A 56886-nucleotide genomic window follows, 5' to 3' on the forward strand; every position below is an offset into this window, starting at 1 on the left:
ACCACTTCGCCGCCTTCGCCAGCATCGCCGCAGCCCTCATCTGCACCCGGCGGCTCTCCAAATGAGATGTCTTCTTATTCCTTCGCGCGTAAGCGGGGCCAGCCTCCGCGGCCTTCTCCGCAACGCCCCGGCCGCGTGCGGTGAGCCCGACACGAGGTCGAGTCCACACCGACCATGCTCCAGGTCCACGCGCCCCCGACCGTCCGAAGTCGCCCGCCCCTGGCGAGCCAGCGGCGCCAGCTCGACAGGGACGGGCGCGTGGGCCACCGCGCAGCTCACCGTCCAGCACAGCAGCCACCTCTCAGTCCCGGCACGGCTCGCAAGCCCGGCCCGGTGCCGGACGTGCCGTCGGCCGTCCCCCCGTGCGAGGTCGACGGTGTACGTCCGCGTCCCGTCCTGGCGTCGCGGCCGATTCCGACCTGGGCACGCTTCAGTCGACGGGCGGGGTGAGGCGCAGCAGGCCCTCGATCTGTCCTTCGGCGATGTCGGCGGCTCGGCTGAGGTAGTTGCCGACGACGGCGAGCTGGGCGTCGTCGTAGGAGGCGATGAGTTCGGCCTGCGCCTGCTCGGCCTGCTCCCAGGCGGCGGCGACGTCGGGCCGCCGTTCGAGGGTCAGCCGGACGTGGACGAGGCGGCGGTCCGCGGTGTCGCGGCGGCGGGCGACCAGCCGTGCCTGTTCGAGGCGGTCGACGAGCCGGGTCGCCGAGCCCGTGGTGAGGCCGGTGAGGTCGGCGATCTGCCGGGTGGTGAGTTCGCCGCGTTGCTGGGCCAGCGAGCGCAGGCACTGGACGTCGGTCAGGCCGAGGCCGAGGCCGGTGGCGAGCGCCTGCTGGTAGCGCACCCAGACGGCGTGCCGCCGGTTGCCGAGCGAGGCGACCCACGCCACCAGTTCCTCCCGGGTGCGCCCCGGGCCGGGGGCGTCCGGAGCCGGGTCGCCCGTTCGGTCCGGGCCGCCGTCGCTCGTGGGACGTGCAGTCATTGATCGCCTCTCCACTCTTCCCGTTCACGCAGTCACTGCGCGACGCAGCGACTGTGTAATGTGATTCCCGCAAGCGTACGTCGCGCCTGCCTTCCGCCGCCGGGCCGCGCCCGGTCGGCCGCCTTGCCATGCGCGGCCCCACTTCCCGGAGGATCCCTGGTGTTGTTCCCCGCCCTTCGTCGACCAGCGGCCCGCACCGGGCCCGCGCCGACCGCCCGCCACCGCGGCCGGGCGACCGCCCTCGGCCTGGCCGCCGCCCTCGGCGCCGCCCTGCTGGTGCCGGTCGGCGCCCCGCCCGCGGCCGCCCAGCCCGGCCCGCCGAACAAGCTGGGCCCGGTCCAGCTGCAGAACGTCACCACCGGCCTGTCCGTGGACGCCGCCGGACGGGACATGGTGGACGGGCAGCCGATCCTGCAGTACGTCTTCAAGGCCCAGACCAACCAGGAATGGTGGTTCGAGCCCGTCGGCTCCGCCTACTACCTCAAGAGCAACGTCAACGGGGCGTACTGCCTGTCCCGCACCGCGCCGGACGCCCAGGGGCAGGTCCTCGCCGAGCTGCGCACCTGCGGGGGCCCCGAGACCCAGTGGCAGTTCGAGCAGGTCAGCCCGGACGTCTTCCACATCAAGGCACCGGGCCAGGAGGTCTACCTCAACCCCGCCACCGACTTCGGCGGGGACTCCGCGAACGGCAGGCGGCTGACGGCGGGCGCGAAGCAGCCCGGCACCCAGAGCCAGTGGTACCTGACGAACACCTCGCTCCAGGAAGGCGAGGCGCCCGCGGACCCGCGACTCGACCAGGCCACGTTCCTGACCACGCACAACGCCTTCCACAACGCCGCCGAAGCGGGCCCGATCGCCCCCAACCAGAACCGCTCCCTGCTGACCCAGCTCCGCGAGGGCGTGAGCGGCCTGATGCTGGACGCGCACATGCGCGGCAACGACGTCGTGCTCTGCCACGCGCCCTGCCTCGACGGGGTCCGCCCGCCCCCTGTCGGACGCCATGGCCGAGATCGTCACCTTCATGAAGACGGAACAGGTGGACGGCCAGAAGCCGATCGTCACCGTCTTCTTCGAGGACTACGCCGACCGCACCCGCATGCGGCAGACCCTCGAAGCCGTCCCCGGCCTCAAGGATCTCGTCTTCGACCCGGAGACGAGCGGCGTCAGCACCAACGGATGGCCCACCCTGTCCGCGATGCGCGCCGCCGACAAGCGGCTGCTGCTCTTCACCGACGACCACGGCACCGCCATCCCCGAGGTCGGACTGCGCCCCGGCAGCGACTGGACGGTCGAGAACTACTGGAGCATCGGCGACACCGGCAGCAACTGGGACTGCTACAGCCGCTGGGGCGGCGTCCCGCTCACCCAGCGCAACGCCAAGTTCTCCCCGCTGTTCGTCATGAACCAGTTCCGCAACGCCCCGACCATCATCAGCGCGGCCATCGACAACGGCGACAAGCTGGTCGAGCGCGCCCGCAACTACTGCGGCCCGGCGGCCCGCAAGATGCCCAACTACGTGGCCGTGGACTTCTACGAGATCCCGCTGGGCGGTGCCACCCACCGGGCGATCCAGACGATCAACCGCCTCCACTACGTCGAGGGCCCGGCCGCGCCCGTCGCGCCGCCCACCGTTCCCGCCGGCTTCGCCCGCCCCGCCGACACCTCGGTGGCCAAGGGGTACTCCTTCCTGCGCAGTGCCATGAACGAGTTCCCCTACCCCGTCTCGCAGGGCCTGCCGCGCAGCTACCGGGGCGGCTACTTCGCCCCCGGCGACCAGTTCGGCCCGACCGGCTTCCAGTCGTCCTTCGTCTACGACGACGCCCTGATGATCGACGCGTTCCTCGGCAGCGGCAACGCCGACGACAGGGCCCGGGCGGTCACCCTCGGCGACGCCCTCCTCTACGCCCAGGACCACGACCCCCAGCCGGACGGCCGGCTGCGCTCCTCCTACCTGCCCGAGCCGTTCGTGACGAAGACGGGCACGCCCTACATCGGCGGCTGGTCCACCTACACGGGCAACATGGCGTGGGTGGGCATGGCCTGGTCCCACCTCTACCGGGCGACCGGCCAGCAGCGCTACCTGGACGGTGCGCGCAAGGCGGCCGAGTGGATCCAGAGCCACGCCGCCGACAGCCGGGGCGCCGGCGGCTACACCGGCGGCGTCCGGGCGCTCGACGAGGTCGGCGCCGAGTACCAGGCCATCACCTGGAAGGCCACCGAGCACAACATCGACGTAGGCGCCTTCTTCGCGATGCTCGCCACCCTGACCGGCGACCAGACCTGGAAGAGCCGCTCGGACGCCGCGTTCGGGTTCGTACGTTCCATGCGGGCCGCCGACGGCCACCTGTGGACCGGCACCGGACTCGACGGGGTCAGCGTGAACACCGACGTCGTCCCCGCCGACGTCCAGGTCTGGAGCTACCTCGCCACGCTCAGCCCCGACGACGCCCCGGCGGTGGACTGGCTCGTGCGCAACCAGCTCACCCAGGACGGCCCCTACCAGGGCGTCCCCTTCGGCAGCGCCGACCGCAGCAAGGTGTGGTTCGAGGGCACCGCCCAGCTGCTGAGCGCGCTCTACGCCCGCGGCCGCGCCGAGGACACCGCCACCGCCGCCGCCCTGGTCTCCTCCCTCGCCACCGCCCAGGACCAGGCACCCAACCACGACGGCTTCGGCATCGTCGCAGCGTCCCGGGACGGCCTGGACACCGGAATGGGCGACCAGTACTACGCCTCCCTCCACACCGGCGCCACCGCCTGGTACCTCCTCGCGGCCCGCAACGCCAACCCGTTCCGCCTCTGACCACCACCCTCTCGCTCGAAGGGCCGGCCTCCCGCCGGCCCTTCGACGCCTTCCGAGCTCGCCGGGGCGGGCCGACAGCCGGACCCCGGCTCGGACGCTCCGGCCGCCCCACCCGCAAGCGCCGGTGCCGAAGGCGACGAGACGGAACTGACGGAGCGTCAACACCTGTGCCACCGCGCACAACTCACCCTGCTGTCCTCCCAGTTCTGGCTCGCCTCCACCACCGTGGTCGAGCGCGATGTGCCTGCGGTAGGCGGGGGTGGCGGCGAGCGCGGCGGTGATCAGCAGGGTGCCGTTGGGGGCCAGCAGTTGGCCGATCCGGTGCAGGGTGGCCGTCCGGCTGGTCAGGAAGGCCACGGACAGGCGCATCGTGATCAAGAGGTACGGATCGTCGGCGGGGAGTTGCTACAGCTCGGCGTCCTCGATATCCACCTCCAGCCACCGCACCGCGGCGTCGGGGTGGGCCGCACGGGCGCGCTCCAGCGCGGCCGCGGACAGGTCGACGACGTCCACCGCGTAGCCGGCCAGCGCGAGGTGCGCGGCGAGGTCGCCCAGGCCACAGCCCATGTCCAAGGCGCGGCCTCCCCCGGCCGGGCGGGCGCGCACTCGGTGAGCGCGGCCTCTTCCTGCGGGCGCAGGGCACTGAAGGCTATGCCGTCCTCGTAGCTCTCGGCCCAGTGGGCGGTGGTGAACCGGGGGCGGTCATGGAACTCCGTGACGATGCGTCGGGCAGAAGCAGGGCGGGCGGTGCGGTTGTCGTGCCGCGGGAGTGGAGCAGGGGAGGTCACGGCGCAGGCCGCCCCGACCTCCTGGCGGACCACCGGAAGCCCCGGGAGAAGCAGGCCGCGCGGTGGCGGAACGGCCCGGCCCGCACTCCGGGGCGCTCCCCTACGGAGCGCCCCGATCGCGTTGGGTGACTCGGCCGGGCGGGTGATCCCCCGAGGTCAGGGCGGTGGGAGCGATAGGAGATCATGTCGCGACCGGTTGCATGGTCGCCCACCAGGGTTTCGCACGGTAGAGCACAGAGACGAGGCAAGGACATGAAGGTCGCGTTCGGGTGGAAGCTGCACGGGGACGGCCGCGCCCCGCAGCCCGGGGCGGTGGTCAAGCCGGACGAGCGGCTGTCGTGGGGGCGCACGATCGGGCTGGGGGCGCAGCACGTCGTGGCGATGTTCGGCGCCACGTTCGTCGCTCCGGTGCTGATGGGCCTGGACCCGAACCTCGCGGTGATGGTCTCCGGTGTCGCGACGATCTTCTTCCTGCTGGTGACCAGCGGCCGGATCCCGTCGTACCTGGGTTCCAGCCTGTCGTTCGTCGGTGTGGCGGCCGTGATCAAGGCGCAGGGCGGGGACGCGGCGACGCTGACCGGTTCGCTGCTGGTGGTCGGCGCGGTGCTGGCGGCGTGCGGTGCGGTGGTGCAGGGCTTCGGCGCGAAGGTGATCCACTCGGTGCTGCCGCCGATCGTCACCGGCGCGGTGGTCATGCTGATCGGTTTCAACCTGGCGCCGGTCGCGGCCGGCGTGTACTGGCCGCAGGACCAGTGGGTGGCGCTGCTGACGATGTTCTTCACGGGGCTGGCGCTGGTGGTGCTGCGCGGGTTCTGGTCGCGGATCGCGATCTTCCTGGGCCTGGTCTTCGGCTACCTGGTGTCCTTCCTGTTCGACCGGATCTTCGGGAAGATCAACTCCCCGGTGGGCGGCGGCGCGGCCGTCGACCACTGGCGCCTGGACCTGTCGGGCGTCGGCAAGGCCGACTGGATCGGCCTGCCCTCGCTGCACGCCCCGAGCTTCTCGCTGTCCGCGATCCTGGTGGCGCTGCCCGTGGTGGTCGCGCTGATCGCCGAGAACGCCGGCCACGTGAAGGCGGTCTCCGAGATGACCGGTGACCCGCTGGACGACAAGATGGGCGCCGCGATCATGGCGGACGGCGCGGCGACCATGGTGTCCACGGCGGTCGGCGGTCCGGCGACCACCACGTACGCGGAGAACATCGGCGTGATGGCGGCGACCCGGGTGTACTCGACGGCGGCGTACTGGTGCGCGGCGGGCTTCGCGATCCTGTTCGGCCTGTGCCCGAAGTTCGGCGCGGTGATCGCGGCCATCCCCGGCGGTGTGCTCGGCGGCATCACGGTCGTGCTGTACGGCATGATCGGCCTGCTCGGCGCGCAGATCTGGATCCACAACAAGGTGGACCTGACCAACCCGCTGAACCTGGTCCCGATCGCGGCGGGCGTGATCGTCGGCATCGGCAACGTCAACCTGAAGATCACCGACAACTTCGAGCTCGGCGGCATCGCCCTGGGCACCCTGATCGTCCTGACCGGCTACCACACCCTGCGCGCCATGGCCCCGGCGCACCTCAAGCACCCGGGCCCGGCCAACGGCCCGCTGCTGGACGAGGGCACCAGCACGTACGACGACAACAGCCGTCCCGAGAGCTGACCGGGATGGCCCGCCGCCCGTTGAACTCCGCCGAACGCGCGCTGCTTGAGCACCTGCTCTCGGCGGAGGCGGAGTTCGACGGCGCGGCCGAGCTGCGCGCCCAGCTGGACCGCACCGAGGTGGTGGGCCCCTGGGCGCCGGGCTCGGTCAGCGTGGACCTGCGGGTGGACGAGCCGGGCCGGCACACGGGGCCGTCCCGGCTCGCGCCGGTCGGCGCGGCGGTCCTCGACGGGGACGGCGAGTACATCGGCGAGCTGCTGCTGTGGACGGACGACGACGGCCGGACGCTGTCGGCGCTCGAATACGCCTGGGTGACGGACGACATGCCGACCGTCCTGCCGCCGATCGAGCACGTCCGCCTGGTGTGACGGCCCGTCAGCCGACCAGCCCCGCGTCCCGGGCCAGCAGCGCCGCCTGGACGCGGTTGCTGACGCCGAGCGCGGTGAGGATCCGGCTGACGTGCGCCTTGACGGTGCTCTCCCGCATCGCGAGCCGCTCGCCGATGTCGGCGTTGGCGCGGCCCTCGGCCAGCAGCGCCAGCACCTCGCGCTCGCGCGGGGTGAGCCGGTCGAGCCGGGACCGGGCGGCGCTCGCGGCGGTGCGGCCGGTGGCGTGGTACCGGTCGATGACGCGGCGCGCGGCGGCCGGGTGGAGCATCGCGGAGCCGGCCGCGACCAGGTGGACGGCGCGCAGGATCTCCGCCGGGTCGGTGTCCTTGAGCAGGAACCCGTCGGCCCCGGCGGCCAGCGCGTCGTAGACGTACCGGTCGAGGTCGAAGGTGGTCAGCGTGATCACCCGCGGCGGCTGCGGCAGGGCGCGCAGCCGGGCGGTGGCGGTGATGCCGTCCATCCGGGGCATCCGGACGTCGACCAGCGCGACGTCGATGCGGAAAGCGCTTGCCCGTTCGATCGCCTGAAGGCCGTCGGCGGCCTGTGCGACCACCTCGATGCCGGGGTCGCCGTCGAGCAGGTCGGTCAGGCCGAGACGGACGAGTGCGTCGTCGTCGACCACCAGGGTGCGAATCATCGGGTGCCGCCCTTCGGTGAGCCGTTCGGTGAGCCGTGCGGAAAGCGCTTGCCCGCCACCGGCTCGTCCGGCGCGCGTCATGCCGGACCGTCCTTCGGGGCGGGGTGCGGGAGGCGGGCGGACAGCCGCCAGGAGCCGGTGCCGGCCGGGCCCGCGTCCAGGTGGCCGCCGAGCGCGGTGACGCGTTCGCGCAGGCCGACCAGACCGTAGCCGGAGTCCACGGCGGCGGACCCGGCGGCGCCCGCGCCGTTGGTGACTTCGACCCGGGTGGCGGGCGGCCGGTAGTCGACCCGGACCTCCGCCGCCGCCCCGTCCGCGTGCTTGCGGGCGTTGGTCAGCGCCTCCTGGACGATCCGGTACGCGGCCAGCCGGTGCGTGGTCGGCGCGTCCGCCGCCCGGCCGGTGACGGTCAGCGCGACCTGCTGCCCGGCCGCGCGGGCGTCCGCCACCAGCGCGGCGACCTCGCGGACGGCGGGTGCGTCGGCCGGCCCGGCGTGCGGGTCGTGGAGCGCGCCGAGCACCTCGCGCAGGTCGGTGAGCGCCTCGACGGAGGTGGCGCGGAGCATCGCCAGCCGGTCGGCGACCGGGCCGGGCAGCGCGGCGCCGCGGGTGGCGAGGACGCCGGTGTGCAGGGCGATCAGGCTGAGCCGGTGGGCGAGGACGTCGTGCATCTCGGCGGCGATCCGGGACCGTTCGGCGGCGCGCGCCGCGTCCTCCCGCAGCCGGGCCTCCACCCGCAGCTGCTCGACCTGCCCGGCCAGGGTGTGCACCAGGCGGCGCCGGTTGCCCTGCCACAGGCCGAGCACCAGCCCGAACAGCAGCACCGTCAGCGTGGACAGCCAGCGCTGCCCGACCCACACCGAGGCGGCCCGCACCCCCGCCAGGTTTCCGGCCAGTGCGAGCGCCGCGCACAGCAGCGCGAGCCGGGTCCGCCGGGCCACCGCCAGGTCGAACATCACCACGGCGAGCAGCAGATCGGTCAGCCAGCCCCACCACGCGGTGACCGCGACGGCCGCCAACGGGCCGACGGTGAGCCGTAGTCGGGGGACCGCCAGGATCACCGCGCACACCGTCGCCGCCGCGGTCACCGTCAAGTGCCGGTGCCCGTCGCCGAGTTTGGCGCCGTTGTTGTCGATCGCCATCACCAGGAACGCCAGCGCCGCCGCCCGCCCCAAGGTCGCCCACAGCGGGCTCCGCCACCACCTCACGACATCCATGCTAGGCAGCCCGCCCGGCTCGCGGAATCGACCAACGGCCGTTCCCACCACCGACTTTCGTCGGTCCGGACGGCCGCCGCCCGGCGGATCTGCCGGGCCCTCGCGATTCCTAGCGTCGAAGCCATGACCGAGCAGACCTCTCCCCCGTCGCGGCCCCGGGCCGACGGCTGGGCGTTCCTCCGCGAAGCCGTCCGCGACCTGCGCACCACCGGTGCGGTCGCCCCCAGCAGCCGGGCCCTGGCTCACGCCCTGGCCGCCCCCGTCCGGGCCCGCGCCCCGCACCCGATCGACGTCCTGGAGGCCGGCGCGGGCACCGGCGCCGTCACCCGTGTCCTGCTGCCCCAACTGCCGCGCGGCGCCCGCCTGGACGTGGTGGAGGCCAATCCGCGCTTCGCCGACCGGCTGCGCGACCTGGTGGCCGCGCAGAGCGCGACCCGGGTGACGGTGCACCAGGCGTACGTGGAGGAGCTGGCCACCGACCGGCGCTACGACGTGATCGTCTCCGGCCTGCCGCTGACCAACTTCACGCCCGCCCAGGTCGACCGCATCATGGCCCGCTACCTCGAACTGCTGCACCCGGGCGGCACGTTGACCTGGTTCGCCTATCTCGGCACCCGGCGCGCCCGGGCGATGTTCGCCACCCGCGCCGAGCTGCACCGGCACGCGGCGGTCGATCGCGCGATGGCCGCGCACCTGCGCGGCGGCCGGACCGAGTGCCGCACCGTGCTGGCGAACCTTCCCCCGGCCCGGGTCTGGCAGCTGCACTCCAATAACTGACTGAGCGTCAGTTATCTTGATCCATAAGGGTCCTGACCCGGGGCACCACCTCCTCGCCGACCCGGTACGCCTCCTCCAGGTGCGGGTAGCCGGACAGCACGAACTCCTCGATGCCCAGGGCGTGGTACTCGGCGAGCCGGGCGGCGACCTCGTCGTGCGAGCCGACCAGGGCGGTGCCCGCGCCCTCCCGGACCAGGCCGATGCCGGCCCACAGGTTCGGGGCGACCACCAACTCCCGTCCGGCTCCGGTGCCGTGGCCGTGCAGAGCGGCCATCCGGGCCTGACCGGCGGAGTCCATGGCCGCGAACCGGGCCTGGCTGGCCCGCACCGCCGCCGGGTCGATCCCGGCGAGGATCCGATCGGCCTCCGCCCAGGCCTGCTCGGCGGTGTCCCGGCTGATCACGTGCAGCCGCAGCCCGTACCGCAGCGTCCGCCCCTGCCCGGCGGCCAGTGCGCGCAGCCGCCCGATCCGCTCGCCGATCGCCGACGGCGGTTCGCCCCACAGCAGTTGGACGTCGGCGCGGCGGGCGGCGACCTGCTCGGCGGCGGGCGAGGCGCCGCCGAAGTACAGCGGGACGGGGTGCTCGACCGCCGGATCGACCAGCTGCGCACCCTCCAGGTGCAGGTGGGCGCCCCGGTGGTCGACCCGCTCCCCGGCCAGCAACTCCCGCAGTACGGCCATCAGTTCGTCGGTGCGGGCGTAGCGCTCGTCGTGCGCGAGCCGGTCGCCGTACGCGCGCTGCTCGGCAGGGTCGCCACCGGTGACCACGTTCAGCCGGAGCCGTCCGCCGGCGAACCGCCGGAAGGCGTCGGCCTGTTGGGCGATCAGGGTGGGGCTGGCCAGGCCGGCCCGGAAGGCGATCAGGAAGCCGATCCGGCTGGTGTGCCGGGTGAGGGCCGCGCCCAGGATCCACGGGTCGACGCAGCCGAGTCCGACCGGGGCGAGCAGCGAGACGAACCCGGCCTGCTCGGCGGCCTGCGCGACCTGCGCGAGGTATCCGACGTCGGCGGGCCGCCGGGTGGCGGCGCCGGTCCGGCCCTGCACGGCGGTGACGCCGCCGGGGTCGCGGCCGTCCCCTCCGGTGGGCAGGAACCAGTGGAACACGGGGGCACGGTCGGACAACGGATCGATCCTCTTCTGCGAAACGGTGCGCGGCACCGCCGGGGGCGGTCGGGACGCGGGGGCGGACGGTCGCACGGCGGCCGGGACGCGGGGATGCCGCCTCGGAGAGTCGCGCGGCGGGCGAGGGAGGACGGGGCGGTCGCTCAGGAGCGGCGACAGGCAGCGGAACACACCCGGAGGAGGTCGATGTGACCCCGGGTGGTCAGGAAGAGTCGCTGCGGCACGCCCGGAAGTTACCACGTTCGCGCAGCGCACGGCGTCCTCGTCCGGCGCACCCCCTTGACCCCGCCCGGTACGGCGCTATCGTCTCCCTCGGCATCCGGTCTAGACCTATGGCCGTCTCCCGGCCCGCCCCATCGGCGTCGGGAGGGATCGCCCTGACCCCACATCAGGAAGGCACGGAAATGAAGGCAAACAGAAAGGTGACCGCCGCGATCGGCGCGCTGGTCGCCCCGCTGCTCGGGCTGACCCTGTCGGCCGGCACCGCCAGCGCCCACGGCTGGGTCACCGACCCGGCCAGCCGCCAGGCGCAGTGCGCCAACGGCGTCGTCGTCTGCGGGCAGATCAAGTACGAACCGCAGAGCGTCGAGGGCCCGAAGGGCCTGTTCAGCTGCAGCGGCGGCCACTCCGAGTACGCGGAGCTGGACGACGGCTCCAAGGGCTGGAAGGTCGCCAACGTGTCCTCCACCCAGACCTTCAGCTGGCACCTGTCGGCCCGTCACGCTACCGCGAGCTGGCAGTACTTCATCGGCAGCCAGCTGATCGCCCAGTTCTCCGGCAACAACGCCCAGCCCCCGGCGGACGTCAGCCACCAGGTGAACTTCGGCAGCTACACCGGCCGGCAGAAGGTCCTCGCGGTGTGGAACGTCTCCGACACCGCCAACGCCTTCTACTCCTGCATCGACGTCAACATCGGCGGCACCGGCGGCGGCACCCCGGGTGGCGGCGGCAACGGCAGTTGCACGGCCGCCGCGTGGGACCCGGCCAGGGTCTACAACAGCGGCGACGGCGCCTCCTACGGCAACCACAACTGGCGTGCCAAGTGGTGGACCCAGGGCGAGCAGCCCGGCTCCACCGGCCAGTGGGGCGTCTGGGAGGACCTCGGGGCCTGCAAGTAGCCCCGGGCGAGCAGTCCCGGTTCCGCATGACACCACGACCGCCCGGCGGCTCCCTGTGGGGGAGGGCCGCCGGGCGGTCCGGTGGTCAGGCGAGCCCGCCCAGCGCGTCCCGCAGTTGGGCGCGTGCCCGGATGCCGAGCTTGGCGAACACCTTCCGCAGGTGGTAGCCGACGGTGCGCGGCGACAGGTAGAGCCGGGCGGCGATGTCCCGGTTGGTCAGTCCCTGGGCGGCGAGTTCGGCGATCCGGCGCTCCTGCGGGGTGAGCGGCTCCTGCGCCGCCCCGGCGTCGGCGGCGGGCACCTCCGCGCCGGCCGCCCGCAGTTCGGCGGCCGCCCGGTCGCGCCACGGCCCGGCGTCCAACCGCCGGAAGGTCTCCAGCGCCGCGCCGAGCAGCGGACGGGCCTCCGCGGACCGCCGCCGGCGCCGCAGCCACTCCGCGTGGTCCAGCTGGACCAGCGCCCGCTCGAACGGCCAGCCGGCCCCGGCCGGATCGGCCAGCGCCGCCCGGAAGTGCCGCTCCGCGTCCGCGCCCTCGGCCAGCAGCGCCGCCGCCCGCTCGACGATCGCGTGCAGCCGCGGCGAGCGGTCGTTGCCGAGGTCGGGCTGGACGGACTCGAACACCGCCCGGGCGTCCGCGACCTCGTCGGCGTGCACGGCGGCCGCCGCCAGATCGCCCAGGTAGTACAGCGAGGCGTGGTAGTGCACCGGCCGGGGCCGGATGTCCCGCGTGAACAGCGTCCGGACCTGCCGGTACGCCTCGGTGTGGTCGCCGGCCGCGGTGGCCGCGATCGACAGCGCCACCCGGTGGCGCACCTGCAGGGCCAGTGAACGGCGCAGGTCGACGCCGCGCACCGCCGCCTCGGCCCGCTCCCGGGCCGCCGGGTCGCCCTGCCGGGCGTCCAGGGTGGCCTGCAGGATCCGGGTGCCGACGGCGGACAGGTCGGCGCCCGCCTCGGCGGCCATCCACAGCGTGTCCTCGGTGCTGTTGCGGGCCGCCGTCCAGGCCCCCGACTCGTACTGGGCGAGCGCGATGGCCTGCGAGACGGTGGCGTTGGTACCGGCCGTGCCCGCTCGGCGCAGATGCTCCAGGGCGCGGCCGAGCAGCTCCACGGCGAGCGCCGTCTCGTCCATGCACCAGGCGGTGCCGCCGAGGACGGTGAGGGCGCTCAGGTCGTCCTCACCCATCGCCGCGTGCGCCGCCGCGAGCAGCTCCAGCGCGCGGGCGCGGCCGGTGTGCGGGGCGGTGGCGGCCGCGATCCAGGCCTGGCTGTTCGGGTCGGGCAGGTCCGTCAACCGCTCGGCCAGCCGCCGCAGTTCGACCCGGTGGAACGGGTCGCCGGAGGCGTAGGCGGAGGTCGCGGCGATCCCGAGCGCCGACAGCGCGGCGTCCGGCAGCGCCGCCACGTGCTGCTCGGCGACGGCCAGCAGGGTTTCCAGCGCCGCATCATGACGGAGCGTCACCCCGAGCGCCCAGCCGGAGAACACGCCTGCCTGGGCCCGCAGCTCCGGCCGGTCGGTGTACCCGGGCACCCGGGCGGTCAACTCGCCCACCCACTGCGGGTGTCCGCCGAACATCGCGGACCGGGCCGCGGCCAGCAGCCGCTGACAGCGCAGCTCCGGATCGGGCGTCAGGTCGGCGGCCCGTTCCAGCGCGGCCGCGGCGGCGGCGTGCCCGCCCCGGCTGCGGGAGCGTTCGGCGCTGGCGGCGAGCGCGTCGGCGACCTCCGCGTCCGGGCCGGTCGCGGCGGCCGCCAGGTGCCAGGCCTGCCGGTCCGGTTCATGGACGAGCGCACCCGCCAGCGCCAGGTGCGCGGACCTGCGCTCGGTGAACGACGCCGCTCCGTAGATCGCGGACCGGACCAGCGGGTGCCGCAACCGCAGCAGACCGTCCTGGATGCGGACCAACCCCGCCCGTTCTGCGGGCTCCAGCGCCCCCAGGCAGTCCAGGCCGCCGGCCGCGCCGACCACGTCCGACAGCTCGCCGGTGTCGGTGGCCGCGGCGAGCAGCAGCGTCCGCCGGGTGTCCGCCGGCAGGTCCGGCAGGTCCGCGGCGAACAGGTTCTCCAGCCGCTTCGTCAACGGCAGCGCCCTGCTGCCGCCGGACTCGACCCGGCCGTGGGCGAGGGCCCGGCTGAGCTCCACCAGCGCCAGCGGGTTCCCCGCCGCCTCCTGGAGGATCCGCGACCGTGCCCGGCCGCACGGCGGAACCGGCTGGGCGTCCAGCAGCAGCCCCGCCGAAGCCCGGTCCAGCGGCCCGGCGGTCACCTGCGGGAAGTCCCGGTCGAACCGCAGCGGAACGGTGTCCTCCCGGGCCGCGGCCAGCAGTGCGGCGGCCTCGCCGTCCAGCCGACGGGCGATGAAGGCCAGCAGGTCCAACGAACCCAGGTCCAGCCATTGGAGGTCGTCGACCACCAACAACAGCGGCCGCCGGGCGGCCGCGTCACCGACCAGCGTCGACACCCCGACCCGCAGATGCAGCGGATCGACCGGCTCCCCCGCCCCCGCCCCGATGCCGAACGCGCCGCGCACGGCCCGCCGTTGACTCTCCGGCAACCGCCCGGCACCGGACAGCAGCGGCCGCAACAACTGGTGCAGCCCGGCCAGGCCGATCCCGTGCTCACTCTCGCTGCCCCGGGCCCGCAGCACCAGCGCCCCACCTGCGGCCGCCCGGTCCGCAGCCCGGTCCAGCAACGACGTCTTCCCGGCGCCGGGCTCACCGGTCACCACCAGCACCGACGACCCCCGGCTCGCACCGACCGCCGACTCCACCAACGCGGCGATCCGCGCCCACTCGGCGTCCCGGCCGAGCAACGACTCCTCCCCCGGAACCTGGGGGCGACCGGCCCCCGAAACCTCGGACGGCCTGTGCAGGCCCCCCGATCCGGTGCCGGCAGGGGCGGTCGTCACGTCGCTGACCTCGTCGTTCTACTGATCCGTCAAGTCCCGCCCATCCTGCCACGCGGCACCCCGCCCTCCGCCACGCGGCCGCCGGGGGCACCCCGAACCGCCCGGCAGCCCCAGCCCGGACGGACCCGGGTACGCGGCCCCCGACCGCCGTCAGCCGGCCTGCACCCCCGCGAGCCGGGCGTCGGTGCGGGCCTGCCACTGGGTCGGGGTCAGGCCGTAGGCCTCGCGGAAGACCCGGCTGAAGTGCGAGGGGCTGGCGAAGCCGAAGCGGCCGGCGACGACTGCGACCGGGACTCGACGGTGGGGCGGCCGGTCGAGTTCCTGGCGGCAGGCTTCGAGGCGGCGGTGGCGGATCCACTGGCCGACGGTCGTGCCGTCCTGCTGGAACAGCTTGTGGAGGTAGCGGACCGAGATGCAGTGGGCGCGGGCGACGGACTCCGGCGACAGGTCGGGCCTCGTCAGGGTCCCTTCGATGTGGGCCCGGATCCGGGTGAGCAGCGCGGCGGAGCCGCCCGACCGGTCGGGGGCGTCCTCGTCCAGCAGGTCGGTGATCAGGAGTGCGAGCAGGTCGGCGGCGCTGCGGGCCAGTCGGATCCGGGCCAGCGGGGCAAGGCCGTCGGAGTGCACGGCCAGCGTGGCGAGGAACTGCGAGGCGAGCGAGCCGACGCCGGTGGAGCCGGGGGCGTGCAGGGCGCCGGCGGCCCGTACCTCGGCCGCGGAGATGCCCAGTGCCTGGCACGGCACCCGGAAGACCCGGCTCGCGCAGTCGGCGCCGCGCAGCAGGTTGACCGGGTGCGGGCCGCCGCTGATCACCAAATCGCCTTCGGCGACGGGCAGTTCGCCGTGCGGGCGGCGCAGGACCGCTCCCCCGGCCAGGTGCAGGGTGACGTGGACGCAGTGCGCGTCGTCGGCGCCCTGCGGCACGGGCAGCAGGTCGAGGCGGCCGCTGCCGGAGCCTGCCGCCGGGGCGGTGGCCGAGGGTTCGGTGGGGGCGGACAGGAGTGCGCCGGTGCCCGAGTGGTGCATGGGAGGGTCCCATCGTGTCGTTCCGAAGGTGGGTGCGGGCCTCGCTTCGACAAAGTTCGAGCACGTCCGACCGGTGCGGGATCGGTGCGTCGAACGTTCACGCCGCGCAGCGGGCGAGCCGGGCGAGGAGCGCGCCGGTCGGAGTCCGTCCGGGGTGCGTCGCGCCCTCTCGCTCTGCGACATTCCTACCGGGCCGCTCCGGCGCCGGCCAACCGCCCACCCGCCCGAACCCGCGACTCACCGGCCACCTACCGGAGCACCAAAACCTGCCCTGACCTGCACCGATGCCACCCGGAACGAGGCCGGGGCCCGGACGGCGCCACCACCGACGACTGGTCATTCGACCGATGCCCGACCGGACGGCAGAAGCGACGCCCCCGGCACCGGAAGACCGGCACCGGGGGCGTCGCCCTGTTCCCCGGAATCTCAGCCGCGCAGCTTGGCCATCAGACCGGCCCACCAGCCGCGCCGCTGCTCCGGCACGACCGGCGCGGGCGCGGCCGGCAGGACGGCCGCGGCGGGCGGGGTGTGCGGCGCGGGCTCGGGCGTGGAGACGACCGGGGCGCTGGCGGTGGTGGTCGGGTCCTGCGGCTGGAACGCGACGCGCGGGGTGAAGCGGGCCGGGAGTTCCGTCAGGTGCCGCGACATCCAGTTGCCGCGCCAGACCAACTCCTCTTCCTCCACGGCGAGTTGCAGGTCGGGAAGGCGGGTGAGCAGGATGTCGATGCCGGTCTCGGCAATGGCCCGGCCGATCTCCTGGCCGGGGCACTCGTGCGGGCCGCTGCCGAACGCCAGGTGCGAACGGTTGCCGAACAGCGGCTGGTTCAGGTCCGGTCGCACCGCCGGGTCCGCGTTGCCGGCGGCCAGGCCGATCAGCAGCATGTCGCCGGCCTTGATGTGGCGTCCGCCGAGCTCGGTGTCGCCGGTCGCCCAGCGGCCGGGGACCAGCATGAACGGCGGGGAGTCCCACAGCACTTGGTCGAGCGCGTCGGGCAGGGTCATCTGACCGCCGGACAGGTGGGCGCGGAAGCGGCCGTCGGTGAGGACCATCTTCAGCGTCTCGGCGATCAGGTTGATGGTGGTCTCGTTGGCGGCCAGCAGCACCGAGCGCACGTGCTGGAGCACCTCGTCCTCGGTGAGGCCGGACGGGTGCTGCATCAGCCGGGTGACCAGGTCGGCTCCGGGGTCGGAGCGCTTGCGGTCCATGGTGCGGCGCAGCGACTCGACCACGTACTCGTTGGAGGCCACGGCGGTCTCGGTGCCGCGGACCAGGTCGCGGGCGGCCTCGACCAGCCGCGGGCCGTACTCCTCGGGCATGCCGACGAGCTGGGTCATCACCAGCATCGGCAGGTGCTCGGCGAACTCGGAGACCAGGTCGACCTTGCCGATGGAGCCGAACTCGGCGATCAGCTGGTCGGCGAAGCGGGTGACGTAGCGCCGCATGCCGCGCCGGTCGAAGTTGTTGAGGCCGTCGGTGACGGCGGTGCGCAGCCGGCGGTGCTCCTCGCCGTCGACGAACGAGCAGGTCGGCTGCCAGGCGATGACCGGCAGCACCGGGGAGTCGGGGGCGACCCGGCCCTCCTGGAACTCGATCCAGCGCCGGGAGTCGCGGGAGAACCGGGACGGGGTGCGCATCGCGGTGAGGTTGGCGGAGTAGCCGAGCACCAGCCAGGCCGGCAGGTCGCCGTGCAGCAGCACGGGCGCGACCTCGCCGTGTTCGGCGCGCAGCTTCTCGTACAGGCCGGCCGGGTCGGCTTCGGCCTCCGGCCCGAACAGCCGCCGCAGGTCGTCCTGTTGGAGGGGGGTGGCGCCGTGGGCCGGGCAGCCCGGCGGGGGGACGGCGCCGTTGTACGTGCGCTCTTCGGGGATCACGGAAGTTCTCCAGGAGATCGGGACGGTGCGGGGCGTCAGCCGACGGGCTGGGCGGCGAGCTCGTACAGGTAGCGCATCAGGGCCATCAGCACGTCGCGGCTGGACTCCCGGGTGCGGGCGTCGCACTCGACGATCGGGACGTGCGGCGGCAGGTCGAGCGCCGCGCGCAGTTCGTCGAGCGGGTAGCCCGGGGACTCGGGGAAGGAGTTGACGGCGACGACGAACGGCACGCCGCGGTCCTCCAGCCGGCCCAGGACGTCGAAGCTGACCTCCAGACGGCGGGTGTCGACCAGCACGACGGCGCCGAGCGCGCCTTCGAACAGGCCGTTCCACAGGAACCAGAAGCGTTCCTGACCGGGGGTGCCGAAGACGTACAGCACGAGTTCTTCGCTGATGGTGATCCGGCCGAAGTCCATCGCGACGGTGGTGGAGCTCTTGCGTTCCACCCCGGCCAGGTCGTCGATGCCGACGCCGGCCTCGGTCATGGTCTCCTCGGTGGTCAGCGGGCGGATCTCGCTGACCGAGCCGACCAGGGTGGTCTTGCCGACCCCGAAGCCGCCGACGATGACGACCTTGACGGCGGCCGCCACCGTGGCCGGGAGCAGTTCGGCCTCGCGCGGCCCGCGCACCGGCTCAGAGCCGCTGAAGTCCATGGATCACTGCCTCCAACAGGGAAAGGTCGGGAAGGGCTGCCGCCGGGATGGGGGCGCGGGCCTCGATCTTGTGCGTGCCGAGCAGCTCGGACAGCAGAACGATGACCAGGCTGTTCGGCAGGCTCAGGTATGCGGAGATCTCGGCCACCGACAGCGGCGAGCCGCAGATCCGCAGGATCGCCGCGTGCTCGGGCTGCATGGTGGGTTCGGGCCGGGAGCGGGCGACGACCAGCGTGACCAGGTCGAAGTCCGTCACGGCGTGTTGCCGGTCTCGGCCCCGGGTGATCACGAAGAACCGCTCGGGGCCGACCTCTTCCCAGTTGCTCATCGGAGTCCCCGACTCACGCGAGTTGTTCGCCGGTGCGGACGGGTGTGGTGAGGTGCTCGCCGATCCGTGCCACCAGGTCCCGCATCCGTTGGCCGACCAGTCCGGCGTCCACGCCCTCGTCGGCGAGGACCGCGAGGAACGCCCGGGAGCCGGCCGCCATCAGGTAGAAGAAGCCGCCGCCGACCTCGATCACCACCAGTCGCATCCGGCCGTCGCCGTGCGGGAACTCACTGCCGACCGCGTGCGCCAGGCTCTGCAGTCCGGCGCAGGCCGCGGCCAGCCGGTCGGCGGTGTCCGGGTCGGTGCCGTGCTGGGCCAGCCGCAGGCCGTCGGCCGACAGGACGATGGCGTGCCGTGCGTGCGGGACGCTCTCCGCGAGGTCCCTGAGCATCCAGTCCATGTTGGTCCGTTGCTGAATCACTTCTCGCCTTTCCCTGCTGACTCTTCACTGGCGTGGCGGCCGTCCGACGGGTCGCTGGGCGTGCTGCCGTTGACCCCGTCGGTGAACGCGGCCAACCACAGGCCGGGCTGGACCGGTTCGGCGGCGGGCGCGGGCGCCTGCCGTCGGGGGGCCGACCCGCCCGGGCGCAGCGGCGCGGCGTGGCGGCGGCGCTGCGGCAGGCCGTTGGCGGTGCGTTCGGTCACCACCGGGTAGTCGTCCTCGGCCGGGGACGGCGCGGGCACCCGCGGCCGGCTTTCGGCGGGCGGGAAGGCCGCGGCGGCGGCGAATCCGCCGGACGGCGTGTGGGTCGCGGTCGGCTGCTCGGCCGGCGGGCTCCACACCGGGTTCTCGGGGTGCTTGGGGTGCTGCTGGATCACGGACGGGTGGCCGGTGGCCATCCGGCCGATGCCGTGCGCGCGGCTGGGCGCGGGCGCGGTGGTGATGTAGCGCTGCGGGACGATCAGCACGGCGCGCACGCCGCCGTACGCGGACGGGCGCAGCGAGACCTGGAAGCCGTAGGCGCGGGCCAGTCGGCCGACGACCGCGAGGCCGAGCCGCGGGGTCTCGCCGAGGTCGTTGAGGTCGATGCCGGACTGGGCCTCCTCCAGCATCCGTTCGGCGCGGGCCCGGCCTTCCTCGCCGAGGCTGAGGCCGCCGTCCTCGATCTCGATCGCGATGCCGGTCTGCACCTCGACCGCGGTGAGGTGGACGTCGGTCTGCGGCGGCGAGTAGCGGGTGGCGTTGTCGAGCAGTTCGGCCAGCGCGTGGATCAGCGGTTCGACGGCGGGGCCGACGACGGCGACCTCGGAGACCGGGTGCAGTTCGACCCGGCGGAAGTCGAGGATCCGGGAGATGCCGCCGCGCAGCACGCTGAACAGCGGGACGGGACGGCTCCACTGGCGGCCCGGGCGGGCGCCGCCGAGCACCGCGATGGAGTCGGCGAGGCGGCCGATCAGCGCGTTGCCGTGGTCGAGGATCAGCAGGTCGTCGAAGACCGCGGGCAGGTCGCCGTGCCTCTCCTCCATCTGCCGCAGGTCGAGGGCCTGGCGGTGGACGATCGCCTGGACGCGGCGGGCGATGTTCACGAACGCGCGCTGGGCGGACTCGCGCATCGCCTCCTCGTTGTCGACGGCGTCGAGGACGGCGCGCAGCACGGCGTGCCGGGCCTCGTGGAAGTCCTCGCCGGCCTCGGCCAGGTGGCGCTGCTCGTAGGAGCGGAGCACGTCGGTGATGAACTCGCCGCGCTGGAGCCGGTCGACCGCCTCGGGCAGTTCGTTCTTGGCCAGGTCGAGCATGCCGGCCTGCTGGCGGGCCAGCCGGGCGCGCAGTTCCTCGCCCTGCCGGGCGCCGTCCGCGAGGGCCTGTTCCAGGGCGCCGCCCCGGTGGGCCGCTGCGAAGCCGACCGCCGCCACCGTCAGGGTTCCCACCAGACCGCACAGCAGGATTCCCGAGATCGACTGTCCGGGCCCGGCGGTCTTGGCGAGGGCCACCGTCACGCCGATCACGACCGCGGGCAGCAGGCCGACGAGTACGGCTGCGGGCAGCCGGGTTCCTGGCGACGATCCGGGTCGAAGCATCGGTGTCCTCATACGGTCAAAGGGATGGGAACGCGGGTCCGGGCGGTGCGGCGGGGCCCGGGCGCGAAGCAGCATAGCCGGTGCACGACAGCTCCGACGGTTCGTCAGCATCCCGTTCCACCAGCAGAGTTGTGCTGGTCGACGGAGGTGTCGAACACGCGACGGAAAGGTTCGTGCGCCCCTCGCCGGGGCTCTTAGGCTTGTCGCACCGGGCACCCCACAGCAGCCTCCCGGCCCGGATTCACCCGGACGAGCGGCAGTCGCGGCGTTCCTCGCACGGCAGACCCTGTGATGGTGCTAGGGCCGCGCTCGAAGACCGACAGCGACACGGCCCGCGCCTCCGGACAGGAGGAACGAGCCTTGGCGGCATATTACTGACGGATGATCAGTTCGTCATATTCACGCCTGGCGTTCACGCGACGCACCGAACCTCCGCGCCGGACGTCCGAACGACTTTCACCACCTCTCCGCCCACCGGTGGGCCGCACCTCACCGCCGGTTCACCCCGCCGGGTAGGCAGCCTTGCGTCCCGCCCGCCGAACCTCCGGAGGCCGCCGTGCCCGACTCCCAACTCCCCTCGACCGACGGCGCGTTGCCCGGACGCCGCGCCGTTCTGCGCACCGGCCTGGCCACCGGCGCGGTCGCCGCCGTCGGACTGGCCGGATCCGCCGGGCGGGCGCACGCCGAGACGCCCTCCGCCGATCAGGTGCTCACGCTCACCGGCCAACTACCCACCGGTGCACCCGACTTCGTCTACCTCCCCGTCGAAGTACCGCGCGGCGTACGGGAGATCGCGGTCTCCTACAGCTACGACCGGCCCGCCGTCCCGCCCGGCACCCCTGGGAACTCCTGCGACATCGGCATCTTCGACGAGCGCGGCACCGCCCTCGGCGGCGACGGTTTCCGCGGCTGGTCGGGCGGCTTCCGCACCGAGTTCAGCCTGTCCCGCGAGGCCGCCACGCCCGGCTACCTGCCCGGGCCGATCAATCCCGGCACCTGGCACGTCGTCCTCGGCCCCTACCAGGTCGCCCCCGCCGGGCTGACCTACACCGTGCAGGTCACCCTCCGGTTCGGCGCACCCGGCCCGGCCTTCACCCCCGCCTACCCGCCGGAGCGGGCCCGCGGCCGCGGCCGGGCCTGGTACCGCGGCGACTGCCACCTGCACACGGTGCACTCCGACGGCCGCCGCCTGCCCGCCGAGGTCGCCGCCGGGGCCCGCGCCGCCGGCCTCGACTTCATCGTCTCCACCGATCACAACACCTCTTCCTCGCACGGCAGTTGGGGACCGCTGGCCGGACCCGACCTGCTGATCGTCCCCGGCGAGGAGGTCACCACCCGCAACGGCCACTGGCTGGCCCTCGGCCTGGCCCCCGGCCAGTTCGTGGACTGGCGCTACCGGGCCCGCGACGAACAGTTCCCGCGCTTCGCCCGCCAGGTCCACCGGTCCGGCGGCCTGGTCGTCGCCGCCCACCCCTACTGCCCCTACGTCGCCTGCCAGTGGAAGTTCGGCTACCAGGACGCCGACGGCGTCGAAGTGTGGAACGGCCCCTGGACGTACGACGACGAATCCGCCGTCGACACCTGGGACGCCAACCTCGCCACCGCCCTGCACGAGGGCCGCAACTGGCTCCCCGCCCTCGGCAACAGCGATGCCCACAGCACCCCGCAGGTCATCGGCGCCCCGCACAACGTGGTCCTCGCCGACGACCTCCACCGCACCGCGATCCTGGCCGGCCTGCGCGCCGGCCGCTCCTGGATCGCCGAATCCGCCGCCGTCCAGCTGGAGTTCACCGCCACCGGCCACGGCCGCCAGGCCGGCATCGGCGAGCGCCTCACCGTCCCCGCCGACGCCCCCGTCGACATCCGACTCGCCGTCTCCGGCGTCCCGAACGGCACCGTCCGCCTGATCACCGACGAGGGCCAACTCCACCAGGAGTCCCTCCCCACCACCGGCACCGGTACCATCACCTGGCACACCACCGCCTCCCTGGCCGCCTACGTCCGCGCCGAAGTCCGCCACCCCAAGCCCGACGGCACCCCGGGCAAGGGCAACTCCATGGGTCCCGACCTCCCGTGGGGGCCGATGGCGGCACTCACCAACCCGATTGTGTTGCACGGTTCCTGACGGAGCGTCAATTCGCCTTCAAGCGGCGGTCGGACGAGGACGACGGCGCGGCCGAGGCCCGACGGCAGAGCGCCGTCCGGGGCGGCGGTGGGCAGGCGGAGCGGCCGGGCCGGCGGACGGCCCGCGGCCCAAAGACGTGGTCGCCAGGCGGTGAGGGCGCGGCCGTCCTCACCCGCTGCGGCGCGCCGGCCGAAGCCGCCAACGCCGAGCTGCCGGCGCCGCTCGCCCCCGACGAGCAGGCGCAGCTGACGGCCCTGCCGACCCGGTTCCACGAAGCCTGATCCCACCCGCCCTCGCCATCGGGCCCGCCCTGGGGGCCCGATGACGCCGCTCCCGGCGCTACGTCAGCTCCACCACCTTCCGCCCGCAGCGCAGGAACACCCGCCGCTGCGCGCTCGCGCCCGCCAACTCGTGGGCGCCGAGCACCACCAGCAGGCGTTCGTCGGCGTCGGCGCGGGACAGCGGCACGGTGTGCCGCCCGCCGTCGAGGCGCTCCACCACCAGCTTCAGGCCGCCCGCGTCGGCGACCCGGCGGACCTGGTTGAGGCTCGGCAGCTCGCCGCTGACCTTCACCAGCAGTTCGGCCGGTGTCGCCGCGCCGTGCCGCGCCGCGTCCACGGCGGGCAGCGGGCCGGCGTCGGAGAAGCGGCGTTGCGAGAAGCGGGCCCGGAAGGCGTCCCGGGCGGCGAGGGCGGCCGGGGCGCCGTGCACGGTGGCGGTGACGGCGGCGGCCAGCAGGGTCTTCACCGCCATCGGATGGCGGCGGCCGTCGGCGGCCTGGGCGAGCAGCAACTCGACCTCCTCGTCCAGGAGTTCGGTGAGCAGTCGGAGGTAGTCCGGGAGCAGCCGGTCCGCGCAGGCCATCAGTCGACCGAACATCTCCTCGGCGGGGAAGGACAGTCCGACGTAGTTGTTCTTGGACTTGCTCATCTTGGCGCCGGTGCCGTCGGTGCCCTCGATCAGGCCCGTCGCGAGCACCACCTCCGGCTGCTGGCCGTGCACCGTCTGCACCCGGCGGCACATCTGGAGGTTCAACAGCTGGTCCAGGCCGCCGAGTTCGATGTCGGCGACCAGCTCGACCGAGTCCAGCGCCATCACCACCGAGTACACCAGCTCGGCCAGCGTCAGCCCGCTGCCCTCGGCCAGCCTGGTCCGGAAGTCCTCCCGCTGCAGCGCCGCCGAGGCGGGCAGCCGGGACAGTACACCGAGGAAGTCCGGCAGCGTCAGCGGGCCCAACCACTCGCTGTTGAACCGGAATTCGGCCCGCTCGAAATCGAAGAACGGCCCGACCTGCTCGCGGTAGGTCGCGACATTGCGCGTCACGTCCTCGGCGGTCAGCGGCGGCCGCTCCGCGCTGCGCCCGGACGGGTCGCCGATCCGCGCCGTCACGTCCCCCACCAGGAACACCACCCGGTGACCCATCCGCTGCAGGCGGCTGGCCAGGATCATCGGCACCGCGTGCCCGAGGTGCACCTCCGCCCCTGTCGGGTCGATCCCGTACTTCACCGTCAACGCCCGCCCCTGCCCGAGCAGTTCGGCCAACTGCCGGTCCCCCGGCAGCACGGCCGCCGCCCGCGCCCCGAGCAGCTCGGCCTGCCGCTCCGGGGCCAGCTCGGAGAGATCCGCGCGCTGCCGCTCCGCCAGCACCTCCAGCAGCCGGCCGAGCGCCGGCCCCTCCCTGAGCTCGTCCTCCTTCTCGATCAGTTCACTCATCAGCTCGATGCTGCGGTCGAATGCGGTGGCGGCCATGGCCATCCTCTCGGGGTACAGGAACAACGGACGATCGGACGCACCCGCCCCGCACAGAAAGCACCACCAAAAAACGACGACCGCACACCGCACCCGCGCACAGGCAGGCAGGTTTCACCACAGGTCGTCCAAGAATCCGGAGGCCCGGCCGCCGCTACTTCAGGCAGGCCGGAGGGCGGTGGGGACCGCCACTAATATCGCTTCACCACGCGAAACCTCCGGGGAACAGGAAGCGGCAGAAGCCCCTCGGCTCCACCGCGAGCCCCCATCCTGCCTCATCCCCGCACCTGCCCGCACCTGCATTTTTCTCCCGCCCACCCGCGAGCGATCAGCGCGCCAGGACGAGAATCGGCAGCCGGAGCGTCAACTCCGGTCGACAGTAAGGCGATCGGCATCCGGTGTCGGCTTCGGCAGCACGATGACGGCGCGGCCGGATCCCAGATCGACGATCGAGCGGGGCGGGGCGGCATCCCCCTCCTCGTCGCGTCGCATCGCCTCGCCGGAGCGTTCCTCCAACTCGGCCGCCTTGCCGGTGTTCACCGAGCCGGTGAAGACGTCCAGGGCCACGGTGGACGTCGAGGACAGTCCGACGAACCCGCCCGGCCGCCTGCGGTACCGCGCCGGGACCAGGCCCGAGCCGGCCAGCCGTCCCACCACTCGGGACGCGACCAGGAACATCACCAACGCCAGCGCCAACCCCGGCAGCGTGAGGGAGAACACCAGAACCACCGACCCGCACCCCCGTCCGCACGACCCCCTGGAGTCGTGCACCGACCGGCCAACGGCTCGCGTCCGCCCGGGAGTTCCCCGATCACGAACGCCGCGCGGACCCGCCGCTGCGCCGGCGGGCGGGACACCTCCGCGTGTCTCGTCTTGGCACGCCCCCGGCCCCCTGCCATCGTGGGCACATCATCTGCTTGTCGGTTTGTCACCGAGGGAGGATGCATATGACCGCACCGGTGCTGACGGTGGACCAGGTGGTCGACCGGATGGCGAAGCTCGCAGCCGAGCTGCCCGTCGCGGACGGGGTCGCCGTGTTCAACGCGATGTACCTGACCGTGACCCGCCTGATCCGCGACCATCTCGCGGTCGCGTACTTCGACGACCCGGCCACCATGGCGGAGCTCGATGCCGTGTTCGCCGCCCGCTACCTGACCGCCGTGGACGACGACCGCGCGGGGCGGCGGCCGGCGGCCTGCTGGCGGCCGCTGTTCGAGCTGCGGGCCGCCGAGAACGTCCACCCCCTGCAGTTCGCGCTCGCCGGAATGAACGCCCACATCGAGAACGACCTCCCGCTCTCCGTCCTCGACACCTGCCGGCTGACCGGCCGCACCCCGGAGCAGCTGCACCCCGACTACCTGCGGATCAACAGCCTGCTCGCCGAGGTGGAGGCCGGGGTCCGCGCGACGCTGCTGCCGCTGCCGTCCGTCGGCGACCCACTGCTGCACATCCTCGGCGTCTGGAGCATCGACCGGGCCCGCGACGCCGCCTGGGCGTCCGTCCTGGCGCTCTGGGAGCTGCACCGCCTGCCGCCCGCGTACCGCCTGGTCGCCGACGCGCTGTCGGGGTCGGTCGGGATGGTCGGCCGGGCGCTGCTCACCCCGCTCTCCGTCAACTGACGACGAACGGGCGGGCCCCCGCGGAGGGAGCCCGCCCGCAGCAGGGACCGTCAGGCCCAGCTGGAGTGCAGCGGCTTGCCCTCGGCGTAGCCGGCGGCGCTCTGCAGGCCGATGATCGCCTTCTGGTGGAACTCCTCCAGGTCGGCCGCACCGGCGTAGGTGCAGGAGGAGCGGACGCCGGCCACGATCGAGTCGATCAGGTCCTCGACGCCGGGGCGGGCCGGGTCGATGAACATCCGGGAGTGCGAGATGCCTTCCTCGAAGAGGGCCTTGCGGGCGCGGTCGTAGGCGGAGTCGTCGGCGGTGCGGTTGCGCACGGCGCGGGCCGAGGCCATGCCGAAGCTCTCCTTGTACTGGCGGCCGTCGGCGGTGGTCTGCAGGTCGCCGGGCGATTCCAGGGTGCCGGCGAACCAGGAGCCGACCATCACGTTGGACGCGCCGGCGGCCAGCGCCATCGCGACGTCGCGTGGGTGCCGGACGCCGCCGTCGGCCCAGACGTGCTTGCCGAGCCGGCGCGCCTCCGCGGCGCACTCCAGGACGGCGGAGAACTGCGGCCGGCCGACGCCGGTCATCATCCGGGTGGTGCACATCGCGCCGGGGCCGACGCCGACCTTGAGGATGTCCGCGCCGGCCTCGACCAGGTCGCGCACACCGGCGGCGGAGACCACGTTGCCGGCCACGATCGGGACCTGCGGGTCGAGCCCGCGGACCGCGCGCAGCGCGGAGATCATCGACTCCTGGTGGCCGTGCGCGGTGTCCACCACCAACACGTCGGCGCCGGCCTCCAGCAGGGCCTTGGCCCGGCCGGCGACGTCGCCGTTGATGCCGACGGTGGCGGCGACCCGCAGCCGGCCCGCACCGTCCACGGCAGGGGTGTAGAGGGTGGCGCGCAGCGCGTTCTTGCGGGTGAGGATGCCGACCAGGGTGCCGTCGGCGGCGACCACGGGGGCGAGCTTGCGGTGCGCCTCGTTGAGGCGGTCGAACGCGTCGCGCGGGTCGATGTCCTGGTCGAGCAGCAGCAGGTCGCGGGACATCACCTCGGACAGGCTGGTGAACCGGTCCACGCCCTGGCAGTCGCCCTCGGTGACCACGCCGACGGGCTTTCCGCCCTCGATCACGACCAGCGCGCCGTGCGCGCGCTTGGGCAGCAGCGCCAGGGCGTCGGCGACGGTGTCGCCGGGGCCGAGGGCGAGCGCGGTGTCGTGCACCAGGTGACGCTGCTTGACCCAGCCGATCACCTCGGCGACGACGTCGATCGGGACGTCCTGCGGGATGGCGACCAGTCCGCCGCGGCGGGCGACGGTCTCGGCCATCCGGCGTCCGGCGATAGCGGTCATGTTGGCGACGACCAGCGGGATGGTGGTGCCGGTGCCGTCGTGGGAGGAGAGGTCGACGCCCTGCCGGGAGCCCACTGCGGAACGGCTGGGGACCATGAAGACGTCGTCGTACGTCAGGTCGTACGCGGGCTTGAGGTCATTCAGGAAGCGCATGAAGAGGCTCTCTGGCTGGGGGAGGAACGTTTCACCGGGGGCGCGGTACGGCAGTGCCGTGCGGCGCGTCTCGGGCGCGCCGCACCCAGCGTTCAATCCTTATGGATTCCCCGATCCAGGGCCAGCTAACGAGCGAATCCTGAAGATCGACACAACCGGAGGTCCGTCCTTCCACAAACGGTTTGGAGGAAGCTACAAGATCGTGGAGGCGAGGCGGCGCCCCTCGGCCAGGAACGCCGTGGTCGCCGACAGATCGCCCAGCTCGGCGAGGGTGCGGGCGGCGCCGAAGGGGGCGTTCCAGAACGCGCCGCTGCGCGGCGTCGGCGGGCCGACGTACGCGTACGGCTCGGCCTGGAAGTCGTCGCCCGGCGAGAGGCCGTAGTTCACGCCGTCCACCGTCACCGCCAGGTCGAAGTGCTCGGGCCACAGCACCGGATCGGCCTGCGCGAACAGCGCCCGCAGCGCCGCGTCGCCGTGCGCGAAGCAGGCGGCGACGGCGTCCGCACCCGCAGCGTCCAGCTCCAGCGGCTGGTCGAGCGCCACGCCCGAGCCGTCCCGGTACAGGCCCTCCGGTCGGCCCGCGACGATCCCGGCGGCCGCGCCGAGTTCCGCACAGCTCACCCCCGGAAGGTCCAACGCCCGCCCGGCGGCGATCAGTTGGGCACTGCGGACGCGCAACCGGGGCTCGAAGCGGGTGGCGAACCCGCCGGGATAGGCGCGCAGCCGGACGGTGCCCGCGAGCCGGTACTGCGGACCGGCCAACAGGTGCTCGGCGACCGCGTGCAGCGCGGTACGGGCCTTGGCGAACCGCTGCGCGTCCATACCGCCATCCTCGCGCGCGACGCGGGCCGTGGCCAGGGGCGACAGTCCCGGATCGGTCACCGTCCCGGCCGGACCAGGCCGGTCTCGTGGGCGAGCACCACCGCCCGGGCCCCGTCGCGGAGGGCGAGCTCGGCGAGGATCCGGGCGACGTGGGTCTTCACGGTGGCCTCGCCCAGCGTCAGCCGTTGGGCCGGTTCGCCGTTGGACAGGCCGTCGCCGAGCATCGTCAGGACCTCCAACTCCTGGGGCGTCGGCGCCGCCAGGTCGCGGTGCACGGCCGGGACGGGACCGGCGGGGTCGGTGCCGAACGGCCGGTCGGCGGCGAAGCGTTCCACCGGCCGGCGGGTGAGGGAGGGTGCGAGCAGCGCGTCGCCGGGGTCGACCGACCGGACGGCGGCGACCAGGTGAGCGGCCGTCACGTCCTTGAGCCGGAAGCCGCTGGTGCCCAGGGCCGGGGCGGCGTAAACGTAGCGGTCGAGGTCGAAGGTGGTCGGCATCAGCACCCGGGGCAAAGGGGCGAAGGGCGCGCTCATGCGCCCGCCAGCGGGATCCGGGCGCGCACCCGGCACCGGCTTCGGCGGCTCGGCCGACCGTCGCCGAGGTGCTGCGCGGCGAGTGAGCGTCTCCCGGTCCCGGTCGGGGTGAGCGCCGCCCCCGTCGGTCGGGTCATCGGGCTCTCAGCGAGGGTCCCTGCGCATGCACCAGGTGCGGGGGCCGTCGCCGGGGAGGCGGACCTCGGCGGTGACCCGGAAGCCGAGGCGCTCGTAGAACCGCACTTTCGCCTCGCTGGAGGTCTCCAGGAACGCCGGACATCCGGCGCGCCCGGCCTCCTGGATGCCGGGAAGCAGCACCGCGCTGCCGAGGCCCTTCCCCTGGACTTCGGGGGCGGTCGCCACGGTCTCCAGGAACCATCCCGGTTCCCGGGGCCGGTACGGGGCCATGGTCTCGTCCGCAGCGATCGAAGCGGCCATCCGGTCGCCGCTGAGTTCGCCGAGGGTCGGCCCGAGCTCGTCGAGGACGGGCGACGGGTCCTGGCCGGGGACGGCCCAGACGGCCACGGCGCGGCCCTCCTCGGCGACCCAGACCCGGCCGTACACCATGCCGATACGCGTCAGACACAGCTCCTGGTAGCGCCGGATCCGCTCCTCGTGGCCGTCCGCCGCGATCACGTGCCGCGTGAAGGGGTAGTCGGCGAAGGCCCGGGCGAGGGTGTCGACCGCAGTGGGGACGTCGCCATCGGAGATGGGGCGCACGGAAGGCGCGTTCTGGGACATTTTCACCGTTCGATCCTGACAGCGGGCCAGTTCCTCGACAAACGATTTCGACCGGACGCACGGCGGTGCCGGGCGCGGCCGCTCGTCACGCCCCGAGGTAGCGCAGCACGGCCAGCACCCGGCGGCTGTACCCGGCCGTGCGAGGCAGGTCGAGCTTGTCGAACAGGGTGTTCAGGTGCTTCTCGACGGCGCTCAGCGACAGGTGCAGGCGCTGGGCGATCGCGGCGTTGGTGTGGCCCTCGGCGAGCGCCTCCAGCACGGTGCGCTCGCGCGGGGTGAGCCGGGCCAGCGGGTCGGCGTGCTCGGTGCGCACCACCAGGCGGCGGACCACCTCGGGGTCGATCACCGCGCCGCCGGAGCCGACCCGGGTGAGCGCGTCCAGGAACTCCTCCACCTCGGCCACCCGGTCCTTGAGCAGGTACCCGACCCGCTCCGCGCCGGACGCCAACAGCTGGGCGGCGTACCCGCGTTCGATGTGCTGGGAGAGCACCAGCACGCCGACCTCGGGCCGGCTCTCCCGGATCCGCACCGCGGCCCGCACCCCTTCGTCGGTGTGCGTGGGCGGCATCCGGATGTCGACCACCACCACGTCCGGCGGCTCCGTGTCCACCGCGGCGAGCAGCGCCTCGGCGTCGCCGACGGCGGCCAGCACCTGGTGGCCCTCCTCGGCGAGCAGCCGGACCAGGCCCTCCCGCAGCAGCGTCGAGTCCTCGGCGACGATCACCCGCATGGCAGCTCCGCAGTGACGACGGTGGGGCCCCCGGCGGGGCTGTGGACGTTCAGGGTCCCGTCGAGCGCGGCGACCCGGCCGCGCAGCCCCGACAGGCCGCCGCCCGCCGGATCCGCGCCGCCCCGCCCGTCGTCCTCGACCCGGACGGTGAGCCGCTCGCCGTCCCGCTGCACGGCGACCTCGATCGCCCCGGCTGCGGAGTGCTTGGCGGCATTGGTGACGCACTCGCTGACCACGAAGTACGCGGCGGTGAGCACCGGCCCGGGCAGCGTCCCGCCCACCCGGTGACGCACTCGCAACGGGATCGGGCAGCGCTCGGCGAGACCGGTCAGCGCCTCGTCCAGGCCCAGGGTGTCCAGCGCGGACGGGTAGACCCGCCAGGCGACCTCGCGCAGCTCCGTGAGCACCTCGGCGGCCTCCCGGTGCGCCTGCCGCAGCAACTCGTCGGTCCGCTGCGGGTCCCCGCCGCGCCGGGCCCGGCCCAGCAGCAGCCGCAGCGCGACCAGCCGCTGCTGGACGCCGTCGTGCAGATCGCGCTCGATCCGCCGCCGCTCGGCGTCCACGGCGTGCAGCACGGCGGCCCGGCTGTCGGCGAGCTCGGCGATCCGCCGGCGCAGCAGCTCGGCCTCGGACGGGCCGAAGCACTCCCGGGCCAGCCGCGCGTCCAGCTCGGCCAGCGAGGCCAGGCCCTGCACGGCGAGGAACAGCAGGACGCCGCCCAGCAGCACCTGCCCGAGCAGATCCGCGACGCTCAGCGTGCCGCGCAGCACCCCCGCCGCGAGCAGCACCACCAGCACCGCCCCGAACCCGATCAGGCCCAGCACCAGGCCCGCCACCAGCCCGACACCGGTCCGCCGGGCCAGGTACCGCAGCACCTTCCGGCTGTCGGCCCGGTAGTGCTCGGGGAACCGGTCCCCGAACCACGTCACCCGCCGCGCCCGCTCCACCCCGGCCAGCCGGACGACACCGCCCTGCCACGCGGTCCGGGCCCACGCCCCCGTGCCCGGCCAGGGCAGCAGCGGCCCCAGCAGCGCACCGGCCAGCACCAGGTACAGCGCGGCGAACGGCGCGGTCAGCATCCCCAGCAACCCGCCGACGGCCCGGCGCGGCACGGGAACGGTTTCCGTCACGATCGGTTCCTCCCCCATGGAACGAGAGCCTACTGTCCGTCATGATCGTCGGTTCGTCGAGGACTTGACGCATCGCCGAGAAGGACCCGCCACCGGCGGTGCCCGGGCTCTGCCCGCCGCCCGGACGGGCGCGCGAAATCCGGTGGCCGCCTTCTCCGCCGCGTCCCTAGGCTCAGCGGCCATGGCCCACAACACTGTCGACCCGGCGACGATGACGCCGGAGATGGCGGCGCAGATCCGCGCCTGGCGCTGCGACGAGGACTACAGCCGGCGCACCGTGGCCCAGGCCGCGACCGACCTGTGGGGCTCCGACTGGGGCAGCAACCAGCTCTACGGCGAGGACCTCTGCAGGGCCGCGGCGAAGCTGCTGGGCGAGAACGTCGACCGGGAGCCGTGGAACTGAACGGCCGGGTCTCGGATCCGGTGAGCGGACCGGACACCGGCGGCTCCCCGTGAGCGACCCCCTGCCGCCCGTCGTCGCCCGACGGCGCCCGGCCGTTCAGCGGGCCCGGCGGTGCCGGGAGTCGCGGCTGCGCAGGCGCAGGCCCAGGTAGACCGCGATGGCGATCAGGGCGAGGACCAGGACGGTCTTGGAGAAGATGCCGACGTAGCCCTCGACCACGTCCCAGCGGTCGCCGAGGACGTAGCCGGCCATCACCAGCACGGTGTTCCAGGCGAGGCTGCCGACGGCGGTGAGGGCAGTGAAGCGGGCCAGGGCCATCCGTTCGACGCCGGCGGGGACGGAGATCAGGCTGCGGAAGATCGGCACCATCCGGCCTAGCAGGACGGCCTTGGTGCCGTGCCGGGCGAACCAGGCTTCGGTGCGCTCCAGGTCGGAGACCTTGACGAGCGGGAGCCGGGCCCAGATCGCGTGCATCCGGTCGCGGCCGAAGACCGCGCCGAGCAGGTAGAGGGCGAGCGCGCCCGCCACCGAGCCGGCGGTGGTCCAGCCGAGGGCGGACAGCAGGCTGAGGGTGCCGCGGCCGGCCGCGAAGCCGGTGAGCGGCAGGATCACCTCGCTGGGCAGCGGCGGGAACAGGTTCTCCAGGGCGATGGCGAGGCCGGCGCCGGGTCCGCCGAGGGTGTCGACCAGGCCGGCCGCCCAGCCGGCGACGCCGTCGGTGGGCGTCTGTGCGGTCGCCAGGGAAATGAGCTGCATGACCGGGTTCTCCTCAGATGGGCACTCCCCCGGGCGGTTCTCCCGGGGGCGTCACTCATCCTGGAATCCGCAGCTCAGCGGCGGTACGCGGTTTCCCACCCAGCCGGATTACGGGTTTCCGCACCCCCGGACACGCCGCGGCCCCCGGTGGAGGAGCTCCACAGGGGGCCGGGCGGCGGACGAGGCGACTTAGTAGCCCCGCCAGTAGGCGCCGTAGCCACGGGCGGCGGCCATGTTGTCCATGGAGCCGTAGCGGGCGTCGCAGTAGCGCGAGCTGGCGATCAGGTTGTCGACGGGGTTCCGGATGTCGGTGTGACCGGGCAGCGCGTAGGCGCGGAAGGTCGGCTGGATCATCTGGGTCAGGCCGATCGACGGGGTGCCGTTCTTGGCGTTGATGTCCCAGTTGTTGATCGCGTTCGGGTTGCCCGACGACTCGGCGATCGCCGCGGCGCGCATCGCCTTCGCGGACGGGACGGGCTTGCCGGCGGCGGCCAGCACGTCACGGGCCTCGGCGATCCAGCCGTCCAGGTTGTTCGCGTAGGTCGGCTTGGCGGGCGCCGGCGCGGGCTCCGGGGCCGGGGCCGGAGCCGGGGCGGGGGCAGGCGCGGGCTCGGGGGCCGGCTCGGGCTGCGGCTGCGGCTCGGGCTGGGGCTGGGGCTGGGGCTGCTCGGCGGGCTGCTGCTGCTCCTGCGGCTGCTGCTCCGGCTGGGGCTGCGGCTGCTGCTGGTCCTGCGGCTGCTGCTCGGCGTTCTGGCCGTCGGTGGCGACCGCCGCGGTCTCGGCCTTGGCAGGCGCCGGGGAGGCGACCGCCTGGCTCATGGGCAGCAGGGCGCCGACGGCGATGGCGCCGGCCAGGCCCACGCCGAGGAAGGCGTCGGGCATCCGGTGGTGGCCCATCCGGATCTGCGGCAGTCGGCCGAGATTGGTCTTGATGCGTCGCATGTCGAGTACCTCCGAGAGTCGTGTTCCAGGTCACGCCGCACCCGGGCTGGACATGGCGGAACTCCGCGGTACTGCGGGGTTCCTCGGCCCGGGACGGCCGGCCCGGCGGCTCGTGCTCACCGGGGACGCGGCGCCGCACTGGTGTGTGGCGGTCTGCTGCGTCGTGAAGCCCCGTGAGCATCTGAACGGCTCGGGGCACAACCACGACATTGCCTGAGCCCCCAACCCGGCGGCAAACATCCCGAAATGGGGCACCTCGGACCCGTCGACCAGCCTGCTTCCCTTGCGCGACAAGGGATCTGGCGGCCCGCCGGGGCCGACTTTCCCAGCTGCTTATGAGGAGGCTCACAGGCCGCTCCCAGGAAGCGCCAACCCCGCCCGGCGACACGGAATTTGGGCCCGCGCCCAAGCGCGCCAAGGCCTCCGGGCCACCCCGGGCCCGCCGCCGGACCGCATCCGCCCGGCCCGCCCTGTGACCCCGGCCACCGGCCGTCCGCTGTGGCCCGGCTCTCACCCCGGCCACCCGCCGCAGCCGCCCCGCCACCCGCCGCGCCCGACCTGTGACGGGGGCCACCGCCGACCCCCGCGAACGCCCCAGCCCGACTGTGGCCCGGGCCACCCGCACCGCCCCACCGCCGCCGCCCGGCTGTGACCGGGGCCACCCGCCGACCCCGGCGAACGACCGTTCGGGCACGCCTGGTTGACTGCGGCGGGAGGTCAGGTGGAAGCGTTGGTCGCGGCGTTCGCGCCGATCTGGGTGCTGACGGCGGTCGGCTGGGCAGCCGGGCGGACCGGGCTGCTGGGCGGGGACGCCGAGACGGTGCTCGGCCGGTTCGTGTTCCACGTGGCGATGCCGGCCGCCCTGTTCACGGTGGTGGCCCGCACCGATCTGGCGGGGTTCGCCAACACCTCGATGCTGGCGTTCGCCGCCGGGACGCTGGTCGCCTCGCTGCTGGGCCTGCTGGCGGGCCGCCGCCTGTTCCCGCGCGGGTCCGCCGAGCGGACGGTGGCGGTGATGGCGGCGGGCTACGTGAACTCGGGCAACCTCGGCATCCCGGTGGCCGCGCAGGTGCTCGGCGACGCGTCCTTCGTCGCGCCGGTGCTGCTGTTCCAGGTGCTGCTGGTGACCCCGGTCATGCTGGCGCTGCTGGACGCAGCCACCGGCTGTGCCGCCCGCCCGGCCGAGCGGCTGCGCCGGCTGGCGCTGCTGCCGCTGCGCAACCCGGTGATCCTCGGCGCGGGCCTGGGCGCGGTGTTCTCGGCGGCGCACTGGCGGCTGCCCGGCCCGCTCGCGCACTCGGTGGACCTGCTGGGCGGCGCGGCCGTCCCCGCCGCGCTGGTCACCCTCGGCCTGTCCCTGCACACCCCGCCCGGCGCGGCCCCGCAGCGCCCGGACCGCGCCGAGCTGGCCGTCACGGTGCTGCTGAAGACCGCCGTCCAGCCGCTGGCCGCGCTGGCGGTGGGCGCGCTGCTGCTGCACCTGCCGGGCCCGCAGCTGCTGGCGGCGGTGCTGCTGTCGGCGCTGCCGACCGCGCAGAACGTGTACGTGTACGCGCGGCTGTACGGGGCGGCGCCGGTGCTGGCGCGCTCCTCGGTGCTGATCTCCACGCTGCTGTCGATGCTCACCCTGTCGGGCATCGCCTGGGCGCTGGGCGGACGTTGACCGTCGACCGCCTGTGCGGCAGGTCACAGGCTTCGCCCCGGCCCGGCCCGCTCACGTAGAGTTCGCCGGTATCCATGGGGAGATAGAGGAAGCATCCGCAGTGACGAACGCGCAGACCCAGCCGGCCACCGAACCGGTCGAGGACGACATCGACTACGGCAAGGGCATCGACCCCGAGCGCCTTGAGCTGTGCCTGAGCGTGATCGCCGAGCTGGACGAGATCCACGTGGACCACCCGGACGCGATCCGGATCCGGATGGCCGTCGGCGGGATCTTCCGCACGCTCAAGCAGCGCCGCCGCCAGGAGACCCGGGCCCGCAAGACCGCCAACGACCGCGCGGTGACGTCCAGGACCGCGACCGGCGCGCCGGGCCGGATCGACGACGAGACGGCGGGTGCGTTCGGTCTGACCACCGAGACCACCACCGAGCTGGCGGGGATCCTGGAGCGGGCCCGCTCCTGCTACATGTGCAAGCAGCGGTACACCGAGGTGGACGCGTTCTACCACCAGCTGTGCCGCAACTGCGCCGCGCTCAGCCGGCAGCGGCGGACCGCCCGCGCCGACCTGACCGGCAAGCGCGCACTGCTCACCGGCGGCCGCGCCAAGATCGGCATGTACATCGCGCTGTGCCTGCTGCGCGACGGCGCGCACACCACCATCACCACCCGCTTCCCGAACGACGCGATCCGCCGCTTCTCGGCGATGCCGGACAGCGCCGACTGGATCCACCGCCTGAAGGTGGTCGGCATCGACCTGCGCGACCCGGCGCAGGTGATGGCGCTGGCCGACGAGGTCGCCGCGGACGGCCCGCTGGACATCCTGATCAACAACGCCGCGCAGACCGTGCGCCGCTCCCCCGCCGCCTACCGGGAGCTGCTCGCCGCCGAGTCGGCGCCGCTGCCCGCCGGGGCGCTGCCCGCCTCCACGGTGATCGGCCGGTTCGGCTCCGGCGCGGTGGACGTGCCGGCGCTGCCCGGGCAGAGCCGCAACGAGCAGCCCGTGGTGAGCGCCGAGGAGGTCACCGCGCTGGCGCTGGTGACGGGCTCGGCCTCGCCGGAGCGGATCGCCGCGGGCACCGCGATCGACGCCGGCGGCCTGGTGCCGGACCTGGCGGACACCAACAGCTGGGTGCAGACCGTCTCCGAGGTCGGCCCGATCGAGCTGCTGGAGGTGCAGCTCTGCAACTCCACCGCCCCGTTCATCCTGATCAGCCAGCTGCGCCCGGCGCTGGCCGCGTCCCCGGCGCGCCGCAAGTACGTGGTGAACGTGTCCGCGATGGAGGGCGTGTTCGACCGCGGCTACAAGGGCGCCGGCCACCCGCACACCAACATGGCGAAGGCCGCGCTGAACATGCTGACCCGCACCAGCGCGCAGGAGATGTTCGAGACCGACGGCATCCTGATGACCGCCGTCGACACCGGCTGGATCACCGACGAGCGCCCGCACCCGGACAAGATGCGCCTGCACGAGGAGGGCTTCCACGCCCCGCTCGACCTGGTGGACGGCGCGGCCCGGGTGTACGACCCGATCGTCCGCGGCGAGCTGGGCGAGGACCTGTACGGTTGCTTCCTGAAGGACTACCAGAAGGGCAAGTGGTGACGGACGCTCAACTCCCGGTCGGTCCGCACTCCCTGGCGCCGCTGGTCGGCGCGGGCGTGATCGTGCCGACCGGGGACGGCCGGGTGCTGATCGGACGGCGCACCACGGCCGGCGAGCCGCCGACCTGGAGCCTGCCGGGCGGCAAGGTCGACCACCCCGGCGAGTCGTTCGAGCAGGCCGCGGCCCGCGAGTTGGCCGAGGAGACCGGCATCGTGCTGCCCGCCGGGCAGATGCGGGTGCTGGCGGTGCTGCTCGACCACGAGCTGGGCCGGACCAGGGTGACGGCGGCGGTGCTGGCCCCGCCGAGCCTGGCCGAGGCGCTGGTCACCGAGCCGCACGCGTGCGCCGGCTGGGAGCGCGTCCCGGTGGACGCGCTGCCCGAGCCGATGTTCTACCCGTCCGCCCAGGTGCTGGCCGCCTGGCTGCCCGAGTACCGCGCCCCGGGCGGCACCTGGTGCTACCCCGCCTGATGGCCGCCACGGCCGCCTGACGGGCCGTCACGCCGCTCTGGCGGGTGGGGTGTCGTCTTGTCCGGCGGGCGCCGTCAGGCCCGCCTGGCGGCCCGCAGCGGGGCGCCGCGGCCCGTGCCCTCCCGCCGCACCAGCAGGATGAAGGTCCGGGCCCAGGCCCGGCCGCCGGTCACCCGCGGCCAGTCCAGCCCGGCGAGCGCCGCGGACGCGGCGGCGTGCGGTGCGCCGTTCACCCGGACTTCGGCGGTCTGCTCGCCGTCCCCGCCGCCGAACAGCACCTTGATGCCGACGAGTTGGTCCCGGCCGAGGTCGCCGCCCAGCGCGGGGGCGAGGGCCGGCGGCAGCGGGTTGCGCACCAGCCAGTCCTGGACGGCGTGGTAGCGGGCGCCGGTGCCCCAGCCGACCACGCCACCGTGGATGGCGTGCCAGCCGGGCATGCCGTCCGGGTCGCGCGGGTCGAGGTGGCCGGCGAACCGGCCGTTGTGGGCGACGAGTTCGATCAGCGAGGCGCCGGTGGTGGCCGCCCACACCTCGATGCCGCGGCGCACCGGGTCCCGGTCGCCGTCGCCGATGCCGGTCACGCAGTCCCGGACGGCCGTCTCCGGACGGTCACGGTCCGCGAGGAACACCAAGTCCAAATGGTGCGGATGCGGATCGTCCGATTCTGCGAGCCGGACCGCCATGCCTCCCGGCCCCCGGACCTCGACCCCGCCCTCCCCCTCGACCCGCCACGGCTCGCCGTGCAGTGCCGACAGTTCGTCTGCCACCGCACCCAACACGACCTGCGCGGACGGCCGTTCGGCGCTTCTCCCGGCGGCGGCCGGACCGGTCCCGGACCGGCCGCGCCGCCATGATCCCCATGCCATGCGCACACCGTAGCCAGGTCCCGGTTTGCCGACAATGCGGATAACACTCGGGTTTGGCAGGTGGTCGGCGGCGTGCGGTATGTGTATCGTCGCAATGCGCTATCAGGGACTTACCGCGGGCAGCAGCTGGGGGCGGGCAAATGGCGGTGCAACTACCATCGGGACTCAACGGGGTCATAGGCCTGCTCGGCGTACGGTTCCCCGGTGCCAATGAAGACGAACTGAACCAACTGGCCAGCCAGCTGGAGAAGTTCGCGAGTGCTCTGGACTCCGCCCAGATGGCGGCCGACCGGGCACTGACGATGCTTCACGAGGTCTACAAGGGCTCCTCGGCGGACCGACTGTCCGAGCTGTGGAGCACCATCACCAAGTACTCCAAGGTGATCGTCGAGGCGTGCCAGACGATCGCCAAGGTGCTGCGCGCCGCAGCAGTGGTGATCGAGGTGGCGAAGACCCAGTCGATCGTCCAGCTCTTCTCCATCCAGGCGAGCCTGGCGGCGGCCTCGTCGACCGGCCCGTGGAGCACCGCGGCGGTGCTCCGGCTCGGCCGCGAGCTGATGAACCGGCTGCTGTCCGAGGCGGTCAGTCGGCTCGGCCACGCGCTGCTCCAGCCGATCGAGGACATGATCGTCAAGGCGGCGCAGCACATCGTGCCGACCCCGGCCAACAACTCCAACGGCCAGGGCTTCAACGTCGATCTCGCCCAGGTCGCCTCCTGCGCGGCCGACCTGCGCCGCGGCGCGGACGACATCGAGTCGCACGGCATGGACTTCAAGCGGATCGTGTCGGGCCTGAAGATGGGCGAGTCCGGCGACCCGTTCGGCAAGCTGGTGATCCAGGTCGCCCAGAAGATCCTGCAGACCATCGCCGAGGACGTGCTCAAGCGCATCCTGGGCTCGTTCCGGGACACCGCCGGCAAGATGGACAAGCTGGCCGGCAACCTCAGCGAGAACGAGGCCAGCAACCGGACGTCGCTGAACAGCATCGCCTCCATGGTGGCGAACCCGCTCAGCCCGGACCTGTCGCCCGGCACCGGCCTCAACTCGGCCGGCACGCCCCGGATCGGCGGGGGCGGCGGCTCCTCGGACGCCGGGCTGGCCGCGTCGTTCGCCGCACTGTCGCCCAAGCTCGGCCCGGTCGGCGGCTCGTCCTCGCGCGGCGGCAGCGGCAGCGGGGTCAACACGCTGGGCCTGAAGGAGCCGAACCTCAAGGGCATCGGCGCCGCGCTCGGCGGCCACTCCGGTGGCGGCGGTGGCGGTGGCGGCGGTGGGGCGGACTCGCCCGGCGTCGGCGGAGCCGGAGCGGCCGGAGGCTTCGCCACCCGGCTCTCCCCGCCCGGCGGCAGCGGCTCCAAGACCGGCGCCATGCGCCTGGGCACCAGCCTGGAGGGCGACCACCACGAGGGCGTGTCGGGCGTCGGTTCCGGCTCGGGCTCCGGCGGCGGTACCGGCACCAGCACCGCAGGCCTGGCCGGCCGTCCCCCGATGGCCGGCGGCATGATGGGCGGAATGCACATGGCCGGCGGCGGCAGCTACGGCCCGGTCGGCGGCAGCGGCATCCGCGGCGCGCAGCGCCGCGGCGGCGGCGGCCAGGGCGGCAACGGCGGTGCGAACGGCAACGGCAGTGAGAACGGCGAGAACCCCGCCGACGGCGTGATCTCCGACGCGAGCGCGTCGGCCGCGCACTCCGCCCTGCAGCTCGGCCGGGTCGCCCCGGTCCGTCGCGAGCCCGGGGAGGAGCGCGCCGAGCGCGACGACCGCTACGACGACGACTTCGACGCGGACCTCACCGACCTCCCGGACTTCACCGAGTTCTCCGACCCCGCCTGACCCACCACCCCAAGGGCCCCGCGCCCGGGCACCCGCCCGGCCGGGGCCCTTGGCGTTGCCCGGCACTGTTTTTGACGGCACGTCGGTCGCCAACTAGCAAACCTCAGCAGCCCCAACAGTTCCCCATTCCTCCGCGCCGCTTCCCGCCCCCCTGCCCCATCTCCCCCACCCGCCCCAACAGTTCCTCCAGCCCCACCCCTCTGTTTCCTCCGTGCCACTTCCCGCCCCCTCCACGCAATTGGCGCCCCCGGCGCCCCATCACCCCCCGCCATCCACTTCCCACCCTCCTGTCCCATCTCCCCCACCCGCCCCAACAGTTCCCCCAGCCCCACCCTCCTGTTTCCTCCGTGCCACTTCCCTTGAATTGACCGTGAACGGTAAACTTTCCCCCTTGGTGGTATGGACCACGAACGAAGGCGGTGGCTAGGGTCGATTTCGGCCCGCACCCTCGAACCTGCGACGGGACATGTCCGTGACCGACACTCTGGCGGTGCCTGACACCGACGGCGCCCGCTACGAGGCCGACCGGCTCGATGCGACGGCCGCCTGGGTCGCCCGGCACCGTCCGCCCGGCAGTGGCTCGCTGGCCGAACTCGGCGCGCGCGACGGCGCGTTGACCGGTCGGCTGCTCAAGGCCGGCTACACCGTGCACGCCGCCGAGCCCGATCCGGCGTTGCGTCAGCGCCTGCTCTCGGCGTTCGGCCGCCGCACCCGCCTGCGGCTGAGCGCGGCCGACCTGGCCGCCCCGCCGCCGGTACGCCGGCGCTTCGGGGCGGTGCTGCTGATCGAGGCCCTGCAGGCCGGCCAGGACCTGGAGCTGCTGCACGCTCTGCGCACCGACCTGCTGTTCGTCGCGCTCGCCCCGTCCGCCCTCGACGGGCGCCTGCGGCCCTGGCTGTCCGCCCAGCAGGGCTGGCTCCTGGTCGAGGAGATCGATCTCGCGGCCCCGCGCGCCACCGCCGCCTGCCGCCCGGCCCCGGGCAGCCGCGGCATCCTGCTCCGCCGCTCCGTCTGACTCCCCGTCACCGCCGAACAGGAATACGCTGACCGTCGTGTCGATCTCCGGAACCGCCTCCTACGCCGACCGCGCCGCGCTGCCCGAACCGGTCGTCCGCGCCGTCGAGTTGGCCGAGCGTCTCGGCTTCGCCCAGTCCTGTCGCCCGGAGCACGGCCGGCTGCTCCAGGCGCTGGCGGCCGGCGCGGCGGACCGGATCGGTGAGACGGGCACCGGTTGCGGTGTCGGCCTGGGCTGGCTGCTGGCCGGGCGGCGGCCGGGGGTGCGGGTGGTGAGTGTCGAGCGGGAGGCCGAACGGGTCGCGGCCGTCCGGGAGTTGTTCGCCGACGTCCCCGACCTGGAGATCGTGCACGGCGACTGGACGGCGATCGCCGCGCACGGCCCGTTCGACCTGCTGGTGCTGGACGGCGGCGGCAACGGCAAGCAGTCCCCGCCCGCCGACCCGGACCTGCTGCTGACCGCGGCCGGCACCCTGGTGGTCGACGACCTGACGCCCCTCACCGCCTGGCCGCCGACCCACCAGGGCCGTCCGGACACCGGCCGCACCGCCTGGTACGACCATCCATCGCTGCTCACCACCGAGGTCCGGCTCGCCCCGGACCTCGCCACCCTGCTGGCCACCCGCCGCCCCTGAGCGGCCGTCAGGACTCAGTACCCGACGGCCTCCCGGAGCAGCAGCACGATGCCCTGGGTGAACCGGGTCGGCGCGTTGAACACCACCAGCTGGTTGACGGCGCTGGGCATGCCGTAGGCGGCCTCGGTGCGGGCGCTCTCCAGCGGGAGGACGTGCTCCTCCAGGCGGTGCAGCGCGGCGGGCAGGTCGGGGACGATCTTCTGTGCGCCGACGATCCAGATCGCACGGGCGGCGCCCCCGGTGTACGCGGGCAGTTGGCTGCCGCTGCCGGAGGCGACCACCAGGGAGCCGGTCTCGGTGAGCGCGGCGACGCTGCCGATCACCACGTCGGGGGTGGCGAGCAGGTGCCGGATCTCGTCGGCCTCGCTCTCCCGGTCCATGGTCAGCACCCGGGGCTTGACGGACCGGGGGTGGCGGTCGCCGTTGAGGTCGTCGTCGATGCCGGACAGCCGCAGCGTCTCGCTGGCCGTGGTGTAGACACTGGCCTTCTCCGCGACGAGTTCCCGGACCCGGGCGCGGGCGGCTTCGGCGTCCGCCAGGATCTCCACGCCGAAGCCGCGGGCGGCGAGCGCGTCGGCCGTCCGCTCCAGGCGCTCCGCGGAGACCGGCTCGGTGTACTGGGCGGTCGGCGCCGCGGCCTGGTCGGGCGCGGACCCGGCGAGCGGGCTGGTGTCCAGGTAGCGGAGCTCGTAGACCCGCTCGGTGAACCGCCAGCCGTCCGGGGTGCGCCGGTAACGGTCGTGGTAGATCGCGTAGTTGAGACCCTGGATGCCGTTTCGCAGCCGGGCGATCTCGTGCATGTGGGCGCGGCCGGTGGCGGTGTCGCCGTCGATCACGATCGCGCCGGGGTGGGTGTTCTGCACGAAGAACTCCCACTGCTCCTGGAGCTTCTCGCCGCCGAGCCGGATCTGCTCGGGGCCGGTCAGCTCGATCGGGATGTTGGGCATCCGCAGCACGCCGTCCGCGGTGAACAGCGCGGCGAGCCGGGCCCGGTCCCGCATCATCGCCGCGTCGGTGAACTCGGCCTGCAGCGCCTGGATCTCGACGCGGTCGGCGGTCGCCTGAAAGGTGGTCATCGGATTCTCCGTTCGTCTTCCTGACCAGTACGACAAGGCGGCCGCACGGAATGTGAGGCGGCGGCGCGACGTCACATTCCGACCCGCTGCTCCGTCGTACCGATCGGGAGCCCGGGACCGGGCGCCGACCGACGAGGAGTGCGAGGCAGCGTGAACGAGACTCACGAGGACGACCTGGACGACGCGATCATGGGCGAGCGCCGCCGGCTGACCAACCTGGCGTACCGGCTGCTCGGTTCGCTGGCCGATGCCGAGGACGTCGTGCAGGAGACGTACGCCCGCTGGTACGCGCAGTCCGAGCAGCAGCGGGCCGCGATCGAGTCGCCCGGCGGGTGGTTGACCACGGTGGCCGGGCGGATCTGCCTCAACCTGCTGGGCTCCGCGCGGGTGCGCCGGGAGCGCTACGTGGGCGAGTGGATCCCCGAGCCGCTGCCCGCGCACCGGGAGGGGGCCGCCGGGGCGGCGGCCGACCCCGCGGACCGGATCACCCTGGACGAGTCGGTGCACATGGCGTTCCTGGTGGTGCTGGAGTCGATGACGCCGGCGGAGCGGGTCGCGTTCGTGCTGCACGACATCTTCCAGTACCCGTTCGCCGAGGTGGCGGAGGTCCTGGGCCGGTCTGCGGCGGCCTGCCGCCAGTTGGCGACCTCGGCGCGCCGCCGGATCCGCGCCTCGCCGGCGCCCGCCACGCCGTCGAGCGCCCAGGCGGGCGTCGTGCGGGACTTCAAGCGGGCCTGGGAGGCGAAGGACGTCCGGTCGCTGATGGACCTGCTGGACCCCGACGCCACGGTGATCGCCGACGGCGGCGGCCTGGTCGGCGCCCTGCTGGAGCCGCTGACCGGCCGGGAGAACATCGTCCGCGCCTATCTCGACGTCGCCCGCTTCGGGCCGGAGACGACCTTCCTGGAGCGCACCGTCAACGGCCAGCCGGGCCTGATCGCCCAGCAGGGCGGCGTCACCGTCACGGTCTTCGCGTTCCGGATCGTCGACGACCGGATCACCCACATCTGGGGCGTGCGCAACCCGGAGAAGCTCCGCCCCTGGACGAGTGCCGACGCCTGACGCCCCGCCGGCCCCCGTACCCGCACGGGGGCCGGCTACTGTCCGGTATTCCCGTCCAGCAGTTCGCGCACGATGTCGAGGTGCCCGTTGTGCCGGGAGGTCTCCTCGATCAGGTGCAGCAGGATCCACCGCAGGTCCATGTGCAGCCCGCCGCGGGACGACCGCACGGCCTTCGCGTCCAGGTCGTGCTCGGCGACCAACTTCCGGAAGCGGACGCTCTGTTCCTCGTACTCCGCGAGCAGCTGCGCCAGCGGGACGTCGACCGCCGTGCGCATCTCCGGGTCCGGGTCCTCCTCGGTGGCCGCGGCCAGCGGCCCGACCAGCTCCTCCCCGAGGAACACCGCCTCCAGCCACCAATGCTCGTTCCACCGCAGGTGGCTGATCAGCCCGCACACCGTCATCAGCGGCGAGTCGGGCAGTGGCGACCGCCGGGCGTCCTCGGCGGAGATCCCCTCGCACTTGGCGCGTGCGGTGGCCCGGGCGTAGTCGAGGAAGGTGGTCAGCTGGGTGCGCTCGTCCCAGGTGGGAGGCGTGTCGGTTCGCTCAGTCATCGCGCGCAGTCTGCCGCAGGCCCGACGATCCGTCGACGAGTTTTCGGCCCGCCCGGCGGGAGCGGCGCAGCTCCCGTGCGCACAGGACGGTGCCGGTCGGGCCTGCCGAGCGGACTCACCCCGCCCGACAGGCCCGTCCCGCACCGGCGTTGACTGCTCGCGGCGTCACACCAGCTGGGCGACCCCGCCGTAGCAGCCCGCCTGCGCGTCGGTGACGGCCGTGTCGTCGCCGCCGGGGTTCCACCGGGGGCTGGCGACGACACCGGGGTCGAGCAGGCGCCAGCCCTGGAAGAGCGTGGTGACCTCCTCCTGGCTGCGGGCCTGCAGGTCAGTGCCGGAGCTGCGGTAGACGTTCTCCATCCGGGCGGTGGCCTCGGGGTCGAAGTCGGCCGTGAAGTGGGTGATGACGAGGTAACTGCCCGGCGCGAGGCGCGAGGTGAACGCCTCGACCACGTCGAGGGCGCTCTGCTCGGGCCGGTCGGCGACGAAGTGCAGCACGGCGACCATGCTGAGCGCGACGGGCCGGTCCAGGTCCAGCGTCCGCGAGGCCGCGTCGAGGATGGTCCGGGCGTCCCGGATGTCGCCCTGGACGTAGTCGGTGCGGCCCTGGGCGGTGCCCTCCAGCAGGGCCTCGGCGTGGGTGAGGACGATCGGGTCGTTGTCCGCGTAGACCACCCGGGCCGCGGCGTTGACGCCCTGGGCGACCTCGTGCAGGTTCGGCGAGGTGGGGATGCCGAACCTGGGCGACCTCGTGCAGGTTCGGCGAGGTGGGGATGCCGGTGCCGATGTCGAGGAACTGGTCGATGCCGAGCTCGGCCATGGTCCTGGTGGCGCGGCGCATGAAGGCGCGGTTGGCGTGCGCGGCGAGCCGGGCGTTGGGGAAGGCGTCGAGCGCGCGACCGGCGGCCTCCCGGTCTGCGGGGAAGTTGGTCACGCCGCCCAGGTAGTAGTCGTACATCCGGGCCGAATGGGCCTGGTGGATGTTGAGGTTGATGCCGATCTGCGGCGTCTGCTGGGCGGTCTCGTCAGCCATCGCGCGTCCCCCTGGTCGCTGAGCGTTCTCCGTCTGCTCCGCCCCGAGGGGGTATGCCGCGGCACGCCCCCTCAGGCGGAAGTCATACGATCATTCCCCTATGATCACGCCCGTGAACCGGCCCGGGCAACCGACCTGGTCGCGCCCTGCGGACTCCATGCCCACGCCCGCCCCGACCAACCCCCGCGCGACTCGCCGACCGGGTTCGGCTGCTGACGGAGCCTCAACTGGCCGTCCGACTTTCGCTTCTGTGCCACGGATGTTCACAGAGTTCCGCTTTCACCACAGGGATCCCGATACGCTGAAATGGTGGTGTGAGGGGGGCACAATCCCCTCGTCAGGGCATCGGCGTCTGGCGCGAAGGAGTCGCGGGCCGCGATCCGATCGATGCGGGAGGCGCTCCCGCTGGGAGGGGTGGCAGTGGACCCGGAGTTCGGATTGGCGGCACCGCAGCGGCGAGATCAGCTGACGTTCGACGCGTTCTGCGAGACCCACGAGCAGGCGTGGCTCGCTGCGGCACGCGCCTGCCGACTGTCCGACGAGCAGGCCCACGCCGTGGTCGACGCGGTCCGCGACTGGCTGTGGGGCGACTGGCAGATGCTGCTGCGCGAACCCGCCCCGGCCGCCTCGGCCTGGCGGGTGCTGAAGGAGGAGATCTCCAGGGCGGGCCTCGCGGCGACGGCCGACGGCGACCAGCACGGCCCCCAGGACCAGTGGCGGGTGGCGATCCGAACGGCCATGCACCGCATGCACATGGGGTTCGCCTCGGACGTGCTCGGCACCTACGAGGCGATCCTCTCCCTGCCCGAACGCCAGCAGGACGTGATCATCCTCCGCTACGCTCTGGACCTCCGGGACGAAACGGTCGCGGAGTACCTGGACTCGACGGTCGTGACGGTGCGCTCCCACGCCCGCCACGCCGAGAGCCGCCTCAAGGAGAAGCTCGCCCGGAGGAACGCGTGAGCGGAAGATCCGCCGCCACCAGAGCCGCCCTGGAACGCGGCCGGGGCGCGGCCCCGGCCCCGCTGCGCCTGGCGCACCGTCAGGCCCGCCACGAACTGGCCATGCTGTGCTCGCTGATCCTCGCCAACCCGGCGGCGGCCAGCTCCCTCGCCAAACTCGTCGACAGCGAGGTCGAACGCCCCGACGGCGCCCTGGTCCTGGGCGTCCTGCTCAACCTCGCCGACTACGAGGAGGGCGCCCGTTTCTGGTGGGAGTTCGCCGCCGGCGGCGGCAGCCACCTCGCCGCCTCCTGCCTGTGGTTCCTGCACCAGTCCCGCGGCGAGCCCAAGGACGCCAACTTCTGGCGCCTCCAGGCCGAGTCTCTGGCCCAACTCCCCCAGCCCGCCTGGCAGTTGTCCTCCCCCGACCGCCCCCTGGTGCCGCGCAGCGTCCGCGCCGAAATACTCGCCCTCTGCAAGCAGGGCATGTCCCCGCGGCTCCCCCCGCGCCTGGCCGCCGTCCTCAAGTCCCTCCCCGTGGAGGACGACAACGGCGACTGGCCCGAAATCCCGCACTGGAGCCCCGACGTCGTCCACCACCTCCGCGCGGCCACCGAGGACACCCCCCGCTGACCGGCCGGTTCAGGCCCGGGCGGCCTCGGCGGCGATGCCCTCCAGGACCGCCCCGATCCCCTCGCGGAGACTGACGAGGCGGGCCTCGACGATCGCCTCCTCCCGCTCCGGGTTGGCCGCGACGAAGGCGTGCAGCGGGGTGGGCAGGTTGCCCATCCCCATGCCGTGGCGCACCCTGGTCCCGGCGCCCTCGGGGGTCAACTCGTAGAACCAGTGGGCGAAAGCGTCACCCTGCGCGGTGGCGGTGTCCGGCAGCACCGACCAGGCGAAGCGTCGACTCGGGCTGAGCTCGGTGATCCGATTGACGGTCTGCCACCGATGCCCGTCCGGCCTCGCGTTGTGCCCGGCGAAGCACGCCCCCACCGCGGGCCCCTCCGCACCCTCCAACCACTCGGTGCGCTGGAGCTCCGGACTGAACCGCGGCGAGGTCGAGATGTCCGCCACCAGCTCCCACACCCGCTCCGGCGGCGCGGGAATCGTCGCCTCGACCACCACGCCGAATTCCTGGGAGAGTCGCACGTTGCCTCGTTCCTGTTGATCCCGATCCACCCGGCCCACGGCCGGGGCCCTGCTCCCGCCAGGGTGTCATGTACCTACAGCCCACCCGAACGTGGGGCACGATCAGGCCCGGCACCGCACTCCCGCTACCCGGGCCTCGACCGGCAGCGCAGTCACGCCCCGTCGTCGACCCGGCGCCGAGTTCGGGAAAGCGGCCTGGTCCCGTCCGAGCGTGTGCCACCATCGAACTGTGCCGGAGCGGGGGACACTCCGGCGCAGGGGGTGCGGAATGCTTTCCGGATGGCGAACGGTTGCCCGCCTGATCACTGCGATCGCCCTGACTGCCGGCTACCTCACACTGCACCTCGCGATCACCGCAGCTCAGGACATTCAGACCGGTGACCGCTTTCGTGATGCCCAGGTCCGCGCCGCGGCCTTCGCCGCCCGGGTGGACCGATTCGCGAGTGGCGACACGGCCGTCCGGGCCGAACTCGTGGCGGCCGCACAGTGGTTCGAGGAGAACGCCCCGCCCGGCCGCGCCCGGAGCACGGTCTCCACCACCGTCGACCTCGTACGCCGGAACGACGGACCGGGTGCCCTGGCCCGCACCGGCACGCTGCAGGCGGACGTCGAACGGGACCGGTCGGCACTCCGTCGGGCCGTGGACGCGGAAGCACAGGCGGCGCTGTGGCTCGCGGTCGCGGCTGTGGTCCTCACCGCACCGGCGCTGATGTTGCGTCGGCAACGTCTGGCGGCTGCGGCGGAAGCCGCCCGCACCGTCAGCCGATTCGCCGAACCGCAGCCGTGGTGGCGCCGACCGTTGTTCCTGACGGCGAGCAGCATCGGGTACTGCCTGTTCACCGCCGGCTACTTCGCCGTCAACACGGCCCAGCGGTCGGGCTTCCAGAATCCGGTGGCCGTCCAACTCGTCCTGCTGCCCGCGGGACTGGCCGCCCTCGGCGCAGGCTTCCTGATTCTGCGACGCACCCGGCCCCGCTCGGCGCGGCCCGCCGCCCGCGCACTGCAGGCCGACGGCCGTCGGCCCGTGCTCTACCTGCGCAGCTTCGCCGACGACGGCACCGCCGCCAGGATCGACGACTGGGTGGCGCTCAACCTCCACTCCCGGGAGGAACAACTCGCCGCCGCGCTGGCCTCGTTCGGCCCCGTGATCGCGGTGGGCCGACCGGGCGAGCCCCTGCCCCTGCTCGGCGCGGCCCGGTTCTACCTGCCACTGGACGACTGGCAACCGACGATTCTCCACCTGATGGACCTGTCCCGACTCATCGTGCTGCGAGTGGGCACCGGGGCGGGGCTGCGGTGGGAGATCGAGCAGGCCGTCGCCACTCAGCCCGCGGGCAAGCTGGTCCTGCTGACACCGGGCCGGGTCAGCGACACGGCCGCCAGCACGGACGGCCGGCTACCCGTGCCGCTGCGGCTGGAGGAGATCGCCGCGGACACCTCCTGGATCTCGGCCGCCGTCACGTTCGGCGCGGACTGGACGCCGCACGTGCGGGCGATCGAGCCCGCTCCCGGCACAGAACCGCCTCGCGGCAGGCTTCGACGCACGTTCACGCCGGTCCAGGCAGTGTTCTGGGAGCCGTCGCCGGCCCGTCGGACGGTCCGCGCGATGAAGGCCGCACTCGCAGCGACGGGCGTCCGCGGCCGCATGTTCGTGCTGCGCAGCGACAGCAGCCCGCTCGCCACCCTGGGCAAGGGCTCCGTGGCGATCGCAGTCCTGGCGCTGCCGTACCGGCTGCTCGAACTGGCAGGCCTCTGGTAGCACCGCTCGGCGTGACTTCGGAAGAACTGACGTCAAGAGAGGGGAACCATGGACAACGCACAGCAAGGCAGTACCGGTGCCGCGAGCGCCACCGAGGGAACGCGGCGCAGGCCGGTGAGCGGGTGGGCGGCAGCGGTGACGGTGCTGATCCTGATCGTGCTCCTGCGGGAGCTGGTGGTCCTGGTGGCCAACTGGCGGGACTACGAGCTCATCCACGCCTACCTCGACGGGACGGCCACCGAGGCGGAACTCGTTGCCGCCGACGCCGACGCCCTCACGGCGTTGTCGGGGTCGGCGCTGCTGTCGTACCTGCCCTGGAGTGCGGCGGGCGTGGCGTTCCTCGTCTGGCTGTGGCGGGCCCGCATCAACGCCGAGTCGCTCCGCGGCCGCGATACGCAGCGCCGCACCCGGATCTGGATCGTCGGCTCATGGATCACCCCCGTGGTGAACCTGTGGTACCCCTACCAGATCGTCTCGGACGTCTGGCAGGCCAGCTCGCCCCGGCGATCCGCCCCCGGCGCTCTGGTCAAGGCCTGGTGGGCATGCTTCGTCCTGCTCGGCCTGGTCAGGCCGATCCAGTGGCGCCTGGCCAAGCAGGACTGGACCAGTGAAAGCGACGTCCTCGCCAACGCGAACGTGTCTCTCCTGTTCGCGGTGCTGGCCGTGGCGGCCGGCGTGCTGGTCGTCCTCATCGTCAGGCAGGTCACCGCGTGGCAGAACCAGGCGCCGCAGACCGTCGGAGACGACCAGTGACCACCGCATCCGCACCGCCGTCGCCATCGCCATCGCCATCGCCATCGCCCGAGCCGAAACCTTCGCCGGAAGTCCTGGAGCTGTACAAGCTCGCGGTGGAGATGGCCGACCGGGTCTCCGCCCGCCGCGGCACGGCCAACGCCTTCTTCCTCTCCGTACAGACCACCCTGGTCGCCGTAGTGGGGTTCGGCGCCCCCTGGCTCGCACAGTCCGCGTGGTGGACGGTCGGCGCCGTCACCGCGGCCGGCCTCACCCTCTCCACCGCCTGGTGGCTCCAACTGCAAAGCTACCGCGACCTCAACACGGCGAAGTTCAAGGTCATCAACGAACTGGAGGACCGCCTGCCGGTCAAGGTCTTCACTGCCGAATGGAACTACCTCAAGCAGGACCCGCCCCCGGTCGGACGCAGGCGCTACGCGGAACTGGGCGTCTCCGAACGGTTCGTGCCCTGGATCTTCGCCGCGGTCTATCTCTTCATCCTGCTGGGGACAATGCTCAAGTGACCTACCTCGACCAGCTCGCCGAACTCATCCGCTCCTGCCTGCCGCCGAGCGCCTGGCCCCCGGCCGACTCCGACGACCTGTTCCGCAGCTACGCGGTCCTGCTCCGGGCCAAGGGCACCCAGGTCACCGACGAGGACGTCCACGACGCCTGGTCGGCCTGGATGCAGTCGGTGAACCCCACCCACCGCGCCCTCGTCCCCTTCCACGACCTCCCCGCCGAGACACAGGCCTTCGACACCCCGTACGCGGAGGCGATCCGCGAGGCGGCACGCAAGACCGGGCGGTGAGGGTGGTGCCGGGCGCCCGGCTCACCACGCCTTGGTCAAGAACGCGGAAGGAGCAGCCCCCTGATGGCCGATACCTTTCCGGCCGCCGACGCGTGGACTACTACGGGTCGGCCAACGGGGCCGGCACGGAAGGGGGAACGACATGCGACGGTGGACCACCGCGCTGGCTGCCGTGATGCTCGCCGCGGGGGTGGCGGCGACCACGGTCCCGACGGCCTCGGCTGTCACGGCCACCACTGACTGCTCGACCGCGTGGGGCAGCCTGGACCGGCAGGACCGGACCGTCCCGTACCAGCCGCAGGCGCTGACGAACGTCCGCACCGGCGCCCACGAGTGCTTCGACCGCCTGGTGATCGACGTCCCGGGCACCTCGCCGGAGAACCCGCTCGCCTACCAGGTGCACTACACGAACGCCAACGTCGTCTACCAGGCCGGCTCCGGCACACCGATCCCGGTGAGCGGCGGCGCCGTCCTGGAGATCGTCGTCGGCGCGAGCACCTACGACCCCGCCACCTGGCAGAAGGTCTACCCGGCCCGCTCGGGCGACCCCCTCCCGGGCGTCGACCTCACCGGCCACCGCACCTTCGTGGACGCCCGCTTCGCCGGAAGCCTGGAGGGCGAATCCCAGTTCGGCCTCGGCGTCCGCGCCCGCCTGCCGTTCCAGGTCTTCCAGCTCGACAACCGCCTCGTCATCGACGTCGCCCACAGCTGGAGCACCACCGCCTGACCCGGGGGTCCCGCACAGCCCGGCGATCCTGTGAGCGCTCCGGCCGAGCGACACTCGGGAGGCCGAAAGCGCGCAGGCCCCACCCCTGGAACGGGACAGGGCCTCCGCGAGCCGACCGCTCGGCCAGGACCGGGAACGGGCGATGATCTCGTCGCGGGTGGTCGCGCCATTGACCGGGGGAAGCGGCAGGAGGAGAGGCTCGGGTGTTGCGCGGCGGCGGCGAGCTCCGACGAGGTCGCCGCCGCGGGACTCGGCCCCACTGGGATTCGGTACTCTTCACCCGCTTGCAGCACCAGACGCGATGGGCGGGCATCGACTCAACCCCTTGACCCCCAATCAAGTGCATTCGCTAACGTGCAATCGGCCGCCTGCTCGACAAGTCTCGAGCGGGCAGTCAACTTGCTCTACAGAAAACCGAGTTGGACCGCAAGAGCTACTCGCATGGTTCATGTGGGCTGGCGGGGCCCAGCAACAGCCGTGGCCACGCCGAGTATCAGTGCTCCAGCCGCCACTCACTGCACACCGGTGATGCCTCCCGAGACTCCAGCCTGCAGGGTCGCCTGCTGCAGGGCATCCGACGGTGGATCAGAACCGCCTACTCGCCGACTACGTGCCGTGATCTCCCGAGCGGCGTGTCGTCCTGCGAGGTCGTCGCCGAGCAGCCGCTGCGTGCTTCACGCCCTGCTGTGCACGCTATGCCGACACGCCGAACGAGGTGGCGAGCCCTTAGGGCGAGCTGCGCGGGTCTACGAGAATCGCAATACAGCAGCCAAGCTGACGAACCGTCATTCAAGATCGAGATTAAGGCAGGACGGGCCGCCCCGAAGCTGGGGGCGGCCCGACCGAGGTTTCTTGTCACTGAAGAACCGGAGCGAGAAGCTCCCGACTCACTGCCGAGGGCGCTGGCCTCTCAAAATCAGCCGATCCGATCTCACCATCCCAATAGCTTGGGCAACTCATCGATGTACGGCCCATAGTCGGGCTCCTCCTCGACAATGCGGCCGAGTACGCGCCTGAACTCCTGACGCTCTGCTTCGTTCATCGAGTTCAGGTCCGATGCGATGTTCTCAAGCCCTTGAGAAGCAACATCTCGATCGATCTCATCGTCCGATGAATGGTCGAGCAGCATAATCGCAGAGAGCACTGCCCTTGCAAGGTGGGTTTCAATCACTAATTTGCCTGCCTTGTGACGATAGTCGTAACACCCCAGCTGTCCAGCAGTCTTCTGGCATCGTCGGCAGCTGCCTGGGTGGGAAATTCATATACTGCCGTTAGTCCGTGATAGGCCGCCGTTCCCGCCTGCCGCTGGGCCTGGAGTTTCTTATCGGCAAAACTCGGAAGCGAAAGTTTTCTGTCAATCATCTCATTGCCGAAGGCACCGTCAAACTTCGCCGTCACATCGATACCATCGGCTCCAGGCATTCGCAACATCGGGGCAAGGCTCCTGCCGGTCTGAGGATCACTTCTGGCGCCTGCCGCACCGGATTGGTAGCGGTACGCAGCCGGAGACATCCCTCTGGCCGGCGGCGTCAACCGCAGATCACCAGCCTCGGGTACCCATTCTGCGATTGCACCGGCCTTGTTTTCAACACCACAGTTGTGGACGAGGACCGGCGTGCCCCCAATCTCCACATAGTACGTGTGGAGTTCGGTGACGGTGAGGTTGTACCTGTCTGCGGTTCCGGGGGTGACGGTGACCGTAATGACGCGAAGGTGTGAGCCCGCACGGGTGACCAGGCCGTGGCCGGGTTCGAGCGCGCCTGCGGAAACCCAGGTGTTGGTGGTGGCGTCCCAGAACGGGTGCTTGGAAGTGGTGTGGATCGTGTCGTCGGATCCGTCGCCGGTCTGGACGGTGACGTCAACGAGGTCCTCGTCGTGGTTGATCCAAGTGGCGGTTACGGTACGTGCGCCCTGGTCGGCGCCGGTGTCCGGGTCCGCGGCCTCTACCTGGTCGCCGGCGGTGAGGTCGGCGATGGGTTTGGTGGTGCCGTTGCCCATAAGGACCTGGGTGTCGGGCGAGAAGCTACACCCGCCTTCTCCCCCTCCCGTGGAGTGAGCGGATTCGCTGGGCTTTCCAGAAGCGTGGGTCGGCTCAGCGGGTTCGCCCTTGGGAGTTGACGGTGCTTCAGGGGATGCGGGGTCCGGTTTGACCGCACTGCCCTCTTCACGAGCACCGATCTCGACGGATTTCTTTTCTCCCTGAGACTTTGCCAGGTTCTTCGCGGCAGTGGCCTTGGCTGCACTCTGGGCTGCCTCCTCGCCCTTCCCGACGAGCGATTTTATCTTTGTGAGAAATCGGCCGAAAAATCCCTTCGCCAGTGCCGCGACTTCGCCTTCCGGACCGGCGATCGGGCTTGTCACCAGGTCGGCCACTAGGCCGCCACCCTCGTATTTTCGCGACTTCGTATTTGTTCCAGCCCTCCCCCAGATCCGGTCGAGATCATCTTCGGAATATGGCGCAAGGGGGGGCTTGGTGAAGATTATGATCTTCGTGACGAACCCAGCGAGCATGTCACGGTATCCGCCCTCATTTTCGGAGGAGCAGTCAACCGTGATGCCACAGACGGGCTTGTTGACCGAACTCTGGCCTTCATTGCCGTAGAGGATGCTGAGACCGGATGGGTCACTGTGGGTGCTGGGGTTGTCGCCGGCGTAGGTGTAACCGCCCATCTGGTTGGGGTCGCCGACTTCGAGGACGGGGTCGACCGTGAGGAATCGGCCGAGGGCGGGGTCGTAGTTGCGGGCTCCCAGCAAGTTGAGGCCGGTGGTGGGATCGGCGGGCTTGCCGAGGTAGCCGTGGTTGTCGGCCCAGTTTGTCGGTTGGGTGCCGCGCGGGTTGCCGTAGGGGTCGTAGGAGCGGCGGGTGACGCCCAAAGTGTTGGCGTCGACCTGGAGTTGGGCGGTGCCCTGGTGGTTGGCGGGCTGGTAGGTGACGGTGCCGTTGCTGGAGCGGACGATGGTGGTGCCGTCGGGGTTGCGGTAGTACCGCAGGCCGCTGACGGTCTTAGTGTTGTTGTCCAGGGTGAGCTGTTCGGCGCCGCCGAACAGGTAGAGGACGGCGTTGGCAGTGTTGCGCTGGATCAGCAGGCTGCCGTCGGCGTCGTACAGGTAGCTGGTGTTCTGGTTGACGGTCTTGGTCCGGCCTTCGGCGTCGTACGTGAAGGTCTGGGTGCCACCGGGTGTGCCGGTCGTCACCCGGTCCTTGGTGTTGCCGGCCGCGTCGTAGTGCGGGGTCAGCGTGGTGGTGCCGGTCGGGCCGGTCGTGGTGACGGTGGTCACCGCGTTTGGCTGGTTGGCCTTGGCGGTGCCGTTGCCGGGGTAGACGCTGGTCTGGGTGATGTCCTTGGCGATGTTGCCGGTGACGTCGTGCTGGACCTGCTTGGTGCGGTCACCGAGCAGGTTGTACTGCCAGGTCTGCCAGTACGGGGCGGGGCCGCCGATGGTGGCTGGGGCCGGGGATGCCGTGTTGCACTTGGCTAGTTGACCGGTCGTCGGCGTGGTGATTCCTGCGGTGTCGGTCCAGGCGGTGGTCAGCCGGTCCAGGCCGTCGTAGCCGAAGCACTGGGTGTCGGCGACGGGCGTGCTGGCACCGGTGGACTGGAGTTCGGAGACGGTGGTGAGGTTGCCGGTCTGGTCGTAGCCGTAGGTGGTGTCGGAGAGCGCGTTGGTGCCGGTCTCGATGCTGACCCGGTTGGTCATCAGGCGGCCGGTGGCGTCGTCGTAGGTCTGCGCGGTGCGGTACTGCTTGCCCGCGTCGCCGTAGGTGGACTGCAGGATCTGGCCAAGTGGACTGTAGTTGGCGGAGCTCAGGTAGTGGGTGAACCGTCCGGAGCCCGACATGATCAGCTCGTTCTGGAGGTCGTACGCGTAGTTGACGGACTCGGCAGGCAGGGTGCCGTCCGCTCCGAAGTCGGTGTAGTCGAGTCGGCCGACGTCGGGGGTGTACCTGGCGCCCAGGCTGTAGATGCCGGCGAGCTTGCCTTCCGCCGCCGGGATGGTGACCTTCGATCCGGCTGACTGGTAAGCGGTGTTGTAGCCGGTGACTTCCTGGATGTAGGCACTGCCTCCGGTGCCGGAGCCGCCGATGTAGCGGGTGCTGGAGGTCGGGTAGCCCTTCTGCAGGGTGTCGTAGACATACCCGGTCAGCTGCTTGGTCGGATCGGTGGTGCTCGCACCGTCGAAGGTGCCGATCAGGCGCCCGAGAGTGTCGTACTTGTTGGAGATGGTCTGCTGGCGCGCGTCCGTGGTGGTCGCGACGCGGCCCGAGGTGTCGTAAGTGATGGTGGAGGTGCCGCTGCCCGGGTCGGTCTTGGAGTACAGCCGACCCAGCAGGTCGTAGCTGGTTGTCCAGGTATTGCCAACGGCGTCGGTGAGGGATGTGACCTCGCCGGAGGGGCGGTAGCCATAGGTGCTGGTTGCGTCCCCGATGCCGGTTCCGCCATGGACGGTGCTGGAGACGGTCCGGCCACGGGCGTCGGTGATGACGGTGGTGGGGCTCTTTCCGGGCGGCGGGGTGCTGTCGATGCGGTCCACGCCCGGGTAGGAGGTGGTGGACTGCCAGAGCTGCTGCGCCTTCTTGTACAGGACGCGGGCGGTCGGCCGGCCCAGGCCGTCGTACCTGGTGACGGTCTGGGAGGGGAGAGAGTTCTCGTTCTCGTTGAAGAGTGTGGTGCCTGGTGCGGTGGTCGGATCCGCCCACGCCGGGACGGAGGAGACCTGCCAGCCGTGCGAGTCGTACTTCGTCGAGGCGATCAGGCGGCCGGGCGAATCGTTGGCGGTGGTGCTCTGGGTCTGCCGCAGCCCGAGGAAGCCATCGTAGATGGCGACGCTGGTGTTGTACGTCCCGCCCTCGCGCAGGGTCTGACTGGTGACCGTCGATGGGTCGGGGTGGTCTCCAGTGCCATGGACCGCGTAGGAGAACTTCCGGTCAGGGGTCTGGGTCGCCCGGTCGCGGCCGGGCATCCAGATCTGCGTCCGGCGGCCGAGCGCGTCGTAGGTGGCGTCGGTGATCTTGCTGTTGACGTCCACCGCGTGTGTCACCAGACCGCGCGCCGGTGCCATGGTGCTGCTGGAGGTCCAGCCGAGCGGGTTGGTGGCGGTCACTCCGGTCGGCAGAGTGGTCACGGCCGGGGTGTAGACCGTCGACTCGGTGTTGCCGAGGGCGTCCATGCTTCGGGTGACGCGGCCGTAACTGTCGTACTTGGTCGCGCCATTGGTCTGGAAGACCGGGTTGCCCGAGACGTCGTACGAGCTGACGTTCTGTACAGAGGTCAGCAGACCCACGGTGGACCCGTTACCTCCGACGCTGCCGAGAGTCCCGAGCTGGGTGAGGCTGCCGTCGCCGTCATAGTAGAAGCGCCGATGGTCGAGGGTGGTGGAGTTGCCGGGCGCCGTGGTGCACGGGCCCGAGACGATCACCGTCTCCTTCGGCAGGGTCAGCATCATCGGATTGGACGCCGGCGCCGCCGCGTACGAGGTGGTGGTGCAGACCTCCTGCGAGGGGTCCGTGAGGTCGCCCTTGTCGTCGCTCTTCTCCGGCCGTCCTAGGCTGTCGAAGGAGGTTTCGGTGCTGGTGGTACGCCAGCTCCCGTCGGCCTTCAGAGCCATGGAGCGGACACTGGACCTCGTAGCCCGGCGG

Annotated in this window: 50 protein-coding genes and 3 pseudogenes (1 of these 53 only partly in view); 23 read left to right on the forward strand and 30 right to left on the reverse strand. The window is 72.6% G+C overall.

Annotated elements, in window-relative coordinates:
* Window positions 1-430 precede the first annotated feature (430 nt).
* Entirely contained in the window at window positions 431-979 is a 549-nt protein-coding gene (locus tag IEZ12_RS26910; protein WP_229848086.1) for a MarR family transcriptional regulator, read from the reverse strand.
* 276 nt (window positions 980-1255) lie between these two features.
* Here IEZ12_RS26910 and IEZ12_RS40690 point away from each other — a divergent pair.
* Window positions 1256-1492 (forward strand): annotated as a pseudogene (locus IEZ12_RS40690) (RICIN domain-containing protein); the annotation flags it as partial.
* 475 nt (window positions 1493-1967) lie between these two features.
* The gene (locus IEZ12_RS26920) at window positions 1968-3779 is read left to right on the forward strand and encodes a phosphoinositide-specific phospholipase C-related protein (protein WP_505744220.1); all 1812 of its coding nucleotides are present in this window, start codon (window positions 1968-1970) and stop codon (window positions 3777-3779) included.
* A gap of 405 nt (window positions 3780-4184) precedes the next feature.
* Here the strand turns inward: IEZ12_RS26920 and IEZ12_RS26925 are convergent, their stop codons facing one another.
* Window positions 4185-4352, reverse strand: coding sequence for a methyltransferase domain-containing protein (locus IEZ12_RS26925; RefSeq protein WP_189275499.1), 168 nt, complete (start codon window positions 4350-4352; stop codon window positions 4185-4187).
* A gap of 467 nt (window positions 4353-4819) precedes the next feature.
* On the opposite strand from IEZ12_RS26925, the gene IEZ12_RS26930 reads away from it, so the two are divergent.
* Both IEZ12_RS26930 and IEZ12_RS26935 read left to right on the forward strand, forming a co-directional pair.
* Window positions 4820-6220, forward strand: a complete 1401-nt coding sequence (locus tag IEZ12_RS26930; protein ID WP_189275501.1) for a uracil-xanthine permease family protein — start codon at window positions 4820-4822, stop codon at window positions 6218-6220.
* A gap of 5 nt (window positions 6221-6225) precedes the next feature.
* Window positions 6226-6588: a hypothetical protein gene (locus IEZ12_RS26935; RefSeq protein WP_189275504.1), complete on the forward strand. Its 363-nt coding sequence runs from the start codon at window positions 6226-6228 to the stop codon at window positions 6586-6588.
* 7 nt (window positions 6589-6595) lie between these two features.
* On the opposite strand, the gene IEZ12_RS26940 is transcribed toward IEZ12_RS26935, so the two are convergent.
* Entirely contained in the window at window positions 6596-7246 is a 651-nt protein-coding gene (locus IEZ12_RS26940; RefSeq protein WP_189275506.1) for a response regulator, read from the reverse strand.
* Window positions 7247-7323: 77 nt separating this feature from the next.
* Window positions 7324-8454: a sensor histidine kinase gene (locus IEZ12_RS26945; protein ID WP_373295532.1), complete on the reverse strand. Its 1131-nt coding sequence runs from the start codon at window positions 8452-8454 to the stop codon at window positions 7324-7326.
* A gap of 132 nt (window positions 8455-8586) precedes the next feature.
* Between IEZ12_RS26945 and IEZ12_RS26950 the strand changes: the two genes are divergently transcribed.
* Complete coding sequence (locus IEZ12_RS26950) at window positions 8587-9240, forward strand: class I SAM-dependent methyltransferase (protein WP_189275508.1); 654 nt, start codon at window positions 8587-8589, stop codon at window positions 9238-9240.
* A 7-nt stretch (window positions 9241-9247) separates the two neighbouring features.
* Here the strand turns inward: IEZ12_RS26950 and IEZ12_RS26955 are convergent, their stop codons facing one another.
* On the reverse strand, window positions 9248-10363 hold the full coding sequence (locus IEZ12_RS26955; RefSeq protein ID WP_189275510.1) for an LLM class flavin-dependent oxidoreductase: 1116 nt from the start codon (window positions 10361-10363) through the stop codon (window positions 9248-9250).
* 404 nt (window positions 10364-10767) lie between these two features.
* On the opposite strand from IEZ12_RS26955, the gene IEZ12_RS26960 reads away from it, so the two are divergent.
* Window positions 10768-11481, forward strand: a complete 714-nt coding sequence (locus IEZ12_RS26960) for a lytic polysaccharide monooxygenase (protein ID WP_189275512.1) — start codon at window positions 10768-10770, stop codon at window positions 11479-11481.
* An 85-nt stretch (window positions 11482-11566) separates the two neighbouring features.
* Here IEZ12_RS26960 and IEZ12_RS26965 read toward each other — a convergent pair whose 3' ends face one another.
* From IEZ12_RS26965 to IEZ12_RS26995, 7 genes are all read right to left on the reverse strand, one after another.
* Window positions 11567-14293 carry an AAA family ATPase gene (locus IEZ12_RS26965; protein WP_229848088.1) on the reverse strand — a complete coding sequence of 909 codons (2727 nt, stop codon included), beginning with the start codon at window positions 14291-14293 and terminating at the stop codon, window positions 11567-11569.
* Window positions 14294-14539: 246 nt separating this feature from the next.
* Entirely contained in the window at window positions 14540-15415 is an 876-nt protein-coding gene (locus IEZ12_RS26970; protein WP_189275514.1) for a helix-turn-helix domain-containing protein, read from the reverse strand.
* 426 nt (window positions 15416-15841) lie between these two features.
* Entirely contained in the window at window positions 15842-17287 is a 1446-nt protein-coding gene (locus IEZ12_RS26975; protein WP_189275516.1) for a cytochrome P450, read from the reverse strand.
* Window positions 17288-17322: 35 nt separating this feature from the next.
* Window positions 17323-17940, reverse strand: coding sequence for a GTP-binding protein (locus IEZ12_RS26980; RefSeq protein WP_189275518.1), 618 nt, complete (start codon window positions 17938-17940; stop codon window positions 17323-17325).
* Complete coding sequence (locus IEZ12_RS26985; protein ID WP_043908365.1) at window positions 17921-18268, reverse strand: DUF742 domain-containing protein; 348 nt, start codon at window positions 18266-18268, stop codon at window positions 17921-17923. The genes IEZ12_RS26980 and IEZ12_RS26985 overlap by 20 nt, the downstream gene beginning before the upstream one ends.
* 13 nt (window positions 18269-18281) lie before the next feature.
* A complete protein-coding gene (locus IEZ12_RS26990; RefSeq protein ID WP_083462070.1) occupies window positions 18282-18689 on the reverse strand; it encodes a roadblock/LC7 domain-containing protein in 408 nt (135 codons plus the stop codon).
* Window positions 18686-20287 carry an ATP-binding protein gene (locus tag IEZ12_RS26995; RefSeq protein WP_189275520.1) on the reverse strand — a complete coding sequence of 534 codons (1602 nt, stop codon included), beginning with the start codon at window positions 20285-20287 and terminating at the stop codon, window positions 18686-18688. Before IEZ12_RS26995 ends, IEZ12_RS26990 begins: the two co-directional genes overlap by 4 nt.
* 556 nt (window positions 20288-20843) lie before the next feature.
* On the opposite strand from IEZ12_RS26995, the gene IEZ12_RS27000 reads away from it, so the two are divergent.
* Window positions 20844-22412 (forward strand): CehA/McbA family metallohydrolase, encoded by a 1569-nt coding sequence (locus IEZ12_RS27000; protein ID WP_373295533.1) that lies wholly within the window; start codon window positions 20844-20846, stop codon window positions 22410-22412.
* Window positions 22413-22751: 339 nt separating this feature from the next.
* Here IEZ12_RS27000 and tyrS read toward each other — a convergent pair whose 3' ends face one another.
* Window positions 22752-24161: a tyrosine--tRNA ligase gene (gene tyrS / locus IEZ12_RS27005; RefSeq protein WP_229848090.1), complete on the reverse strand. Its 1410-nt coding sequence runs from the start codon at window positions 24159-24161 to the stop codon at window positions 22752-22754.
* 363 nt (window positions 24162-24524) lie between these two features.
* A complete protein-coding gene (locus tag IEZ12_RS27010; protein ID WP_189275521.1) occupies window positions 24525-24890 on the reverse strand; it encodes a DUF6191 domain-containing protein in 366 nt (121 codons plus the stop codon).
* 218 nt (window positions 24891-25108) lie between these two features.
* Between IEZ12_RS27010 and IEZ12_RS27015 the strand changes: the two genes are divergently transcribed.
* Window positions 25109-25780: a DUF5995 family protein gene (locus IEZ12_RS27015; protein WP_229848091.1), complete on the forward strand. Its 672-nt coding sequence runs from the start codon at window positions 25109-25111 to the stop codon at window positions 25778-25780.
* A gap of 50 nt (window positions 25781-25830) precedes the next feature.
* Here IEZ12_RS27015 and IEZ12_RS27020 read toward each other — a convergent pair whose 3' ends face one another.
* From IEZ12_RS27020 to IEZ12_RS27045, 6 genes and pseudogenes are all read right to left on the reverse strand, one after another.
* Window positions 25831-27270 carry a GuaB1 family IMP dehydrogenase-related protein gene (locus tag IEZ12_RS27020; protein ID WP_043908387.1) on the reverse strand — a complete coding sequence of 480 codons (1440 nt, stop codon included), beginning with the start codon at window positions 27268-27270 and terminating at the stop codon, window positions 25831-25833.
* 192 nt (window positions 27271-27462) lie between these two features.
* Window positions 27463-28092: a hypothetical protein gene (locus IEZ12_RS27025; RefSeq protein WP_189275523.1), complete on the reverse strand. Its 630-nt coding sequence runs from the start codon at window positions 28090-28092 to the stop codon at window positions 27463-27465.
* A 56-nt stretch (window positions 28093-28148) separates the two neighbouring features.
* A pseudogene (locus IEZ12_RS27030) lies at window positions 28149-28601 on the reverse strand (response regulator transcription factor); the annotation flags it as partial.
* Between the two features lie 168 nt (window positions 28602-28769).
* On the reverse strand, window positions 28770-29366 hold the full coding sequence (locus IEZ12_RS27035; RefSeq protein WP_189275605.1) for a GNAT family N-acetyltransferase: 597 nt from the start codon (window positions 29364-29366) through the stop codon (window positions 28770-28772).
* Between the two features lie 85 nt (window positions 29367-29451).
* Window positions 29452-30096, reverse strand: coding sequence for a response regulator transcription factor (locus IEZ12_RS27040; protein WP_189275527.1), 645 nt, complete (start codon window positions 30094-30096; stop codon window positions 29452-29454).
* Window positions 30087-31226: a sensor histidine kinase gene (locus IEZ12_RS27045; protein ID WP_229848093.1), complete on the reverse strand. Its 1140-nt coding sequence runs from the start codon at window positions 31224-31226 to the stop codon at window positions 30087-30089. Before IEZ12_RS27045 ends, IEZ12_RS27040 begins: the two co-directional genes overlap by 10 nt.
* Window positions 31227-31407: 181 nt before the next feature.
* Between IEZ12_RS27045 and IEZ12_RS27050 the strand changes: the two genes are divergently transcribed.
* Window positions 31408-31629, forward strand: coding sequence for a hypothetical protein (locus tag IEZ12_RS27050; RefSeq protein WP_189275532.1), 222 nt, complete (start codon window positions 31408-31410; stop codon window positions 31627-31629).
* 96 nt (window positions 31630-31725) lie between these two features.
* On the opposite strand, the gene IEZ12_RS27055 is transcribed toward IEZ12_RS27050, so the two are convergent.
* Both IEZ12_RS27055 and IEZ12_RS27060 read right to left on the reverse strand, forming a co-directional pair.
* The gene (locus IEZ12_RS27055; protein WP_100585174.1) at window positions 31726-32385 is read right to left on the reverse strand and encodes a DedA family protein; all 660 of its coding nucleotides are present in this window, start codon (window positions 32383-32385) and stop codon (window positions 31726-31728) included.
* 189 nt (window positions 32386-32574) lie between these two features.
* Window positions 32575-33327, reverse strand: coding sequence for a lytic transglycosylase domain-containing protein (locus IEZ12_RS27060; protein ID WP_189275534.1), 753 nt, complete (start codon window positions 33325-33327; stop codon window positions 32575-32577).
* A gap of 721 nt (window positions 33328-34048) precedes the next feature.
* Between IEZ12_RS27060 and IEZ12_RS27065 the strand changes: the two genes are divergently transcribed.
* The 3 genes from IEZ12_RS27065 to IEZ12_RS27075 all read left to right on the forward strand — a co-directional run bounded on the left by IEZ12_RS27065 (window position 34049) and on the right by IEZ12_RS27075 (window position 37060).
* Window positions 34049-34990 (forward strand): AEC family transporter, encoded by a 942-nt coding sequence (locus IEZ12_RS27065; protein WP_229848095.1) that lies wholly within the window; start codon window positions 34049-34051, stop codon window positions 34988-34990.
* 100 nt (window positions 34991-35090) lie between these two features.
* Window positions 35091-36590 (forward strand): SDR family NAD(P)-dependent oxidoreductase, encoded by a 1500-nt coding sequence (locus tag IEZ12_RS27070; protein WP_100585170.1) that lies wholly within the window; start codon window positions 35091-35093, stop codon window positions 36588-36590.
* A complete protein-coding gene (locus IEZ12_RS27075; RefSeq protein ID WP_229848097.1) occupies window positions 36587-37060 on the forward strand; it encodes a nucleotide triphosphate diphosphatase NUDT15 in 474 nt (157 codons plus the stop codon). The genes IEZ12_RS27070 and IEZ12_RS27075 overlap by 4 nt, the downstream gene beginning before the upstream one ends.
* A 74-nt stretch (window positions 37061-37134) precedes the next feature.
* Here the strand turns inward: IEZ12_RS27075 and IEZ12_RS27080 are convergent, their stop codons facing one another.
* Window positions 37135-37926 (reverse strand): DUF6348 family protein, encoded by a 792-nt coding sequence (locus IEZ12_RS27080; RefSeq protein ID WP_308431087.1) that lies wholly within the window; start codon window positions 37924-37926, stop codon window positions 37135-37137.
* Between the two features lie 140 nt (window positions 37927-38066).
* On the opposite strand from IEZ12_RS27080, the gene IEZ12_RS27085 reads away from it, so the two are divergent.
* From IEZ12_RS27085 to IEZ12_RS27095, 3 genes are all read left to right on the forward strand, one after another.
* Window positions 38067-39755 (forward strand): WXG100 family type VII secretion target, encoded by a 1689-nt coding sequence (locus IEZ12_RS27085; protein ID WP_444542898.1) that lies wholly within the window; start codon window positions 38067-38069, stop codon window positions 39753-39755.
* 472 nt (window positions 39756-40227) lie between these two features.
* Window positions 40228-40770 carry a hypothetical protein gene (locus tag IEZ12_RS27090; protein WP_229848099.1) on the forward strand — a complete coding sequence of 181 codons (543 nt, stop codon included), beginning with the start codon at window positions 40228-40230 and terminating at the stop codon, window positions 40768-40770.
* Between the two features lie 37 nt (window positions 40771-40807).
* Window positions 40808-41404 carry an O-methyltransferase gene (locus tag IEZ12_RS27095; RefSeq protein ID WP_189275546.1) on the forward strand — a complete coding sequence of 199 codons (597 nt, stop codon included), beginning with the start codon at window positions 40808-40810 and terminating at the stop codon, window positions 41402-41404.
* A gap of 14 nt (window positions 41405-41418) precedes the next feature.
* On the opposite strand, the gene IEZ12_RS27100 is transcribed toward IEZ12_RS27095, so the two are convergent.
* On the reverse strand, window positions 41419-42480 hold the full coding sequence (locus tag IEZ12_RS27100; protein WP_189275548.1) for an LUD domain-containing protein: 1062 nt from the start codon (window positions 42478-42480) through the stop codon (window positions 41419-41421).
* A gap of 150 nt (window positions 42481-42630) precedes the next feature.
* On the opposite strand from IEZ12_RS27100, the gene sigJ reads away from it, so the two are divergent.
* Window positions 42631-43542, forward strand: a complete 912-nt coding sequence (gene sigJ, locus IEZ12_RS27105) for an RNA polymerase sigma factor SigJ (RefSeq protein ID WP_268250273.1) — start codon at window positions 42631-42633, stop codon at window positions 43540-43542.
* 35 nt (window positions 43543-43577) lie between these two features.
* On the opposite strand, the gene IEZ12_RS27110 is transcribed toward sigJ, so the two are convergent.
* The 3 genes and pseudogenes from IEZ12_RS27110 to IEZ12_RS39205 all read right to left on the reverse strand — a co-directional run.
* Window positions 43578-44093, reverse strand: coding sequence for a DinB family protein (locus tag IEZ12_RS27110; protein WP_189275550.1), 516 nt, complete (start codon window positions 44091-44093; stop codon window positions 43578-43580).
* A gap of 165 nt (window positions 44094-44258) precedes the next feature.
* Window positions 44259-44768, reverse strand: a complete 510-nt coding sequence (locus tag IEZ12_RS39200; protein ID WP_229848102.1) for an SAM-dependent methyltransferase — start codon at window positions 44766-44768, stop codon at window positions 44259-44261.
* A gap of 109 nt (window positions 44769-44877) precedes the next feature.
* Window positions 44878-45126 (reverse strand): annotated as a pseudogene (locus IEZ12_RS39205) (SAM-dependent methyltransferase); the annotation flags it as partial.
* 438 nt (window positions 45127-45564) lie between these two features.
* On the opposite strand from IEZ12_RS39205, the gene IEZ12_RS27120 reads away from it, so the two are divergent.
* Together IEZ12_RS27120 and IEZ12_RS27125 are read left to right on the forward strand one after the other, a co-directional pair.
* On the forward strand, window positions 45565-46089 hold the full coding sequence (locus tag IEZ12_RS27120; RefSeq protein WP_189275552.1) for a sigma factor-like helix-turn-helix DNA-binding protein: 525 nt from the start codon (window positions 45565-45567) through the stop codon (window positions 46087-46089).
* On the forward strand, window positions 46086-46700 hold the full coding sequence (locus tag IEZ12_RS27125; RefSeq protein WP_189275554.1) for a hypothetical protein: 615 nt from the start codon (window positions 46086-46088) through the stop codon (window positions 46698-46700). Before IEZ12_RS27120 ends, IEZ12_RS27125 begins: the two co-directional genes overlap by 4 nt.
* Before the next feature lie 9 nt (window positions 46701-46709).
* Here IEZ12_RS27125 and IEZ12_RS27130 read toward each other — a convergent pair whose 3' ends face one another.
* Window positions 46710-47219 carry an SRPBCC family protein gene (locus tag IEZ12_RS27130; protein WP_189275556.1) on the reverse strand — a complete coding sequence of 170 codons (510 nt, stop codon included), beginning with the start codon at window positions 47217-47219 and terminating at the stop codon, window positions 46710-46712.
* A 427-nt stretch (window positions 47220-47646) separates the two neighbouring features.
* Between IEZ12_RS27130 and IEZ12_RS27135 the strand changes: the two genes are divergently transcribed.
* The 5 genes from IEZ12_RS27135 to IEZ12_RS27155 all read left to right on the forward strand — a co-directional run bounded on the left by IEZ12_RS27135 (window position 47647) and on the right by IEZ12_RS27155 (window position 51248).
* Complete coding sequence (locus IEZ12_RS27135; RefSeq protein ID WP_189275558.1) at window positions 47647-48978, forward strand: transferase; 1332 nt, start codon at window positions 47647-47649, stop codon at window positions 48976-48978.
* A 135-nt stretch (window positions 48979-49113) separates the two neighbouring features.
* Entirely contained in the window at window positions 49114-49731 is a 618-nt protein-coding gene (locus tag IEZ12_RS27140; protein ID WP_229848104.1) for a DUF4328 domain-containing protein, read from the forward strand.
* Window positions 49728-50234, forward strand: coding sequence for a RipA family octameric membrane protein (locus IEZ12_RS27145; protein WP_229848106.1), 507 nt, complete (start codon window positions 49728-49730; stop codon window positions 50232-50234). The genes IEZ12_RS27140 and IEZ12_RS27145 overlap by 4 nt, the downstream gene beginning before the upstream one ends.
* Window positions 50231-50521, forward strand: a complete 291-nt coding sequence (locus IEZ12_RS27150; RefSeq protein ID WP_189275562.1) for a DUF7701 domain-containing protein — start codon at window positions 50231-50233, stop codon at window positions 50519-50521. The genes IEZ12_RS27145 and IEZ12_RS27150 overlap by 4 nt, the downstream gene beginning before the upstream one ends.
* A 142-nt stretch (window positions 50522-50663) precedes the next feature.
* Window positions 50664-51248, forward strand: a complete 585-nt coding sequence (locus tag IEZ12_RS27155; protein WP_189275564.1) for an AMIN-like domain-containing (lipo)protein — start codon at window positions 50664-50666, stop codon at window positions 51246-51248.
* A gap of 931 nt (window positions 51249-52179) precedes the next feature.
* Here the strand turns inward: IEZ12_RS27155 and IEZ12_RS27160 are convergent.
* Window positions 52180-52419, reverse strand: coding sequence for a hypothetical protein (locus IEZ12_RS27160; protein ID WP_189275566.1), 240 nt, complete (start codon window positions 52417-52419; stop codon window positions 52180-52182).
* Window positions 52419-56886 carry the 3' portion of a polymorphic toxin-type HINT domain-containing protein gene (locus IEZ12_RS27165; RefSeq protein ID WP_189275568.1) on the reverse strand. The gene runs 2702 nt beyond the window's last position, so only the last 4468 of its 7170 coding nucleotides appear in the window; its start codon lies beyond the right edge, outside the window — the gene reads right to left on this strand; its stop codon occupies window positions 52419-52421. Before IEZ12_RS27165 ends, IEZ12_RS27160 begins: the two co-directional genes overlap by 1 nt.

The sequence above is a fragment of the Kitasatospora griseola genome (assembly GCF_014648555.1).
Lineage (GTDB): Bacteria > Actinomycetota > Actinomycetes > Streptomycetales > Streptomycetaceae > Kitasatospora > Kitasatospora griseola.

Bases quoted from the DNA above. Each gene is read 5' to 3' on its own strand.
- IEZ12_RS26910 (WP_229848086.1), bottom strand. From the start codon at position 979: ATGACTGCACGTCCCACGAGCGACGGCGGCCCGGACCGAACGGGCGAC.
- IEZ12_RS26930 (WP_189275501.1), top strand. From the start codon at position 4,820: ATGAAGGTCGCGTTCGGGTGGAAGCTGCACGGGGACGGCCGCGCCCCG.
- IEZ12_RS26935 (WP_189275504.1), top strand. From the start codon at position 6,226: ATGGCCCGCCGCCCGTTGAACTCCGCCGAACGCGCGCTGCTTGAGCAC.
- IEZ12_RS26940 (WP_189275506.1), bottom strand. From the start codon at position 7,246: ATGATTCGCACCCTGGTGGTCGACGACGACGCACTCGTCCGTCTCGGC.
- IEZ12_RS26950 (WP_189275508.1), top strand. From the start codon at position 8,587: ATGACCGAGCAGACCTCTCCCCCGTCGCGGCCCCGGGCCGACGGCTGG.
- IEZ12_RS26960 (WP_189275512.1), top strand. From the start codon at position 10,768: ATGAAGGCAAACAGAAAGGTGACCGCCGCGATCGGCGCGCTGGTCGCC.
- IEZ12_RS26970 (WP_189275514.1), bottom strand. From the start codon at position 15,415: ATGCACCACTCGGGCACCGGCGCACTCCTGTCCGCCCCCACCGAACCC.
- IEZ12_RS26980 (WP_189275518.1), bottom strand. From the start codon at position 17,940: ATGGACTTCAGCGGCTCTGAGCCGGTGCGCGGGCCGCGCGAGGCCGAA.
- IEZ12_RS26985 (WP_043908365.1), bottom strand. From the start codon at position 18,268: ATGAGCAACTGGGAAGAGGTCGGCCCCGAGCGGTTCTTCGTGATCACC.
- IEZ12_RS26995 (WP_189275520.1), bottom strand. From the start codon at position 20,287: ATGCTTCGACCCGGATCGTCGCCAGGAACCCGGCTGCCCGCAGCCGTA.
- tyrS (WP_229848090.1), bottom strand. From the start codon at position 24,161: ATGGCCGCCACCGCATTCGACCGCAGCATCGAGCTGATGAGTGAACTG.
- IEZ12_RS27015 (WP_229848091.1), top strand. From the start codon at position 25,109: ATGACCGCACCGGTGCTGACGGTGGACCAGGTGGTCGACCGGATGGCG.
- IEZ12_RS27020 (WP_043908387.1), bottom strand. From the start codon at position 27,270: ATGCGCTTCCTGAATGACCTCAAGCCCGCGTACGACCTGACGTACGAC.
- IEZ12_RS27025 (WP_189275523.1), bottom strand. From the start codon at position 28,092: ATGGACGCGCAGCGGTTCGCCAAGGCCCGTACCGCGCTGCACGCGGTC.
- IEZ12_RS27035 (WP_189275605.1), bottom strand. From the start codon at position 29,366: ATGTCCCAGAACGCGCCTTCCGTGCGCCCCATCTCCGATGGCGACGTC.
- IEZ12_RS27040 (WP_189275527.1), bottom strand. From the start codon at position 30,096: ATGCGGGTGATCGTCGCCGAGGACTCGACGCTGCTGCGGGAGGGCCTG.
- IEZ12_RS27050 (WP_189275532.1), top strand. From the start codon at position 31,408: ATGGCCCACAACACTGTCGACCCGGCGACGATGACGCCGGAGATGGCG.
- IEZ12_RS27055 (WP_100585174.1), bottom strand. From the start codon at position 32,385: ATGCAGCTCATTTCCCTGGCGACCGCACAGACGCCCACCGACGGCGTC.
- IEZ12_RS27060 (WP_189275534.1), bottom strand. From the start codon at position 33,327: ATGCGACGCATCAAGACCAATCTCGGCCGACTGCCGCAGATCCGGATG.
- IEZ12_RS27080 (WP_308431087.1), bottom strand. From the start codon at position 37,926: ATGGCATGGGGATCATGGCGGCGCGGCCGGTCCGGGACCGGTCCGGCC.
- IEZ12_RS27085 (WP_444542898.1), top strand. From the start codon at position 38,067: ATGGCGGTGCAACTACCATCGGGACTCAACGGGGTCATAGGCCTGCTC.
- IEZ12_RS27100 (WP_189275548.1), bottom strand. From the start codon at position 42,480: ATGACCACCTTTCAGGCGACCGCCGACCGCGTCGAGATCCAGGCGCTG.
- IEZ12_RS27110 (WP_189275550.1), bottom strand. From the start codon at position 44,093: ATGACTGAGCGAACCGACACGCCTCCCACCTGGGACGAGCGCACCCAG.
- IEZ12_RS27155 (WP_189275564.1), top strand. From the start codon at position 50,664: ATGCGACGGTGGACCACCGCGCTGGCTGCCGTGATGCTCGCCGCGGGG.